Genomic DNA, 56,394 nt, shown 5'->3' with positions numbered 1-56,394 from the left:
ATGGTGACCTCTGCATCCTGGGGGCCTTTATCGGCCTGACCACCCTGACTTCAGGCGCCTTCGGCGGCCTGTCCATTCCGGTCCTGATCATCCTGGCCTTCCTGATCGCCATGATCGCCGTCGCCGTTGCCGGCACGCTGCTGGACCAATTCGCCTACAAACCCCTGCGCAAGGCCCACCGCCTGTCGGCCGTGGTTTCCGCCCTGGGCGCCTCCATGCTGATCGAAAACGGCATCATGCTGATCTGGTCGCCCAATGTGCAGGTGTTTCCCAACAACCTGCTGCCCAATATCACCTGGGAAGTCGGCGGCGCCTACCTCAGCTTCGTGCAGCTGCTGATCATCATCTGCGCCTTCCTGCTGATGGCGGCCCTGTATTATTTCGTGCACCACACCCGCCTGGGCACGGCCATCCGCGCCTCCGCCATCGACCAGGACGCCGCCCGCCTGATGGGCATCAACGTCAACCGCGTGATCGCCACCGTCTTCATCATCGGCCCGGTGCTGGGCGCCATCGGCGGCCTGTTCATCGGCCTGTACTACCGCCAGGTGTTCTTCACCATGGGCTGGTCCTACGGCCTCAACGCCTTCATCGCCGCCATCATCGGCGGGATCGGCAACATTCCCGGCGCCATGCTGGGCGGCCTGGTGCTGGGGCTGTTCAACGCCTTCGCCGCCGGCTATATCTCCAGTTCCTGGCAGGATGCCATCACCTTTACCCTGCTGATCGCCATCCTGCTGGTGCGGCCATCCGGCCTGCTGGGCGAACGTGTCGCAGAAAAGGTCTAAGCCATGACTCCCACACAAAACATTCCACAAGCCGCCTCCGCCCAACCCGCACCGGCCGCCGGCACCCGGCTGCTGCGCATCCTGGGGCCATTGCTCTGGGTCGCGGGCCTGGCCATCCCCTCGGTCATGTCGCCGGCCTGGATCACGATTGGCGGCATCTTCGCCATCTACGCCATCGTGGCCCTGTCCCAGGACATCGTCCTGGGCCGGGCCGGCATGTACGACATGGGCCACGCCGTGTATTTCGGCATCGGGGCCTATGTCAGCGCCATCCTGTCCCTGACCTTCAATTGGCCCATTCTCTGGACCATCCCCGTGGCCATCGTGCTGTCCGCCGCGCTGGGGGCGGTGCTGTCCGCCCCCATCGTCAAGCTGCGCGGCGACTACCTGCTGGTGGTCACCATCGGCTTCAACGCCATTTTCGTGCTGGCGATGAAAAACAACCTGTTCGGCCTGACCGGCGGGGCCGACGGCTTGTTCGGCATCAGCGGGCCCACCCTGTTCGGCCATATGTTCGGCACCCAGAGCGAGCTTTTCTACCTGAACTGGGTGGTCATGGCCGCCGTGCTGTGGCTGATGCGCAATCTGGACCGCTCCGCCCTGGGCCGCACGTTCCGCTACATCAAATACGATGAGCTGGCCGCGACCACCCTCGGGGTGAACGCCCGCAACACCAAGGTCGCCGCCTTCGCGCTGTCGGCCGGCATCGCCGGGCTGGCCGGCACCTTGTTCGCCATGCAGCTCTCGGCCGTCAGCCCCGGCTCTTTCCAGTTCACGGACTCCGTCGTCCTGTTCGCCATCGTGCTGGTGGGCGGCCAGGGTTCGGTGCCCGGCGTGCTGCTGGGCACGGCCATGATGTTCGTCGTGCCGCAAATCTTCACCGAATTCGCCTCGTACCGCTACCTGGTCTTCGGCATCGCCATGATTCTCGTCATGATTCTTCGCCCCCAAGGCATCTGGCCCGCGCGCAAGGGAACCCTATGACTCTGTCTCCGACCACCTCCCCTTCGTCCGACGTGCTCCTGGAACTCGACCGCATCGGCATCAGTTTCGGCGGCCTGCGGGCCGTGGACGACCTCAGCTTCCAGATCCGCCGCGGCGAGATCGTCGGCCTGATCGGCCCCAACGGAGCCGGCAAGACCACCGTCTTCAATATGATCACCGGGGTCTACAAGCCCACCGACGGCCATATCCGCTGGCAGGGCCAGGACATCACCGGCCTGCCGCCCCACCTGGTGGCCAAGGCCGGCATCCGCCGTACCTTCCAGACCATCCGCCTGTTCACCGACATGACGGTGCTGGAAAACGTCATCGCCGGCCAGCACCTGCTGATGCGCCAGGCCTGGTGGCAGGGCCTGCTGCGCACCCCCGCCCAGCGGCAGGAAGAAGCCCTCTTGGTAGAACGCGCCATGGCGGTGCTGCGGCAGCTGGATCTGGCCGACGTCGCCCACGAAATCGCCACCTCGCTGCCCTACGGGGCCCAGCGCCGGGTCGAAATGGCGCGCACTCTGGTGGCCCAGCCCGAACTCATCATCCTGGACGAGCCCGCCGCCGGCCTGAACGAACAGGAATCCGCCGGGCTGAACGACAACATTCGCATGATCCGCGACGCCGGCATCACCGTGATCCTGGTCGAACACGACATGAGCGTGGTGATGAACGTCACCGACAATATCGTGGTCATCAACTTCGGCAAGAAAATCGCCGAAGGCAAGCCCGAAGCCATCCGCACCAATCCGCTGGTGATCGAGGCCTACCTGGGCCAGGATGACGACGACGAAGACGACCCCCTGATGCATGCCATCCACGAAGAACAGGCCCAGTCATGAGTTCCTTGCTGCAAATCGAAGACCTGCGCGTCAACTACGGCCACATCCAGGCCCTGAAGGGCATTTCCCTGCAAGTCGCCGAGCGCGAAGTGGTCGCCATCCTGGGGGCCAATGGGGCGGGCAAGACCACCCTGATGCGCACCCTCAGCGGGCTGCTGGCCCCGCACTCTGGAAAAATCACCTTCGACGGCCACGACACCACCCGCATGGGGGCCGACCGCATCGTGCGCCTGGGCATCGGCCAGTCGCCCGAAGGCCGGCGCGTGTTCGGCACGCTGTCGGTGGCGGAAAATCTGCGCATGGGCGGCTTTACCCGCCCGCCGGCGGAAATCGCCGACAGCTGCGAGCACGTCTACAAGATTTTCCCGCGCCTGTACGAACGCCGCGCGCAGCTGGCCGGCACTTTGTCGGGCGGCGAACAGCAGATGCTGGCCATCGGCCGCGCCCTGGTCACCAAGCCGCGCCTGCTGCTGCTGGACGAACCCAGCCTGGGGCTGGCCCCCATCATCGTGCGCAATATCTTCCAGGTGTTGCGCGATGTGCGCGATACGGGGGTCACCATTCTGATCGTGGAACAAAACGCCCGCATGGCCCTGAAGCTGGCCGACCGCGGCTATGTGCTGGAAGTCGGCAAGCTGTCCCACGAGGGCCCGGCCCGCGAATTGCTGGCTTCGCCTGAAATCCAGGCGGCGTACCTGGGGCATTGAGCGCCGGCGTGACATGGGCTGCCGGGGGGTTCCGCCGAAGTCTCGGCCGGGTGGTTGATGGGCTGAGTGTTTCTGGCGGGCCGCGCTTGGGTGGCCTGGGGTCTGGGGTTTTTGTCAGGCCGCGCCCGGGTAGTCGAGGGTCTGGGGTTTTTTTGTCCGGTCGCGCCCGGGTGGCCGAAAGTCTGGGTTTTTTTGTCCGGTCGCGCCCGGGTGGCCGAAAGTCTGGGTTTTTTTGTCCGGCCTCGTCGGTGTGCGGGTGATGGGGCCGGGCAGGTCGCAAGTTGGCGGCTTCGCCGAATTGGTTGGGGTTTGCTCCAACAGCCCGGCCCCATCACCCGCACACCGACGGACGAAAATTGCCGCGCTGCGGGCACTGGTTCTGGGCCGCAAGGCCTGGAAATTATTGTGCCTGGATTTTGTTTCCAGGCCAATATGTAAATTATTGTTGCGTTTGAGTGCCGTTTCCAAATTGGCACATGCGTGCTGCGGCACAGCGGATGCACGACAACGCGTCAACATGCGCAGCGATGCGTCAGCTCTCGGCTATCGCTGTGCGGGGTGTCGGGCGGGATTGTCGGAGCCCACCCCAACACACTCGGCGCAGCCGCCGAATGGCGACCTGTCCCGCCCGACACCCCGCACAGCGATGAGGTTCCACGCAAGCACGCGCGCGGCGATGAAGCCGCATAAATGCGTTATGCTTTCTTGTTTACAACTGAAGAAAACCGGAGCCCGCTGATGACTCAAGCCGCCGCCCGCCACATTCTGGTGGATACCGAAGAACAATGCCTGCAACTGAAGACCGACATCGAGAACGGGGCGGATTTTGCCGCCGTGGCCCGCGAACATTCCAGCTGCCCGTCCAGCCGCGACGGGGGTAACCTGGGGACGTTCGGGCGCGGGCAGATGGTGCCTGAATTCGACCAGGTGGTCTTCAGTGCCCCCGTGGGCGTGGTGCAAGGGCCTGTGCGCACCCAGTTTGGATATCATCTGGTCGAAGTGACAGAACGCCAGGATTGACGCACCTCGCGGCCTGCAGGCCGCTTCGATGATTTCTGAGCAAAAAAGGATCCGCAGGGATCCTTTTTTGCTTCGGATTGTCGCGCCCCTCCCCACGTCGTGCCCTGCAGGGCACTCCGATGATTCCTGCACAAAAGGGTCCGCAGGGACCCTTATTGCTTAGAATTGTCGCGCCCCCCCACGTCGTGCCCTGCAGGGCACTCCGATGATTCCTGCACAAAAGGGTCCGCAGGGACCCTTGTTGCTTAGAATTGTCGCGCCCCCCACGTCGTGCCCTGCAGGGCACTCCGATGATTCCTGCACAAAAGGGTCCGCAGGGACCCTTTTGTGTCTGGAATCATCCCACCATCATCAAAGTGGCGTTGCCGCCGGCGGCGGCGGTGTTGACGCACAGGGAGACTTCGCGCACCAGCATCTCCAGCGGGTAGGCGTGGCCGGTGGCCAGTTCGTGCGTACGGCGCGCCAGCACGGGGACGATGGGGCCGGGGCGGGCGGCCACCAGCTGGGTCAGAGCCAGCAGATCGTCGCCGTCGCCTTCAAACAGGGCGACCTGGTAATCCGCCTGGGCCAAGGCCCCCGTGCCGACCCAGCGGGCCGACTGCAGGCCGACTTCCTGGTGCAGCGAACGGATTTCCGGCGTGTCCACCCACAACATGGCATTGCCAGTGCGCTGGCAGGCCTTGACCTGGGCCTGCACCCCGGCGGCGCTGACGGCGCGGCACAGCACGGTGCCGCGCGGCTTCAGGCGATAGCGGTTGGTCTCGCCGGTGGGCCCCGGCAAGTCCAGCGGCTGGGCGTCCTGGCCGGGCAGGCCTTCCACCGGCAGATCCGCCGAGGACAGGGCCAGCAGGCGGTGCAGGTACAGCGGCCCGCCGGCCTTGGGCCCGGTGCCGGACAGGCCCTCGCCGCCGAAGGGCTGCACCCCCACGGTGGCTCCGACGATGTTGCGGTTGACGTAGATATTGCCCACCTGGATGCGGTCCGTGACGTGGTGCACGGTTTCATCCAGGCGCGTATGCACGCCGAAGGTCAGGCCATAGCCCCGGCCATTGATCGCGTCGATGACGGCGTCCAGCTGGTTGCGCGGATAGCGCACAACGTGCAGCACCGGGCCGAAGACCTCGCGTTCTAGTTCGGCGATATCGGCGATTTCGATCAGGGTGGGGGCCACGAACGTGCCGTGGCGCACCTGTTCGTCGTCCAGCGCCTGGCGATCCACCACGTGGCCGGCGGCCTGCATCGCCTGGACGTGCTTTTCGATGGTGGCTTGGGCCTCGGCGTCGATCACCGGGCCGATATCCGTGGACAGCAGCTCGGGACGGGCGACGCGCAGTTCTTTCATGGCCCCGCGCAGCATGGCCAAGGTGCGGTCGGCGCAGTCGTCCTGGACACACAGGACGCGCAGCGCCGAACACCGCTGGCCGGCGGAATCGAACGCCGAACTGAGCACGTCATAGACCACTTGCTCGGTCAGGGCGGAGGAATCCACGATCAAGGCGTTCTGGCCGCCGGTCTCGGCGATCAGCGGCACCGGATGCCCGGCACCATCCAGGCGCTCGGCCAGGGTCTGCGCAATCAGCTTGGCGACTTCGGTGGAGCCCGTGAACATGACGCCATGCACGACGGGGCTGGCCACCAGGGCCGTCCCCACGGTTTCGCCCCGGCCCGGCAACAGTTGCACCGCATCCACCGGCACCCCGGCCCGATGCAGCACCGACACCCCGTAAGCCGCGACCAGGCTGGTCTGCTCGGCCGGCTTGGCCAGCACCACATTGCCCGCCGCCAGGGCGGCGCTGACCTGCCCCGTGAAGATGGCCAGGGGGAAATTCCAGGGACTGATGCACAGCACCGGCCCCAGCGGGCGATGGCTGTCGTTGGAGAATTCGGTTTCGATGCGCACCGCGTAGTAGCGCAGGAAATCCACGGCCTCGCGGACTTCGGCCACGGCATTGGGGTAGGATTTCCCGGCTTCGCGGATGATGAGGCCGATGGACAGCTGCATTTCGTCTTCCATCAGCTGGGCCGCATGGCGCAGGCATTGCGCCCGGTCGGCCACCGGCGTGGCCTGCCAGATGGGGGCGGCGTATTCGGCCCGCTGCAGCGCGGCCCGCACGTCGGCGTCGTTGGCTTCGACCACCTGGCCCACCACGTCGCGCCGATCCGCCGGATTCAGCACATCCTGGGCGCGCTCGGCCACCCAGTCGCCCGGCGGGGACGCCCGCCAGGGATGGTCGGTGCTGCCCAGCAGCGCGGCGGCCAATGAACCCAGGCGGTGTTCGTTGCTGAGATCCAGCCCGGCGGAATTGGCCCGATCCTCGTGCTGGCGATAGAGGTCGCGCGGCAAGGGGATGCGGTCATGCGGCGCGCCCAGCGGCTGGATGGCGCGCGCCTTGTGCACCGGGTCTTCGATCAGGCGGTCGATGGGGATGGCCTTGTCGCCGATCTGGTTGACGAACGACGTGTTGGCGCCATTTTCCAGCAAGCGGCGCACCAGGTAGGCCAGCAGGGTCTCATGCGTGCCCACGGGGGCATACACGCGGCAAGGCCGGTTCAGGTGGCCTTTGCTTGCCGGGCCGACGACTTCTTCGTAAAGCGGTTCGCCCATGCCGTGCAGGCACTGGAATTCGTACTGGCCGGGATAGTAGTTCTCGCCCGCTAGGTAATAGATGGCGGCCAGGGTCTGGGCATTGTGCGTGGCGAACTGCGGGTAGACGGCTTCGGGGGCCGACAGCAGCTTGCGGGCGCACGCCAGATAGGATACGTCCGTGTGAACCTTGCGCGTGTACACCGGATAGCCTTCCAGGCCATCGACCTGGGCGCGCTTGATTTCAGAATCCCAATACGCGCCCTTGACCAGGCGCACCATCATCCGGTGCTTGCTGCGCCGCGCCAGGTCGATCACGAAGTCGATCACCAGCGGGGCACGTTTCTGGTAGGCCTGGATGACGAAACCAATGCCGTTCCAGCCGCGCAGGCGTTCGTCGAAACACAGGGCTTCCAGCAGATCAAGGGACAGTTCCAGGCGGTCGGCTTCCTCGGCGTCGATATTGAGACCGATATCGTAGTGCCGCGCCAGGACGGCCAGTTCGACCATGCGCGGCAGGAGTTCGGCCATGACGCGGTCGCGCTGGGCCCGCGAATAGCGCGGATGCAGGGCCGAGAGCTTGATGGAAATGCCCGGGCCTTCGTAGATGCCGCGCCCCTGGGACGCCTTGCCGATGGCGTGGATGGCCTGCTCGTAGGAGCGATAGTATTCGGCCGCATCCTCGGCCGTGGTGGCGGCCTCGCCCAGCATATCGTAGGAATAACGGAAGCCGACTTCCTCGAATTTGCGGCTATTGGCCAACGCGGACGAAATCGTCTGGCCCGTGACGAACTGTTCGCCCATCAGGCGCATCGCCATATTGACGCCGCGCCGGATCAAGGGTTCGCCCCCTTTGGCGATCAGGCGAGTCAGCGCCTGCGAGAGGTTCTGTTCGCTGTTGACGCTGACCAGGCGGCCCGTGACCAGCAAGCCCCAGGTGGCCGCGTTGACGAACAGCGAACGCGACTCGCCCACATGGGCGCGCCAGTCGCCCCGGCTGACCTTGTCGCGGATCAGGGCGTCGCGGGTGGCCTGGTCCGGGATGCGCAGCAGGGCTTCGGCCAGGCACATCAAGGCCACGCCTTCCTGGCTGGAGAGCGAGAATTCCTGGATCAGGCCTTCGACCCCGCCCCCTTTGCGCTTGTCGCGCAGGGTCTGAACCAGACGGCGGGCCAATGCGTCGACCTGATCGGGCCGGGCGGACTCGGCCTGATCCAGCAGCATGGCCACGCACTCGGGTTCGGGCCGCCGGTAAGCGGCGGTAATCGCCGAACGCAGCACCGACTGCGGCTGGATATCCTGGGCAAAGGCGTAAAACGGCGTTTGCGGCTCGGGCTCGGCGGCATCGTCGGGCTGGGCCGCATCCGGCCGGAAATCAATGTCGGCGGGCTGCAGGCCGCGTTCGATGGCTTCGATGTAGGCCAATAGCGCCTGCTTGTGCAACCAATGCGGGGTACACCCCAATTTTTCGGCATGCAGCCGAAGACGTTCGCGCAAAGTCTCGTCGACCTTGACTCCCAGGGTAACTGTGGCCATGATGGGGCTCTCGGATTAAGCACGGCAAACCCCCACGATGAAGGCGCCGATCTGTTGCACGCAGCTTAGTAGGTTAACCCGAATTCATCCATTATGGATAACCCCGAATACGTTCAGGTGCAACCACTTTCCAGGGTCATGCCGGATCCCGGTTCACCCCCTGGGGCCGCCCCCTTGCCGGCCATCGCCACCGCCAGCCGCTGCACGGCCTGGCGCTGCTGTTCGACCAGGGCCGCCACCGCCTGCCCGCCGCCGGACGTCCTGACCTGCGCCCAGCACAGGCGCGACTGCTGCGCGGCCCGATCCACCCACACGGCATCCAGCGCGGTGCCCTGCCCCCAGATCAATTCAAATTTCGTGACGCGCACATTGATTTCGCGCACCGGCATCTCGGCGCCCACCGCCATGCCCTGCAGGTCGGGCACCCCGAGCTCCGCGCCGACCCGCGCCCCCAGCACCGATTGGATCTGATCCTTCAGCGGGGCGCTCCACAGCGATTGGTTCAAGACCTCGACCGCGGGATCGACGGCCGGGTCGCGCACCAGCAGCTGCAGGCGGTTGGCCTCGGCAGGCACGCTGACGACCGCCAGGCGCAGGGCGTAATCCGCCGCCGGTTTCGGCCCCGCCGGCCGGGCCGAAGCCGCCGCCATGGCCGGATCGGACGGCGCCAGGCTGAAATACTGCACGGGCAGGCTGGCGCACCCCCCCAGGGTCCCCAACAACAATCCGCCCAGCATCCATTCCCAACGTCGCATGTGTTCTCCTAAGCGGCAGACCCGCTGCCGCATGCCGCTCAATGCAGGCGATCCGGGCCGGGCCCGCGCAAGAGCTGATCCGGCTGGGCCTGCAAGGAATCCGCCAGCATTTGTAGACCACGCGCCGCATTTTCAAAGGCGCGCAGGGTATCTTGCACATTACCCACCAACGGCGCATCCGCCCCGATGAGCGCCCCGACCTGATCCAGCGAACGCCGGGCCGACTCCAGAACCTGGCCGGCCTGCGGCGCCAGCTGCGTATCCAGGCGCTTCAGCAGCTGATTCAGGTTGTCCAGGCCATCCCGCACTTCGAGACCGATTTCGTTGATCGGCAAGGCGTTGATCTTGGACACGATATTGCTGATTTGCCGCTGCATCTGGGCGAAGTCGCCAGGCACGGTGGGGATGATATAGGCATCCGTGTCCTTCGGGTTGCCAGGGATGACGGCATCGGTTTTTTCTTTGGGGAAGACATCCAGCGCCACATACTGCTGGCCGGTCAGCAGGCTGGCCGAGCGCAGCTGGGCGCGCAGCCCATGCTTGATCAGGGGATTGAGCAGGGCGTAGCCCGTCGCGCCGTGCACGGTTTCGACCAGATCGAGGTAGGCCTGGCCAAAGCGCTTGGGGAAAATCTGGGCGCGCACCCGTGAAAAGAAACGCTGGTTTTTGCGGTCGAGTTCCAGGTCGATATCGACCACCCGGCCGATCCACATGCCGTGGTAGTCGATTTCGGCCCCCACGCGCAGACCGCGCACCGAATCGAAGAAACGGAATTCGACGGACACGGGGTCGCCATCGGGATCGGCCAGCGCCCGATCACGGCTGTCGAACAAGGTATAGCGGGCGCCGGCCGGCGCGGGCTTGTCGTCGATGGTGCCTTCGAAGGCGCTGGATTCATCGGCCTGCGCAAACGTAATGCCGCCATTGAGGATCGCGGACAAGCCGCTGGTGCGAATCTGCACCCCTTCGGCGGACAGGGACATGTCGACCCCGCTGTCATTCCAGAAACGGGTGTCGGGCGTGACGAAACGGTCGTAGGGCGATTGGACGAATATCTGCATATCGACCGCCCGGCCATCCTGGGCCATTTCGTAGTTGACGACGCGCCCGACCTCGATGCGGCGGTAATACACCGGAGAGCCCACCGTCAGCGACCCCAGAGAGGTCGCATGCAGCTGGTAGCGCTTACCGGCTTCGCCGCTCAGGACCTCGGGCGGATTCAGCAGCCCGACGAACTGCGTGACGGATGCGCCTTCGGGGGGCGACACCGGCGCATCCACGCTGATGTACACCCCCGACAACAGGGTATCCAGCCCGGAAATCCCCGCCATGCTGACGCGCGGGCTGACCACCCAGAACTTGGCGTCTTTCTGGGTGATGAATTTCGCCCCTTCGCGGGCCAGCTGCACATCCACCAGCACATGTTCGCGGTCTTCGCTGACCCGGACATTCTTGACCTCGCCCACCACCACATTGCGATAGCGCAGTTTGGTCTGGCCGACCTCGATGCCCGCGGCGGATGGGAAAGTGATGGTGATGACCGGGCCATTGCGCACCCATACCGAAGCCAGCAGCGACAGCGCCACCACCAGGGCCAACAACGGCACCAGCCACACCCACGACCAGCGCAGCGAACGGCCGGGACGGATTTCCGGCGCGCCGGGCGCGGAGGCATCGTCCAGCGCGGCAGGCGGATGCTGGTCGGTCATGAGACTCCTTGGTCGGGTTGGATCGGATGGCCGGCGGCCCGCAGGCGGTCCCAGCCTCGCCGGGGATCATAACGCATTGCGGCGCACATCGTGAGCACCACCACCGCGCCGAAATAAATGGCGGCCGGCCCGACGTCGATGCGGGACAGGCCGGGGAAATCGGCCATGGCGGCCATCAGCACCACCACGAACACGTCCAGCATGGACCACTGGCCGACGAATTCGACCACGGCATACAGGCGCGTGCGCTGGCGCTGCACATGGTTGCCCCGGGGCCTGGTGTTCAACAGCAAAAAGGACAAGGCCAGCAGCTTGGTCACCGGCACCATCACGCTGGCCACAAACACGATCAAGGCCAAGTCCCAGGAACCCAGGCGCCAGAGTTCGATGACCCCGCCCAGGATCGTGTGGCCGCTGCTGCCCAAGGGCGTGGTGATCGTCATGATCGGCAAGGCATTGGCCGGAATATAAAAAATGGCGGCCGCCAGCACCAGCGCCCAGACTTCGACAGGGCTGCCATGGCGGGACTCCGTCAGGCCGGCCCCGCAGCGGCGGCAGCGGCCATCCGGGGCGGGGGCCTGCACATAGGCGCAGGTTTCACACGCCACCCCGTGGCCGTCCTGCCCGGAAACCTTGGCCATGCCGGCGTCTTCGGCGGCCCGCCACAGGGCATGGGCGTCCCAGCGCGACAAACCGGACAGCAGGAAGCTCAAGGCGAAAAACCCCGCCAGGCCGGGGCCGATGCGCAAATGTCCCATGTCGGCGACCTTCACCAACGCGACCAGTATCCCCAGCACCAGCACGGGGGCCATGGACCACGGCGCCAAATGCCGCAGCCAGCGCAGCGTCCCGGCAAAATCGGGTGGCAGCCGCCGGGCGGCGATGGCCTGCATCAGCCATAGCGTCAGGGTGATCTGCAGCAGCGGTATCCAGAACCCCGCCAGGCCCGTCATGACCGAAATCAGGTAATAGCCGCGATCCCAGCACAAATGCAGGGCCTGCCAGAAGGTCAGGGACAAATCATGGCCCAGCAGCGTCAGGGACAACACGGGAAACCCCTGGGCCACCGCGAAAGCCACCAGGCAGGCCAGCGCCAGCGCCACCCATTGCCGGATGTCCAAGGCCCCGCGCCGGTACAGCACCGTGCCGCAGCAGCGGCAGGCAGCCTGGCCCCGCGCATCCAGCGGCAGGCGCTGGTGCAGCGTATCGCAGTGAGGGCAGGCTAACAGGGGCTTGACCGGGGGCTTGACGGGGGCCCGATGCGTCATCAGTCGACCAGTTCAGGCTCGGGATGCGAGGGGGTCGGGACAGTGCCCGCCCCTTCCGGGTCGTCCGGGAAACTGAGCACCACCTGATCCCGGGCATCGAGATCGACCAGCACCCGGCCGCCGTGCACCAGGCGGCCGAACAGAAGTTCGTCGGCCAAGGCGCGGCGGATGGTGTCCTGGATCAGGCGCTGCATGGGACGCGCCCCCATGGCCGGGTCGAAGCCGGCATGCGCCAGGTGGCCGCGCAGGGCATCCGTGAACACGACGTCCACATGGCGCTCGTGGAGCTGGTCTTCGAGCTGCATGAGGAATTTGTCCACCACCCGCAGGATGACTTCGCGCGGCAGGGCGGAAAAGCCGATGATGGCGTCCAGGCGATTGCGGAATTCGGGCGTGAAGTGGCGCTTGATTTCGGCCATTTCGTCGCCGGTGCGCTGGGGCGCCGCAAAGCCGATGGCATTGCGGTTGAGGACATCGGCCCCGGCGTTGGTGGTCATGGCCAGGATGACATTGCGGAAATCGGTCTTGCGGCCATTGTTGTCGGTGAGGGTGCCGTGATCCATGACCTGCAGCAGGATGTTGTAGACATCGGGATGGGCTTTTTCGATTTCGTCCAGCAGCAGCACGCAATGCGGCTGCTTGGTGACGGCTTCGGTCAGCAGCCCGCCCTGGTCGAAGCCGACATAGCCCGGCGGCGCGCCGATCAGGCGCGACACCGTGTGGCGTTCCATGTATTCGGACATGTCGAAGCGCAGCAGTTCGATCCCCAGGACAAACGCCAGCTGGCGCGCGACCTCGGTCTTGCCCACCCCGGTGGGGCCGGAAAACAGGAAGCAGCCGATTGGTTTGTCCGGCCGCCCCAGGCCGGAACGCGCCATTTTGATGGCCGCCGCCAGGGCGGAAATGGCCGGATCCTGGCCGAACACCACGGCCTTGAGATCGCGTTCGAGGGTGGCGAGCTTGTTGCGGTCGTTGGTGGAGACATTTTGCGGCGGGATGCGGGCGATTTTCGCCACGGTCGCCTGGATTTCGGCGGGGCCGATCAGTTTTTTCTGGCGCGACTTGGGCAGCAGGCGCTGGGCGGCGCCGGCTTCGTCGATGACGTCGATGGCCTTGTCGGGCAGAAAGCGGTCGCTGATGTGGCGCGCGGCGAGTTCGGCGGCCGCCGTAATGGCCGCCCCCGAATAGCGAACCTGGTGGTGGGCCTCGAAACGGGCTTTCAGCCCGCGCAGAATGCGCACGGTCTGCTCGACCGAGGGCTCGGGCACGTCGATTTTCTGGAAGCGCCGCGCCAGCGCGTGGTCTTTCTCGAAGATGCCCCGGTATTCGGTATAGGTGGTGGCGCCGATGCACTTCAGATAGCCCGAGGACAGGGCCGGCTTCAGCAGGTTGGAGGCGTCCAGCGTCCCCCCGGACGCCGAACCCGCGCCGATCAGGGTGTGGATTTCGTCGATGAACAGCACGGCGTGCTGGTTGTCCTTGAGGGCCTTGAGCACCAGTTTCAGGCGCTGTTCGAAGTCGCCCCGGTATTTGGTGCCGGCCAGCAAGGCGCCCATGTCCAGGGAATACACCTGGGTCTGGTTGAGGATTTCCGGCACGTCGCCCTGGGTGATGCGCCAGGCCAGGCCTTCGGCGATGGCGGTCTTGCCCACGCCCGCCTCGCCCACCAGCAGCGGGTTGTTCTTGCGGCGGCGGCACAGCACCTGGATCACGCGCTCGACTTCGTCCTCGCGGCCGATCAGGGGGTCGATGCGGCCCTTGAGGGCCTCGGCGTTGAGATCGGTGGCGTAGGTTTCCAGCGGGGACTTCTGTTGATCGGCCTTGGGGTCGGCGACGGGCGGATCGACCCGCGGCGGCTGGGCCGGCGGGGTATCCTGGGGGGTCTTGGTGATGCCGTGCGACAGGTAATTGACGACGTCCAGGCGCGACACGCCCTGCTGCACCAGGAAATACACGGCGTGGGAGTCTTTCTCGCCATACATGGCGACCAGCACGTTGGCCCCGGTGACCGCCGTCTTGGCCGACCCATTGGAGGACACGTGCATGATGGCCCGCTGGATGACCCGCTGGAAACCCAGGGTGGGTTGGGTATCGACCTCGCCATCCCCCGGGAAGACGGGCGTGTTCTCGACCACGAACTTGCGGAGATCCTGGCGCAGGAGTTCGACATCCGCACCGCAGGCGCGCAGCACCTGCGCCGCAGACGCGTTATCCAGCAGCGACAGCAGCAAGTGCTCGACGGTGATGAATTCGTGCCGAGCCGCGCGGGCCTCGACAAAAGCCATATGCAGGCTGACTTCAAGTTCTTCGGAAATCACGCTTCCTCCATTGTTGCGGAGCGGACCAGACAATCCGTTAGGTCTATTCTATGACTAAATGCGGCCCCTGTTGGTTCCACACCATCGGGGCAATCCCCAGTGCGGGGCGCGGGATGAGAAAAAAGCATTAAAACAAGGGCACGGGTTCCATCAGGCACTGCAGGGGGTGCTGCCCGGCATGGGCCAGCCGCAAGACGGTGTCCACCCGGGTGGCGGCGACATCCCGGGTATAAATGCCGCAAACGCCCCGGCCCTTGTGGTGCACCTGCAGCATGATGCGCTCGGCCTCGGCATCGGTTTTGTGAAAGACCCGCCGCAGCACCTGCACCACGAAATCCATGGGCGTGTAGTCGTCGTTCAGCAGAACGACCTGGTACATGGGCGGCGGCGACAGGCGCGCGGGCAGGTTTTCCTGGACCAATTCAGGCTGATGTTGAATTATGCTTGGCATGCGGCCCCGAACTTAGTGGTTTCCATAGTTGACTGAAGGCGGTGGAATTCAGCATGATCGACGTGTCCCGCGGTTTGTTGCCGTTTCCGGCGCTGGCGCGGGCCGCTTAAACCCACACATAGAGGCAGTTTGCATGTCGGAATCCATCGAAAACACCGGAGAATCGCAAAAACTCACCGGCACCGTAAAATGGTTCAATGACGCCAAGGGCTTTGGCTTCATCACCCCGGACAACGGGGGCGAAGACCTTTTTGCACATTTCTCGTCCATCCAGATGAACGGCTTCAAAACCTTGAAAGAAGGCCAGAAAGTCGCTTTCGATATTGCGCAGGGTCCGAAAGGCAAACAAGCCCTGAATATTACTGCTGCTTAATCACGCTGGGTATTTCTTGTCATTCTACCGCGATGCAGGGCCTGTCAAAGGCTCTGCTTTTCTTGTTGGCCCAGCCACGGGGCCGCGCCCAAGGCCCGAACCGGCCCGAACACCGCCCGACGACCATCCGGCGGGACACGCGCGGCGGGCCCGGCGACGGGGCCGGGCGCTTCGAGGCTGGACGCTTCGGGCGCTGGCCCTGCTGGCGCTGGCGCTGGCTCTGGGGGCGGGCCTGTGGGCCGTCCAGGCCGGGGCCCAGCCGCCCCAGGCCCGCCTGACCATCGGCGCGCACACGATCCAGGCCGAACTGGCCGACACGCCGGCCACCCTCAGCCGGGGGCTGATGCACCGCGACCACCTGCCCGCCGACGCCGGCATGCTGTTCCTGTTCGACCAGCCCGACATCCGCTGTTTCTGGATGAAGAACACCCGGATTCCCTTGTCCATCGCCTTCATCGACCCGCAAGGCCGGATCGTGTCCATCCAGGACATGCAGCCCCAAAGCCTGGACACGCACTGCTCGCCCGAAGCCGTCGGCGCCGCCCTGGAAATGAACCAGGGCTGGTTCCGGCGCGCGGGCATCCGGGCGGGCGACCGCGTCAGCGGTCTGCCCTGAATCGCCCGGGCGTCCGGTGACGACGAGAAGGGCCAAGCGTCAACGACCCAATCCCCACGGGGCCAGGGCCGCCCCCCCTTGTGGCCGGTGACGAAAAAACCACCCTTCGGGGTGGTTTTTTAGTGCGCTTGCCGGCCGGGCCGATCAGCCCAGGTTGCTGGCGGCAAAATCCCAGTTGACCAGGCTCCAGAAGCTTTCCAGATACTTGGGACGCGCATTGCGGTAGTCGATGTAGTAGGCGTGTTCCCAGACATCACAGGTCAGCAGGGCCTGGTCGTCGGAGGTGACCGGGGTGCCGGCATTGCTGGTGTTGACGATGTCCAGGGTGCCGTCCGATTTCTTGACCAGCCAGGTCCAGCCAGAGCCGAAGTTGCCCGCGGCCGATGCGGAGAACGCCGTCTTGAAAGCATCCACGCTGCCCCACTTGGCTTCGATGGCCTGGCGCAGGGCGCCGCTGGGTTCGCCCCCGCCGTTGGGCGACAGGCTGTTCCAGTAGAAGGTGTGATTCCAGACCTGGGCGGCGTTGTTGAACACCCCGCCCGACGCCTTGCGGATCACGTCTTCGAGACTGAGCGATGCCAGCTCGGTGCCCTCGATGGCCTTGTTCAGGTTGGTGACGTAGGCCTGGTGGTGTTTGCCGTAGTGGAATTCGAGCGTTTCCTTGGAGATATGCGGCTGCAGGGCATCCAGGGCATAGGGGAGCGGCGGCAGGGTAAAAGCCATGACATTTCCTTCAAAATACTTTTGAAACTTCAAGTCTAACGCATTTTTCACCGCCGTCCAGCCGGCCCCCGCTTTTGGCCGCCCGGGCAGCCAAAACCTATCCACAGAGATTTCGGATTTGTCAAACCGGCCTATTTTTGCGCCTGAACGGGGAACTCATCAGAAAAAACCTAAAGAAATTATCGCAAGTCATTGATTTGTATAAAAGCTGACGAAATTCTGAGCTTGCGCAATAAATAGCCAATCTACTGCAAACAGGCTTGAATCATGCGGGTTCGCAAGTTTATGCACAGAATTATCCACAGAATCTGTGGATACTGCCCGCAAAGCCTTGCCACACGCCGCTTTCCCCCGCGAAAGCCCCCGATCCCGGCGGGCGCGGGTAGAATACGGCCACGGCCGCCCCCCGGCGGCGCTTCACCCAAAAGGAACCGATCGTGCTGGATATCATCGACGCGGCCGGCTGGCCCATCTGGCTGTTGATCGCCACTTCGGTCATCACGCTGGCCTTGATCATCGAACGCGCCCTGGCGCTGCGCGGCAGCCTGGTCATGCCCAGCGGCCTGCCCGAGCAGGTGCTGGAACTCATGCGCCGCCAGCAAGACGACCCCGACGCCATCCTGCGCCTGGCACGCGGCAGCGCCATGGGCCGCATCCTGGCCGAGGTCGCCGCCCAACGCCAAGAAGACGAAACCCGGCGCCAGGACGCCATCGAGGCCGTGGGCCGGGATGTCTCCTGGCGGCTGAACCGCTACCTGGGCGGCCTGTCCACCATTTCCGTCATCGCCCCCCTGCTGGGCCTGTTCGGCACCGTGGTGGGCATGATCGAAATCTTCGGCGCCTACGACCCCGCCGGCGGCGACCCCGCCCAGCTGGCGCACGGCATCGCCATCGCCCTGTACAACACCGGCTTCGGCATCCTGATCGCCATCCCCGCGCTGGCCTTCCACCGCTATTTCCGCTCACGCGTAGAATACTTTCTGCACACCATGGAACGCGAAGCCGGCACGCTGAACCGGCTGATCAACCGACGCCCCGCCGCATGAACTTTCACCACCGCCGCAGCCGCGACGAGCCCGAAATCAATCTCATCCCGCTGATCGACGTCCTGCTGGTGATCCTGATTTTCCTGGCGGCGTCCACCTCGTTCAACCGGGCGCGCCAGCTGGCCGTGGCCCTGCCCCAGGCCCAGGCGCAGGCGGCGGACACCCGCGAGGCCCAGGAACTGACCATCAACCGCGACGGCCAATACGCGCTGGACGGCCATTTCCTGCCGGCCAACGACCCGGCGGCCCTGACGGCCGCCCTGCAGGCCGCGGTCGGCCCGCGAGCGCAAGCCATCCTGCGCATCAACGCGGACGGCCAGGCCACCCACGCCGCCGTCGTCCAGGCCCTGGAAGCCGCGCGCCTGGCGGGCATCGGCCGGGTCTATTTCCTGACCGACGGCGGGCCATGACCGCCCCCGCCAAGGCGCCGGGCCGGCGCCGGCTGGAAGACGCCCTGCAGGCCTTGTGGCGCGGCCGGGGGCCGGGCAGCACCGCCTTGCTGCCCCTGGCCTGCCTGTACGGAATCCTGTCGCAGCGGCGCATGGCGCGCCAGGCGCGCAACGCATGGCGCGCCGCCGTGCCCGTCATCGTCATCGGCAACATTCTGGTGGGCGGCACGGGCAAGACGCCCGTGGCGCAAGCCGTCTGCCAATATCTGCAGTCCATCGGCCGCCGCCCGGGGCTGATCAGCCGGGGCTACGGCAGCCACGTCGGGGCCGAACCCCACCTGAGCGACCAGCGGCGCGACAGCCGCTGGCTGGGCGACGAGCCCGCCCTGCTGCACGCCGCCACTGGGGTGCCGGTGGCGGTTCACCCCCAGCGGGCCCGGGCGGCGCGCGCGCTGCTGGCCACCCACCCGGACACCGACGTCCTGATTGCCGACGACGGCCTGCAGCACCGGGCCCTGGCGCGCGACGTGGAAATCATCGTGCAGGACAGCCGCGGGATCGGCAACGGCCGCCTGCTGCCCGCGGGGCCCTTGCGCGAACCGCCCGCCCGGCTGGCCCGGGCCGACTGGCTGATCACCCACCTGAGCCCCGGCCAGACCCCGCCCATCGGGGACGCGCCCGCCGGCCGCGCCCGGGCCGTCGCCATGCGCCTGCAACCCGGGTACTTGGTGCAATGCGCCACCCAGGCCCGCCTCGACTGGCCCGACTGGCAGGCCCGGTACGGCCGCGAAACCTGCCATGCGGCGGCCGGCATCGGCCAGCCCCAGCGGTTTTTCGACATGCTGCGCCAGGCGGGCCTGAGGCTGGATCGGACCCTGGCCACCCCCGACCACCGGGCGGCCTCCCTGGCCCAGCTGCAGGCCCTGCCGCCGGGGCCGATCCTGATCACCGCCAAAGACGCCGTCAAGCAGGCGCGCATCGACGACCCGCGCATCTGGACGGTCTATCCCACCCCCTGGTTTTCCGACCCCGACTGGCTGGCCGCCCTGGCCCGACAAATTTAGCCGCACATTTTCAACTTCTGGCATTACACTGTTTGTTTTGTCATCTGCTCAGTCTCCGTCCCATGGAAAACCGCTTACTGCAGATTCTCGTGTGCCCTGTCTGCAAGGGGCCCTTGCGCCACGACCGCGAAGCCCAGGCGCTTCTCTGCGCCATCGACCGGCTGGCCTTCCCGATCCGCGACGGCGTGCCGATCATGCTGCCCGCCGAAGCCCGGCCACTGGAGCCGGCCCCCGCGCCCGCATGAGCTTTATCGTCGTCATCCCGGCGCGGGCGGCCTCGACGCGCCTGCCGGGCAAGCCGCTGCTGGATCTGGCCGGCCTGCCCATGGTGGTGCGCACCGCCCGGCGGGCGGCCCAATCCGGCGCCCGCCGCGTCCTGATCGCCACCGACCACGCCGACATCCTGCAGGCGGCGGCCCAGCACCACATCGAAGCCCTGATGACCCGCGCCGACCACCCCACCGGCACCGACCGCCTGGCCGAAGTCGTCCAGACGCTGTCCCTGCCCGACGAGGCCGTCGTGGTCAACGTCCAGGGCGACGAACCCCTGATCGACCCCCGGCTGATCGACGCGGTGGCCGCGCTGCTGCAGCGGCACCCCGACGCGGCCATCACCACCTGCGCGGCCCCCATCACCCAGGCCGACACCCTGTTCGACCCCAACGCGGTCAAGGTCGTGTGCGACCACCGGCAGCGCGCCCTGTATTTTTCCCGGGCGCCGATCCCCTGGGCGCGCGACGCGTTGGCCGACGGCGGGCGGCGTCTGGCGCCCGGCCTGCCCGCCCGGCACCACATCGGCCTGTATGCCTACCGCGCCGGGTTTCTCAAATCCTTTCCGCAGCTGCCCCCCGGCCAACTCGAACGCACCGAATCCCTGGAGCAACTGCGCGCGCTGGAACAAGGCTTTTCCATTTACGTGCACCCTACCCCCACCCACCCGGCCGCGGGGGTGGACACGGCCCAGGATCTGGCCCGGGTACGGGCTCTGCTGGATCAAAACCCGGCAATCGACGCCCACTGACCATGCAGGGTGTGCTGCATTGCGGCATAATCGAAAAAATTTGAAAAACTCAGGAGGATAATCATGCGTTTGATTCTGCTAGGCCCCCCGGGGGCGGGCAAAGGCACCCAGGCAGCTTACATCACCGAGGCATTCGGCATCCCGCAGATTTCCACGGGCGACATGCTGCGCGCCGCCGTCAAGGCGCAAACCCCCCTGGGCCTGGCCGCCAAGAAGATCATGGACGAAGGCGGCCTGGTGTCCGACGACCTCATCATCGGCCTGGTGCGCGACCGCCTGCAACAGGCCGACTGCCGCAACGGCTATCTGTTCGACGGCTTTCCCCGCACCATCCCCCAGGCCGACGCCCTGAAGGACGCCCGGATCGCCCTCGATTACGTCATCGAAATCAGCGTTCCCGAAGAACACATCATCGAACGCATGAGCGGCCGCCGGGTGCACGTCGCCAGCGGGCGCACCTACCACGTCACCTTCAATCCCCCCAAGCAGGCCGGCCTGGACGACGACACCGGCGAGCCCCTGATCCAGCGCGACGACGACCGCGAAGAAACCGTGCGCCACCGCCTGTCGGTCTACCGCGACCAGACTCGGCCGCTGGTGGACTACTACGCCCAATGGGCCGGCCAGGGCGATGCGCAAGCGCCGCAGTACGCCAAGATTTCCGGCGTGGGCTCGGTGGACGAAATCCGCAATCGCATCCTGGGCATCCTGCGCGCCCATTCAGCGGCTTGATCCCGGGGCAGACCATGGACATTCGAGATCAAGTCATCCTGGTCACCGGCGGGGCATCCGGCCTGGGGGCCGGCACGGCCCGGGCGCTGGCCGCCGCCGGCGCCCGGCTGGTTCTGGCCGACGTGCAAGACGAAGCCGGCCAGGCCCTGGCCGCCGAACTCGGCCAAACCTACATCCACTGCGACGTCACCTCGGAAACCGACGCCCAGGCGGCGGTCGGCGCGGCCACGGCGGCAGGCACGCTGCGCGCGCTGATCAACTGCGCGGGCATCGCGCCCGCCGCCCGCATCGTGGGCAAATCCGGCCCGCACGACCTGGCCCTGTTCCGCCGGGTGATCGACATCAATCTGGTGGGCTCCTTCAACATGGCCCGCCTGGCCGCCCTGGCCATGGCCGACAACGCCCCGCAGGACACCGGCGAACGCGGGGTCATCATCAACACCGCCTCGGTCGCGGCCTACGACGGCCAGATCGGCCAATCCGCCTATGCCGCCTCCAAAGCCGGCATTGTCGGCATGACGCTGGCCATCGCCCGCGACATGGCCAAGCTGGGCGTGCGCTGCATGACCATCGCCCCGGGCATCTTCGGCACGCCCATGCTGTTCGGCATGCCCCAGGAAGTCCAGGATTCCCTGGCCGCCAGCGTGCCGTTCCCTTCGCGCCTGGGCCGCCCCGAGGACTACGCCAAGCTGGTTCTCGGCATTCTGGACAACGACATGCTCAACGGCGAAACCATCCGTCTGGATGGCGCCATCCGCATGGCGCCAAAGTAAAAATGCCCCCACGCCGCACCAGCCGCCTCGCTGGTTGCGGGGAGTGGCTGAATCAAGCCAATGAGTCTGCTGCGTTCGGCGGCCACGATCAGTGGCCTGACCTTGTTTTCCCGGGTGACCGGCATGCTGCGCGATGTCATGATCGCCAGCGTGTACGGCGCCGGGCCTCTGACCGACGCGTTCTGGGTGGCGTTTCGCATCCCGAACCTGCTGCGCCGCCTGTTTGCCGAAGGGGCGTTTTCCCAGGCATTCGTCCCCATCCTGGGCGAAGTCCGCCAGCGCGAAAACCAGGATCACTTGCGCCGCCTGCTGGATCGCGTCGCGCTGCTGCTGTTCGCCACCCTGTGCGCCGTCACCCTGATCGGCATGCTGGGCGCGGGCTGGGTGGTCACCGCCATGGCCAGCGGCATGCGCACCGCCGCCCGCGCCGAGGAATTCCACGAAGCCATCTGGATGACGCGGCTGATGTTTCCCTACATCATCTGCATGTCTCTGGTGGCCTTCGCCTCCGGGGTGCTGAACACCTTCAGCCGCTTTGCCATCCCCGCCTTCACCCCCGTGCTGCTGAACCTCGCCATGATCGCCGCCAGCCTGCTGCTGGCCGACCGCATGGCGCAGCCCATCCATGCGCTGGCCGTGGGCGTGCTGGTGGGCGGCGTGCTGCAGTTTGGCGTCCAATGGCTGGCCCTGGGCAGGCTGGGTCTGCTGCCGCGCTATGGCCAAGGCCTGCGCGCCGCCTGGCGCGATCCGATCGTGCAGCGCATCATGCGCCAGATGCTGCCCGCCATCCTGGGGGTGTCCGTGGCCCAGCTGTCCCTGCTGATCAACACCAACATCGCCACCTGGCTGGAACCCGGCAGCGTGACCTGGCTGTCGTTCGCCGACCGCTTGATGGAATTTCCCACCGCGCTGCTGGGGGTGGCGCTGGGCACGGTGCTGCTGCCCAGCCTGTCGGCGGCGCACGCCCGCAACGACCACGCGGCCTACAACGCCTTGCTGGACTGGGGGTTGCGGCTGGTGCTGCTGCTGGGCCTGCCCGCGGCCCTGGGCATGGCCCTGCTGTCGGACGGCCTGGTGGCGACCCTGTTCAACTACGGGGCGTTTTCCGGCGCGGACGTCGCCCAGACCCGCCTGGCCGTCACCGCCTACGCGGTGGGCCTGCTGGGCCTGCTGGCCATCAAGATCCTGGCCCCGGGCTTCTATGCCAAGCAAGACATCCGCACCCCCGTGCGCATCGCCATCGGCGTCCTGGTCTTTACCCAGCTGATGAATCTGGCCCTGGTGCCCTGGCTGGCCCATGCGGGCCTGGCCCTGTCCATCGGCCTGGGGGCCAGCGCCAACGCCCTGGTGCTGGTCGTGCTGCTGCGCCGCCGCCGGCTGTATACCCCCCTGCCCGGCTGGCCGCTGTTTGTATTGAAGCTGCTGCCCGCGCTGGGCGTGCTGGGCGCGGTGCTGCACTGGGCCAACCGCGACCTGGACTGGATCGCGCTGGGGGCCCACCCCGCTGGCCGGGCGGCCTGGCTGCTGGGGGTGCTGGCCGCATGCGTCCTAGCGTACTTCAGCACCTTGTTTTTATTCGGCTTTCGGCCCAAAGACTTTACACGACGCCAAGCGTAGGATAAACTTACTGTCTTTGCCAAACAGGGCAAGCAACCGTTTCCATTTTGCAAACCAGATCATAATCTATGGCCAATTCAGCACAAGCCCGTAAACGCGCCCGTCAGGCCGTTGCCCTTAACAAACACAACGCCAGCATGCGTTCCATGCTGCGCACCGCCATTAAGCGCGTGCGCCAGGCCATTGAAACCGGCGACCAGGCCGCTGCCAACGAAACCTTCCGCAAGGCCAGCAGCGTGATCGACCGCGTCGCCGACAAGCAAATCATTCACAAGAACAAAGCCGCGCGTCATAAAAGCCGCCTGTCCGCCGCGATCAAGGCCCTCGCCTGATCTCCGAAACGCCGCTTGCCTGGTAACAAAAAAGCGCCTTCGGGCGCTTTTTTGCGTGGGCAACGCACAAAGGGTGCCGACCCCGGCTTTTATTGCCGGCCCAGCAGCAAAAATTCCATCAGGGCTTTTTGCACATGCAGACGGTTTTCGGCCTCGTCCCAGACCACGCTTTGCGGGCCGTCGATGACGTCGCCGGCGACTTCCTCGCCCCGATGCGCGGGCAGGCAGTGCATGAACACCGCATCCGGCCGAGCGGCCGCCATCATCTGGGCATCCACGCACCAATCGGCAAACGCCAGGCGGCGGGTTTCGTTTTCGGATTCGTAGCCCATGCTGGTCCAGACATCGGTGGTGACCAGATCGGCCCCGCGGCAGGCTTCCAGGGGGTCGTCGAACTGGCGCAGCACCGTGTCGGGCTGCTGTCCCACCCGAACCGGATCCAGGCGATAGCCCGCCGGAGCCGACACATGCAGGGTGAAACCCAGCAGCTCGGCCGCCTGCAGCCAGGTATACGACATGTTATTCGCATCCCCGATCCAGGCGACGGTCTTGCCCCGGATCGGCCCCCGGTGCTCGACGAACGTGAGGATATCGGCCAGGATCTGGCAGGGATGGTATTCGTTGGTCAGGCCATTGATGACGGGCACGCGCGAATGCGCCGCGAAGCGCTCGATGCGGGTTTGCTCGAAGGTACGGATCATCACCAAGTCGACCATGCGGGAGATGACCCGCGCCGTGTCCTCGATGGGTTCGGCGCGGCCCAGCTGCGAGCCTTCGGTCGTCAGGTAGATGACCGAGCCGCCCAGCTGGTACATCCCGGCCTCGAACGACACCCGGGTGCGGGTGCTGGCCTTTTCGAACACCATGGCCAGATTGCGGTCGTGCAGCGTGTGGTGCGGCTGGTAGCGCTTGAATTTGTCCTTGATCAGCCGGGCGCGGTCGATGACATAGTGGATCTCGTCCTCAGAGAAATCGCGCAACTGCAAAAAATGCCGCAAAGGCCCGGTGGGATTGGCTGCTGACATGGGACACCCTCTGTAAAACGACCATATTACCGTGCGCGGGCGGGACGCGCAAAACGCCGATCGGATACAATGCGCGGCGTAGGGGATGTTGCGCGCCTGTTTTCCAGGCGTGCCCCGTCTTTGGAACCCACATGACCCACCCTGTCCAGCACTTGATCATCCACGGCAAAACCCTGGATGGCCAGCGATTCCGCCCCAGCGACTGGGCCGAGCGTCTGGCCGGCGTGCTTTCCCAGTTTCGGCCCGCCGGATCATTGCACAACCCGCTGTCGTACTCGCCCTACGCCATGCCGCGCCGCATGGACGGCGTCCCCTGCGTGGTCATCGACCACCGCCTGCGGCAGCTGGAACCCCTGGCCTGGAAATTCGCCTGCGACTTCGCCGACAGCAACCACTTGCTGACCACCGACACCAGCGCCCCGCCGGAAGCCCTGGACATACCGGCCTGAACAGCGCGACGTAAAACGGCGGCGACATGACAATCCGGCGGAGACATGACAATCGCCCGTTTTTTTGCTTCAGATTAATAGTTCAAGCAATAAATATTTGATATCTATGGGCTTTACGCTTTTTAGGGTAAACCCCATGATACAGTCATGAACGCCTTGTCCAAGGCCCACTGATTCTCCCCGAGGACAGCATGACCACACACCAAGACTGGGATCCGCGCGCGCCCGACGTCCTTGCCGACCCGATCGCCGCCTACGACCGCATGCGCCAACGCTGCCCGGTGGCGCACAGCGACTACCTGCACCATTCCATTTTTCGCCACGCCGACGTGGTGCGCATCATCCAGGATCACGACACCTTCAGCAGCCAGGCCTCGCGCTTCGTGTCCGTGCCCAACAGCATGGATCCGCCCGAACACACGGCCTACCGCGCCCTGATCGAACCGTACTTCGGCCCCGAGCGCATGGCGGCCTTCGAACCCACTTGCCGGCGCATCTGCGACGAACTGGTGGCCGCCCTGCCGCGCAACAGCAGCGTCGAAATCATGTTTGGCCTGGCGCACCCCTTCGCCCTGCGCATGCAGTGCGCGTTTTTGGGCTGGCCCGACAGCCTGCACGAACCCCTGCTGCAGTGGATACACAAGAAAAACGTGGCCACCCTGTCGGGCGACAGCCATGCCATCGCCGCCGTGGCCACCGAATTCGACCAGACCATCCGCGACCTGCTGAAAGCCCGCCGCCGGGCGGGCGACCAGGCCCCGGACGACATCACCACCAGCCTGATGCGCGACACCGTCAACGGCCACCCGCTGACCGAAGACGAAATCGTCAGTATTTTGCGCAACTGGACGGTCGGCGAACTGGGCACCATGGCCTCCAGCATCGGCATCATCGCGTATTACCTGGCCGTTCACCCCGATCTGCAAGACCAGCTGCGTCGCCAGCCCGCGCTGGTGCGGGCGGCCAACGACGAGATCCTGCGCATCCACGCCCCGCTGATCGCCAACCGGCGCACCCCCACCTGTCCGGTGCGGGTGGGCGGTGTCCAAATCCAGCCGGGTGAACGCCTGACGCTGATCTGGGCGGCGGCCAACCGCGACGAGGCCGTCTTTGGCGACCCGGACGAATTCCGCCTGGATCGCGACCCCGGCCTGAACCTGCTGTACGGGGCCGGCATCCACGCCTGTCCGGGCGCCCCCCTGGCGCGGCTGGAAATCGAGGCCATGGTTCAGGCTTTGCTGGCTGGCACCCAGGCCTTGCGGCCCAGCGACGAACACCCGCCCATGCCCGCCATCTACCCCGCCAGCGGATACCGGCAGGCCATCCTGATGCTGCGGCACTGAATGTTGCAGCCCGGGCACAAGAAACCGGCAGATCACCATTCGTCATGGGGTTAACGGCGCGGATTGCGTATAAGCGCGTTACAATTCAAGCTTGAACCAACCGGGGCGCATCGTCCCGGGCTTTCTTGCAAGGGCCTGCCATGTGTCAGCTGCTGGGCATGAATTGCGCCACGCCGACGGACATCACGTTTTCCTTTACCGGCTTTGCCGCCCGCGGGGGCGGCACCGACCACCACGCCGACGGCTTCGGCATCGCCTTCTACGAAGGCCGGGGCGCGCGCTGCTTCCTGGACAACGCACCCAGCTGCCAATCCCCGGTGGCCGACCTGATCAAGCGCTATCCCATCAAGTCGCGCAACGTCATCGCCCACATCCGCAAGGCCACCCAGGGCGCGGTGGAACTCGAAAACAGCCACCCCTTCGTGCGCGAGCTCTGGGGCCGCCACTGGCTGTTCGCCCACAATGGGGATTTGAAGTCTTTTTCCCCCGCCCTGGCGGGCGACTTCCTGCCCATCGGGCAGACCGACAGCGAACACGCCTTCTGCTACATGATGGAAGGCCTGCGCCGCCGCTTCGGCCGCGCCGAGCCCGACGACCAGGATTTGTTTTCCGCCGTGGCCGAAATGACGGCCGAACTGACCCGATACGGGGTATTCAACTTCCTGCTGGCCAACGGCCGCTGCATGCTGGCGCATTGCTCGACCAGCCTGTCCTACATCACCCGTGCCTGGCCGTTCCAGGTGGCGCACCTGGTGGACACCGACGTCACGCTGGATTTTTCGCACTACGCGAAACAGGGCGATTGCGTGTCGGTGATCACGACCAAGCCGCTGACCGACAACGAAACCTGGATTCCGTTTCGCACCGGCGAACTGATGATGTTCATCGACGGGCGGGCGCAATCCAGCGTGCGCATCGACATCCCCGAAGCCATCCAACGCAGCAACCAGGCCAATCTCAGCTGCGTCTGACCATGCGCCAGTGCCGCATGCCGCCCCGCCCCCGCCAAGCACCGCGCACGGGCCGGCATCCCCTGGCGGTTTCCTGAAAACCGACCGACGCTTTCACCATGAACACCCCCACCCCCTCGGACGATCCGCGTCCCGTCGAACCCATCGAGCCCGACCTGAACGAATGCTGCGGCAATGGCTGCACCCCATGCGTCTACGACACCTACGCCGAAGAAAAACGCGCCTGGCGGGAAGCCATCAAAGACTGGGAACAACGCCACCCGGATCAGGCCGACGCCTGAAAACCCACGCTACGCCGCGCATCTCTACGCCACGCGACGCCACGTCACGCCGCGCCACTCTACGCCGCATTACACCGCTTAGTCCTTGCTGCCCATAGGGCTACCCCCCCGCCGGGCGGGCCGGATTCTTATAATCGGAGTTTCCAATTCATCTTTTCAGGAATCACGCACCGTGGCCTCTGACGCTATCCCCATGTTCGCCGAAAACACCTATCCCCTGGATGCCCGCGGCATCGCCAAGCGCTTTCGCCATGCGGCCATCTTCGGTGCGTTGTCGGCCCTGCAGCCCGGCGAAACCATGCGCTTTTGCAACGATCACGACCCCCTGCCCCTGCTGCAGCAGCTGAAAAACCACTTCGGCGAAAACATCGAATTCGAATACCTGGCGCGCAACCCGGGCGAAATCGTCATCGACTTCCACATCGTGCCCTGAACCACCCCGCCCGATGCCCATAAGGCCGCCCGCACCGGGCGGCTTTTTCGTGCCAATTTCGCTCCAATCCCGGGCAACGACGCCAGAGCCCTGCGGGACGGCATCAAACCCGCGCGCACGCGACGCCACCAGCATCCACCCCCGGCATCGCGGCATCACGATGGCATCCGCCCCGCTTCTTAACCCACATCAAGCCTATTGAAGAATTCCTGAGTTTCCCTTGATAACACTATATATTGTGTTTACTATTCAAAAAAACACAATATATAGGATTAATAAGTGGATACGCTAACGATGAACACCCCGGCGCCAGACGCCACGGCGCGCCCCGTGCCCCAGGTCGATGTGATCCGCTCCATCGACGAATACCTGCAGCAGCAAGACTGGCGCGTCAACGCCAACGCCAACCAGGGCTATTCGCTGGGCGGCCTGATCCTCAACACGTCGGGCAAGATGATCGCCAATTACTGGCTCAGTCACGTCTACCCGGAAGCCATCGGCCAGGCGCACCGCCAGGGCGACCTGCACATCCACGACCTGGACATGCTGTCGGGCTATTGCGCGGGCTGGTCGCTGCGCACCCTGCTGGCCGAAGGGCTGAACGGCGTGCCCGGCAAGGTCGAATCCGCTCCCCCCAAACATATGTCCAGCGCCGTGGGCCAGATCGTCAATTTCCTGGGCACCCTGCAAAACGAATGGGCCGGGGCCCAGGCCTTCAGCTCCTTCGATACCTACATGGCGCCCTTCATCCGCCAGGACGGCATGGACTACGCCGCCGTGCGCCAGTGCATGCAGGAACTGATCTTCAACCTGAACGTGCCGTCGCGCTGGGGCACGCAAACCCCCTTCACCAACCTGACCTTCGACTGGGTCTGCCCCGAAGACCTGCGCGGCCAGACGCCAGTGATCGCCGGGCGTGAAACCGATTTCACCTACGGCGAACTGCAGGCCGAAATGGACCTGATCAACCAAGCCTACATCGAAGTCATGATGACGGGCGACGCCCGGGGCCGGGCCTTTACCTTTCCCATCCCCACCTACAACATCACGCCGGATTTCGACTGGGACAGCCCCAACGCGCAGCGCCTGTTCGAGATGACCGCGAAATACGGGCTGCCTTATTTCCAGAATTTCATCAATTCCGAACTCAAGCCTAATATGATCCGCTCCATGTGCTGCCGCCTGCAGCTGGATCTGCGCGAACTGCTGAAGCGCGGCAACGGGCTGTTCGGCTCGGCCGAACAAACCGGCTCGCTGGGGGTGGTCACCATCAACTGCGCCCGGCTGGGCCATCTGCACCGGGGCGACGAAGCCGCCCTGCTGGCCCGCCTGGACACCCTGCTGGATCTGGGCCGCGACAGCCTGGAAATCAAGCGCCGCGTCATCCAGCAGCACATGGATCAGGGCCTGTTCCCCTATACCCGGCGCTACCTGGGCACGCTGCGCAATCATTTTTCCACGCTGGGCGTCAATGGCGTCAACGAAATGATCCGCAATTTCACGACGGACGCGCACGACATCACCAGCGCCTGGGGGCATGCTTTCGCCGTGCGCCTGCTGGATCACGTGCGCGCCCGCATGGTGCAGTACCAGGAAACCACCGGGCATCTGTACAACCTGGAAGCCACCCCGGCCGAAGGCACCACCTACCGCTTCGCCAAAGAAGACCGCGCCCGCTGGCCCGATATCCTGCAGGCCGGCACCGCCGACATGCCGTATTACACCAATTCATCCCAGCTGCCGGTGGGCTTTACCGACGACCCCTTCGAGGCCCTGGAACGCCAGGACGAACTGCAGCGCAAATACACCGGGGGAACGGTTCTGCACCTGTACATGACCGAACCGCTGTCCTCCGCCGAGGCCTGCCGCAGCCTGGTGCGCCGCACCCTGGGCCGCTTCAGGCTGCCGTACATCACCATCACCCCCACGTTTTCCATCTGCCCCAAGCACGGCTACCTGCCGGGCCGGCACGATTTCTGCCCGCACTGCGACGACGCGCTGATCCAGGAAAAACAGCGCCAAGCGCAAGCGGACAGCAACCCCCGCACCGCCGCATCCGGTGGCGATGCCCTTTCATCCTTCAGGAGCACTCCATGAACCCCACCCACATCCCCTTGGACAACGCCGAACGCCAGCCGTGCGAAATCTGGACGCGCGTCATGGGCTACCACCGCCCGGTGTCGTCCTTCAACATCGGCAAGAAAGGCGAATTCCACGAACGCCGCTTCTTCGTCGAACGCCGCGCCGGGCAGGCCCCCGCCGCCCGCCCCGCATAAAGGCGGACGGCAGATGCGCGCCACCCCGACAGCCACACCCGCCCGGCCTGACGCGCCTGCCTGGCCTGTCGCGTCCGCTCGGCCTGACGCGGACGCCCAGTCTGATGCGGACGCTCGGCCTGACGCACTCCTCCGACCTGACGCGGACGCCTCAGCCGTCCCTCGCGCCACACCCCGGCGCATCCGCCCCGGCGCCCACGGCGGCGGGCGCCTGAAGGTCGGCGGCCTGGTGCCGTTCACCGCCACGGACTACCCCGGCCTGCTGGCCGCCGTGGTGTTCGTCCAGGGCTGCCCCTGGCGCTGCGGCTACTGCCACAACCCGCATCTGCAGCCGCGCACCGCCGACAGCCCTGTGCCGTGGCCCGAGGTCATGGGCCTGTTGCAACGCCGGGTCGGGCTGATCGACGCCGTGGTTTTCAGCGGCGGCGAACCTACCATGGATCCCGGCCTGGACGCCGCCATCCGGCAGGCGCGCGCGCTGGGCTACCGGATCGGGCTGCACACCGGCGGCACCCACCCGCGCCGCCTGGCCCGGGTGCTGCCGCTGGTGGATTGGGTGGGGCTGGATGTCAAGGCCGGCTTTGCGCAATACGAACAGGTCACGCAAGTGGCCGGCAGCGGCATCCCGGCCCGCGCCAGCCTGCAGGCGGTGCTGGACAGCGGCGTGGACTTCGAATGCCGCACCACGGCGCATCCCAGCCTGATCGACGCCCAGGGCCTGCTGGCCCTGGGACGGACGCTGGCCGACCTGGGCGTCCAGCACTATGCCGTACAAATTTTTCGGCCCCAGGGCTGCGCGGACGATGCGCTGAATGCCCAGGGCCAGAGCCTGGCGCACTGGCCCGGCCCGGCCATCGAAACCGCTTTGGCCGCGCTGTTTCCGCGCTTTGCGATCCGGCGGCCCTGAACGCACTGCGGGCGGCCCGGCAAACCACACCGGAACCGCCCGCGCCACCTACAGTCCCATCGCATCCAACAGCAGGCGCGCCGCGTAATCGGCGAAACTGCGCCGCACGATCAGTTCCCAGGCTTGCCCATCATCGGCCAGGGGCCGCAGCAGGATGCTGGTTCTGAAAAAATGGGTCTGGGCGCACTGGCCCAGTCTGAGCACGCGGGGATGCAGATCCAGCGGGCAGCCGGCATTCAGCACCGCGCTGGCCTGCGGCCCGTGCAGGTGCATGACGGAATACCCGCTGGTCTGGTCCGTGACGGCGAACCAGCCCGCGCCGGCCGCCCGGCCGATGTCCGCCACCAGGCCCGCCGGGTCGTCCCCCACGCAGCGCAGCAGCCATTCGTCGGGGGCCAGCCACAGGGCCAGCCGGTCGCCGGCCTGCGCCACCGTATTGGGGGCCACGGGCAGATCCACCCCGATGGCCTGCCGCACGGCCGCCGACAAGGCCGCGTCGGCGGGGTCGAGGCGCAGGTTGATCAAGGGCACGCCGGGCAATTCGGACAACTGCGCCGTGTCCAGCGAACCGCGGGACAAAGGCTGGCCGTCGCCATTTTGCAGGCTCACCAAGGGGGTTTCGATTTCACTCAACATGTTGACGGGCTCCTTCGGGGTCGTAGAACACCGGGCTGCTGACACGCGCCGGCATGAACTGGCCATCGGCCGTGGCCACGGTGATTTCCTCTCCCATGCGGGACTGGCCATCGACCAGCAATGCCATGGCGATCGAGCGGCCCAGGATCGGGCTCATGTAGCTGGAGGTGACATGGCCGAACATGGGGGCGATCTTCGCCTGGGTCGGCCCCTGCAGGATCTGCCCGCCTTCGGGCAGGACGCAGGTCGGGTCGACCGGCAGCAGGCCCACCAGCTGCTTGCGGCCCGCCCCCTGCGTGTGGCTGCGCATCAACGAGCGCTTGCCCAGACAATCCTTGGTCTTGGCCACCATGCCGCCCATGCCCAGATCGACCGGCGAGACCGAGCCATCTGTCTCCTGGCCCACGATGATGTAGCCTTTTTCGCCGCGCAGGACGTGCATGGTTTCCGTCCCGTAGGGGGTGATCCCGTAGGGCTGGCCCGCCTGCATCAGGCGTTCGACCACATGACGGCCATGATTGGCCGGCGTGTAGATTTCGTAGGACAGCTCACCCGAAAAACTGACCCGCAGCACCCGGGCGAACACCCCGTCGATCGTGCCTTCCTTGAAGCTCATGAAGGGGAAGGCGTCATTGCCGAAATCAATGTCCCGGCACACCGCGCTCAGGATCTTGCGCGCATGCGGCCCGGCCACGGTGGCCACGGAATAATGATCCGTGATCGACGTCAGGTAGACGCGCAGGTCGGGCCATTCCGTCTGCAGCCAGCGCTCCATCCAGCTCATCACCTTGGCGGCGCCGCCCGTGGTGGTGGTCAGGATGAAGTGGTCTTCGGCCAGGCGGATGCTGACGCCGTCGTCCATGACCATGCCGTTCTCGTCCAGCAGCAGACCGTAGCGGCAGCGCCCCGGCTGCAGCTTGGTCCAGGAATTGATATACATGCGGTTCAGGAATTCGGCCGCGTCCGGGCCGCGCACGTCGATCTTGCCCAGCGTGCTGTAGTCCAGGATGCCCGCCGCGTTGCGCACGGCCAGACACTCGCGGCGCACCGCCGCGTGCATGTCCTCGCCCGGTTTGGGGTAGTAGTGCGCCCGCTTCCAGTTGCCCACGTCCTCGAAGATCGCGCCTTGTTCGCGGTTCCAGTCATACAGGCAAGTCTTGCGGATGGGGTCGAAATAATCCCCCAGTTCGCGCCCGGCGACGGCGCCGAAGCTGACCGGCGTGTAGTTGGGACGGAACGTGGTGGTGCCGGTCTCGGGAATGCTTTGCTTGAGCGCCTCGGCCACCACGGCCATGCCATTGATGTTGCCCAGCTTGCCCTGATCCGTGCCAAAGCCCATGGCGGTATAGCGCTTGACGTGTTCGATCGAATGATAGCCCTCGCGCACCGCCAGGTGGATGTCGGACACGGAGACATCGTTCTGGTAGTCGATGAACTGCTTCGGCCCTCGCGCAATCTGCGCCCCCTTGCCCACGGACCACAACGGCAGCAGCGGCGCCTCGCGCACGGCCCGCGCTCGCCAGGCCGGCGCCTCGACAGCCTGGGCGTCCAAGGCCCCTTGGGCCGCCGCCAGACCCGCCCGCACCCCGCCATCGAGCGCCTGCTGCAGGCTGAAATCGCCATTGGCCGCCCCGGCGCTGCTTTGCGGCTGGGCGGGATCGCCCGGCACGAAGCAGACGCGCTGGTCGCACCAGCGGGGCCGGCCACGCGACTGCGCATACAGGTGAACCACCGGGTTCCAGCCGCCCGACATCGCCAGCAGATCGCACGGCAAGGTATCGGCCCCGTTTTTCAAGGCCGCGCCATGCCCCTGCAAGCGCACCCCCGTGACGTGCTTGCCGCCCAGCGCCTGGGAAACGACGGCCTGATGCAGCACGTCGATACCCATCCCGGCGGCTTCTTTGGCCAGGTCGCCGTCGCTCACGACCCGGGGATCCACCACGGTGACATGCGCCCCATGGCGCTTCAGGTCGATGGCGCATTGGTAGGCGCTGTCATTGTTGGTGAACACCACGGCCCGGCGGCCCGGCAGCACGCCGAAACGATGGATGTAGGTGGACACCGCGCCCGCCAGCATCACCCCGGGCACGTCATTGTTGCCGAACACCAGGGGGCGCTCGTGAGCCCCCGTCGCCAGCACCACCTGGCGGGCGCGAATCTTCCAGACGCGCTCGCGCACGCCCCGGCGGCTGGCAATGGGCAAGTGGTCGTGCAGGCGTTCGCAGGCGGTGACCAGGTTGTGATCTTGATAGCCGAAGGCGGTGGTGCGCGACAGCACCTGCACCTCCGGCAGGCGGCCCAGCTCGGCCAGCCGTTCGGCCACCCAGCGGCTGGCCGGCTGGCCGTCGATTTCCTCCGGCAGGCGCAGCAGGCTGCCGCCCGGCTCGGCGCCATCATCCACCAGGATGACCCGCGCCCCCGTGCGGCCGGCCGCGCAGGCGGCCGCCAGGCCGGCCGGCCCCGCGCCCACCACCAGCACGTCGCAATGGGCGTAGCGCTTTTCGTAGCGGTCGGGGTCGGCGGATTCGGGCACCGTGCCCAGGCCGGCCGCATCGCGGATGCGTTCTTCGTACTTGCCCCACCAACTGCGGGGCCACATGAAGGTCTTGTAATAGAACCCCGCCGGGATGAAGCGCGCAAAGCGCTGCATGATGGCCATGCGGTCGCGTTCGATGTCCGGCTTGGCATTGACGCTGACCGCCTTCAGGCCGTCGTACAGTTCGACCTCGGTGGCGCGCGCATTGGGAATGGTATACAGACCGCTTTCCAGCTGCACCAGGGCATTGGGTTCTTCGACCCCGGCGGTCAGGATGCCGCGCGGCCGGTGGTATTTGAAGCTGCGGGCCACGAAATGCACCCCGTTGGCCAACAGGGCCGAGGCCAGCGTATCCCCGCGAAAACCGGTATAGGCCTTGCCATTGAAGGTGAAATTCAATGGCGCGCCACGATCCACCCGGCCCCCTTGCGGCAGACGACTGTTCTGACTCATGATGCCTCCTGGTTCTGGTCGAAGGTTTCGTAATCCTGGATGTCGTAGGTGCGCGTATCGCGCGTCGCAATAAACCAGCGGCGGCAGCCGTGGGCATGCACCCATTGCTCGCGGAACGGCCCGCACGTATTGCGGCGCATGAAGACATAGTCGCCCCACTGGCGGTCGTCCAGGTCGGTGCTGTCCAGGGGCCGGACAATGCCGGCTTCGCCGCCGTAGCTGAATTCCGACTCGGCCCGGTTCCCGCACCAGGGACATTTGATCTGCAACATGATGGGGCTCCTCAGTGGGCGACGGCAGCCGCGCCGTGCTCGTCGATCAGGTGGCCGCTGTAGAAGCGGTCGATGGAAAACGCCTTGTTCAAAGGATGCGGTTCGTCGTTGGCCACGGTATGGGCGAAGACCCAGCCCGAGCCCGGCGTGGCCTTGAAGCCCCCCGTGCCCCAGCCGCAGTTGAAGTACAGCCCCTTGATGTCGGTCTTGCTGATGATGGGGCAGGCATCCGGCGAGACATCCACGATCCCCCCCCACTGGCGGTTCATGCGCACCCGGCTGAGTGACGGGAACATCTCGACGATGGCCTGCAGCGTGTGCTCAATACTGTGGAAGCTGCCCCGCTGGCCATAGCCCAGGTACTGGTCGATCCCGGCGCCGATCACCAGATCGCCCTTGTCCGACTGGCTGATATAGGCGTGCACGGCATTGGACATGATGACGGTGTGGATGCAGGGCTTGACCGGCTCGGAGACCAGGGCTTGCAAAGGATGGCTCTCGATGGGCAAACGGATGCCCGCCATATCGGCCAGCACGCTGGAATGCCCCGCCACCACCACCGCGACCTTCTTGGCCTTGATGAAGCCCTTGCCAGTGTCCACGCCTTCGATGACTCCATCCTTTTTGCGGATATTGGTGACCGGGCAGTTCTGGATGATGTGCACCCCCAGGCGGTCGGCGGCGCGCGCAAAGCCCCAGGCCACGGCGTCGTGGCGCGCCACCCCGCCGCGCCGCTGGAACGAGCCCCCCAGCACGGGGTAGCGGCTGTTCAGATTGATGTTGGGCACGATTTCCTTGACCTGCGCCGGCGTGATCCATTCGCCGTCCACCCCGTTGTAGCGGTTGGCGTTGATGCGCCGCTGGGTGTCGCGGACTTCCTGCAGGTTGTGGGCCAGATTCATCACGCCGCGCTGGCTGAACATGACGTTGTAGTTCAGATCCTGCGACAGGCCTTCCCACAGCTGCATGGCTTTTTCATACAGCTGGGCGGATTCGTCCCACAGGTAGTTGGAGCGCACGATGGTGGTGTTGCGGGCGGTGTTGCCGCCCCCCAGCCAGCCTTTTTCCAGCACGGCCACATTGCGCACCCCGTGAACCTTGGCCAGGTAGTACGCAGTGGCCAGGCCGTGGCCGCCGGCCCCCACGATGACGACATCGTATTCCCGCTTGGGTTCCGGGCTGTGCCAGGCCCGCCCCCAATGTTCGTTATGACTCAGCCCGTTGCGGATCAGGCTGAAGATCGAGTAGCGATTGCTCATGGTCTCCCCACTGGTCTAATGGCGCGCCCGTTTGGGCGACATGGTGCCAGTACATCAAATCCGGGGACTGACCGCTAGAACAATTCCGCCTTAGCAATGGAAGAATCTGGCACCGCCCCGCCCGACCCCGTCGGCCGTGCCCGCAATCGGCGTTGCAAGACGCGTGTAAAAAACACCCAGCACCTCCGCTTGAACCGCCCGGCGGTGGCGCGGCGGCGATCCGCGCTTGGAAAATTCAGAAAAAATCGCGGCGGCCCGGAAAGACCTCGCTGACATAATCCGCCATCGGGTCGGGCGCGGCCAGCAGCGCGTCGGGCAGTTGGGCCCGGTCGCGCCAGACGCTGGGCGGCAGGTGAAAAGACGCGCGGAATTCGCGCCCCAGATGGGACGCGTCGGAAAACCCGCAGTCCGACGCAATGGCGGCAATCGTCTTTTTGGTGTGCGTCAACATCCAGGCCGCCAGGCGCAGGCGCATGCCCCGGGCATAGGCCTGCGGGCTTTGGCCGGTGGCCTGCTTGAACAGGCGTTCCAGGTGGCGCACGGACACCCCCAGCCGGCCGGCCAGTTCATCCAGCGTCAAGGCATGCCCGACGTGCTGTTCCATCAGCAGGACGGCGCGGCGCACCACGGGGTGGGTGGTGGGCTGCACCCCCGGCGGCAGGGGCTGGGCGGCGCTGGCCCGGCCGGCATTGTCCACCTGCAAAATGCGCAGCGCCTTCTGCACGATGGACTGGTCGATGTGCCGCCGCAGGATTTCCGCCGCCACGTCGATCGACGCCCGCCCCCCGGAGCAGGTAATGCGCCGCCGGTCGAACACATACAGCCGGTCGGCCACCACCTGGGCCGGATCGACGCCGGGAAAGCGTTCGAGAAAATCCCAGTAGTGGAACCAACTGATACAAATCCGGTGTTGTTCAAGCACTCCGGCCAGCATCAGGGTAAAGACCCCCGTGCACAAGCCCACCAAATGCACGTTCTTGTCCGCCGCCTCGCGGATGAAATCCAGCACCTGGGCGTTGACCGGGGGCCGTTTCAGCAGGCCGCCCACCACCACCACATAATCGAAGCGGGCCGGATCGCCCAAGGTCTCGGACGGCACGACCTGGATGCCGCTGCTGGAACGCACCGGAGCCAGGGTTTCGTCGATGACCTGCCAGGCGCAACGCATGGGACGGCTGTGGTCGCCTTCGTCGCTGGCCAGGCGCAGGACGTCCAACATGCCTGAAAAAGCGGTCAGGGTAAAGCTTGGCAGCAAGATAAAGCCAAAGCGCACGGGTTTGCTGGTCATTGCTTGCGTTCCTTGCGTGTGATTCGATTCCAATGGCATGACGGTTTCATTCTAGCCAGTTGGCCAAACCGGTGGTGTAGTACGGACACATTTCTTCCCGTTGCGGCAACGCGACGAGCCCGCACAAAATCGGAGACCCCATGCAAAATCTTCCCTCCCCCGGCACCGCCACGGCCTTTTGCCTGACGGTGTCCTGCCCCAGCCAGGCCGGTCAGGTGGCCGCCATCGTGTCGTTTCTGGATCAACGCCAGGGTTATATCGACGAATTCACCGTCTTCGATGAAAAAAATACCCAGCAATTCTTCGTGCGCTGCGTGTTCCACACCGAAGGCCCGCAGGCGCTGGACCGCGCCACGCTCGACCGCGACTTTGCCGCGCTGGCGCGGCGGTTCTCGATGCGCTGGGCGATTCACGACCTGACACAGCGCCCGAAAGTGCTGATCCTGGTGTCCAAACTGGAGCACTGTCTGGCGGATCTGCTGTTTCGCACCCGCATGGGCGAATTGAACATGGACGTCACCGCCATCGCCTCGAACCATGCCTCCCTGCGCGGCCATGCCGACAATGCCGGCATCCCCTTCCACCACCTGCCGGTAAGCAACGAAAACCGCGCCGCACAAGAAGCCGCCATTCTGGATCTGGCCGCCGCCACCGGCACGGAACTCGTGATTCTGGCCCGCTACATGCAGATTCTGCGCCCCGAAACCAGCAAGGCCCTGGCGGGCCGGGCCATCAATATCCACCATTCTTTCCTGCCCGGATTCAAAGGGGCCAAGCCCTATCACCAAGCCTACGAACGCGGGGTGAAGGTCATCGGGGCCACCGCCCACTTCGTGACCGACGACCTGGATGAAGGCCCCATCATCGACCAGGTCGTGGAAGCCGTGGATCACACCCAGAACCCCGACCAGCTACTGGCCACCGGCCGCAACCTGGAATGCCGCGCCCTGGCGCGGGCCGTGCGCCATTACCTGGAACGGCGGATATTCATCAACGGCAACCGCACTGTGGTGCTGTAGCGTCCCGCGCCGGCCACGGAGGCCGCCCCGTCCGACAGGGCGGCCCCCGTGACAGTCTTCAAACACCGCCGCGCCGCTCGGGCAGGCAACCGCCAAATCCGCCGCAACAAAAGGCGCTTGCAAACGGAACGAATCAATCTGAAGCTGTTTTTTTAAGCCGACGCCTTTTCCGCCCGACGCGCCAGCAGGGTCAGAATGGTGAACAGCAGGATGGACAACCCCAGCAACAGGGTGGCGGCCGCCATGATCGTCGGGTTGATCTGATCCCGGATGCCGGAAAACATCTGCACCGGCAGGGTTCGCTGCTCGGCGGCCGTCATGAACAAGGCCACGACGACTTCGTCGAAGGAAATTGCGAAGGCGAAAATGGCCCCCGACAGCATGCCGGGGAAAATACTGGGGAGGGTCACGCGAAAGAATGTCGCCAGCGGCGGCGCCCCCAGACTGAGCGCCGCCCGGGTCAGATTGGTATCGTAGGTGGACAGCGTGGCCGTCACGGTAATCACCACAAAAGGCGTCGCCAAGGCCGTATGCGCCAGCACCAGGCCGGTGCGCGTGTTCGTCAGCCCGAACTGGCCGAAAAACAGATAGCTGCCGACGGCGACGATGACGACCGGGACGATCATGGGCGAAATCAGCAAGGCCATGACCAGGCGTCGCGCGGGAAATTCCGGGCGCGAAATACCCAGCGCCGCCAGGGTGCCCAGGGTGGTCGCCAACAGAGTCGTCAGCACGGCGGTGATCGCGCTGTTGACGATGGCGGTGATCCAGCGCGCGCTGCTGAAAAAATCCGCATACCAGCGCAATGAATATTCCTGCACCGGCAAGGTGAAGAAAGGATCTTTCGAGAACGACAGCGGCACGATGATGAAAATAGGCGCAATCAGAAAAAGCAGCACCACGACGGCGAAAATCACCACCACGGTGCGCTGCAGGCGCTCTAGCGGTGTTGCATAAGACGGCAGCCACATAAGCCTTACCCCAATTTGATCTTGTCGGCACCGCCGACCAAACGAAGAAACAGCAGGTAGATCGCCAGCGTCACCACCAGCAGCACCACGCCCAAGCCGGATGCCAGACCCCAGTTGAGATCGCGGTTGATGAAGTCGGCAATGAAATTGGACACCATCTGGTCGCGGGCCCCGCCCACCAGCGCGGGCGTAATGTAGTAGCCCAGGGACAGGATAAAGGTCATCAGGCAGCCGGCGACTACGCCGGGCAAGGTCTGCGGGGCATAGACACGCCAGAAGGCCGACAGGGGCGGCGCCCCCAAGGAACGCGCCGCCCGCAGCTGGGTCAGGGAAATCGAGCGCATCACGCTATAAATAGGCAAAATGGTAAAGGGCAGCTGGATATGCGTCATGGCGGCCACGGTGCCCACGCGGGTGAAAATCAACTGGACGCGTTCCGCAACCAGATGCAGAGACAGCAGCAAGTCGTTGATGACGCCGTTGGACTGCAGCAAAACCACCCAGGCCGTGGTGCGCACCAACAGGGACGTCCACAGGGGCAGCAGCACCATCAGCATCATGATGGCGGCAATCGTCTTGGGCGCGATGGTCAGCACATAGGCCACGGGATAGCCCAGGACCAGCGTGAATAGCGTCACCAGGGCCGCGATGTAGAAGGTTCGGGCGAGAATATCAACGAAGACGGCCTGGTCGTCGGCCACCCGTCCGACCGAAGCATCGGGGTTTTGCTGCAAGTCCAGCGCGCGCAGCAGGTAATACGGGGTATAGGCCGAGCCGTCGCGCTGGATGACAGCCCACACATCCCGCAACCCCCAATCGGTGCTGAGTCCCAGGAAAATCTCCTTGTACGGGCCGGCCGTTTTCTTTTCGACGACACGGGCCGCCGCCAGGACGCGGCTACGCATACCGGGGATTTCATAATTCAGCCGCTTGCCCAGCAAGGCCGCCGTGCTGTTTTCCTGGGCCACCTTGAGATCCGCCGCCAGCGCCGCGTAGACCGGTTCGTCCGGGGTGGGCACACCGTCCCAGTCCTGCAGCGCGACCAGCGTGCGCGGCAACACCCGGCTCACCTCCGGGTTGTCGACCGACGTCGCCAAGAGATAGAAGATGGGCGCAATGAACGCCACGGCCAGAAACGCCACAAGCGGCAAGGCCAACGAAAAGGCGGCGCGGCGCACCGGCCTTTCGGCCGCCCGAACCGCCTTCAGAACCTCGCCGGGCGCAGTCGCGGTAGTCGTCATGATGTCAGGCCTCCAGTAAACGGCAATCCGCCGCATGGCATGCCAGGGCCACGGTGTCTCCCGGCGCGAAGCGGCGCGCCTCGCGCACCGGAATCCGGGCCGTCAGCAACTGCCCGCCAAAGGCCTCGACAGACAAACGCAGGTGGTCGCCCAGGAAAAAAGCATCTCGCGCCGTGCCGGTGAAATGATTGGCATGGCGCATGGGCCGGTCGCCGGCGAGCACCAGGCTTTCGGGCCGGATGGACAGCGTCAAATCTCCGGCCAGGCGGTTGGTGCCTTCCCGCATGCCTTTCAGCACCGACCCGTCGGGCATGCGCACAGCCGTTTCGCCGTCCGCCTGGGACACCAGCGTGCACGGCAGCGTGTTGTTTTCTCCGATGAACGAGGCGACGAAACGGTTCGACGGCCGCGTATACAGGGTCTCCGGGTCGGCCAACTGCTGGATGCGCCCGTCATGGAACACCGCGATACGATCCGACATCGTCAGGGCCTCGGACTGGTCGTGGGTCACATACACCATGGTGATGCCCAACGAGACCTGAAGGTGCTTGATTTCGATCTGCATGTGTTCGCGCAACTGCTTGTCCAACGCCCCCAGGGGTTCGTCCATCAGCACCAGGGACGGCTCGAACACCAGAGCGCGCGCCAGGGCGACGCGCTGCTGCTGGCCGCCGGACAACTGGACGGGACGCCGGTCGCCGAAGGCGCCCAGGTTGACGCGCTCAAGCGCCCGGCGCACCCTGGCGGCGGCATCGGCCCCCTTGATCCCCCGATAACGCAGCGGAAACGCGACGTTTTCCGCCACCGTCATGTGCGGGAACAAGGCGTAATTCTGAAAGACAAAGCCGATATTGCGTTTCTCCGGGGGCAGCCGTTCGACAGGTTTTCCATCCAGCAGGATGCGCCCGAGCGTCGGGCGCTCGAAGCCGCCCAGCATCATCAGCGTCGTCGTCTTGCCCGAGCCCGAAGGCCCCAGCATGGTCAGGAACTCGCCCCGGCGCACCGCCAGGTTCAGCCCGGAGACCACAAAGCTCGCGCCATCATACGATTTCTTCACGTCCTGGAACTGCACCAGGAAATCGTCCGGGGCGCCGGGCGATCCGGCGGACGGGGTTTTTGCGATGGAATCCATGTTGAACAGCCTCCCTGCGGCCACCGTGTTATTGGGCAATCCACGTCGTGAAACGGCGGCGGATTTCATCCCCGTGATCGGCCCAGAAGCCATTGTCCAGCGTCAGGGCGCCGGTCATGTTGCGCGGGTTCGTCGGCAGGCGCGGCGCCACATCCCGCTGCACGAACCGGGCGGCCGATTTGCGCACCGGGCCGTAGGGAATGTATTCGGTCACCCGGGCCAGGTTCTGGGGCTCGATCGCGTACTGGATGAAGCGCAGCGCGCCCGCCTGATTTTTCGCCCCCTTGGGAATGACCCAGAAGTTGGAGTCCAGGATTTCACTGTCCCAAACGATTCTGAAATCCTTGCCCTCTTTGTTGGCGTTGTCGATCCGCCCATTCCAGGCCGTCGTCATGGCGACTTCGCCGGAGGCCAGCAACTGGGGCGCCTGCGCGCCGGCTTCCCACCACACGATATGCGGCTTGATGGTGTCCAGCTTGGCGAAAGCGCGATCCACCCCGGCGGGCGTGCCCAGCACGTTGTACACCTGGTCGGGCGCCACCCCATCGGCCATCAAGGCGAACTCCAGGTTGGTGGCGGGGTTCTTCCACAGCCCCCGTTTGCCGGGGAATTTCTGGATATCGAACAAATCCTGGATGGTCTGCGGGCCGTCTTTCAGCGCCGCGCCGTCGTAGGCCAGGATCGTCGCATACACAATCGTGCCGACGCCGCACTTGGAGGTCGTGCCCTCGATCCAGTCGTCCTGCGGGCCGATTTCATCCCAATTGATCTTCTCGAAGATGCCTTCGTCGCACCCCTGCAGCAAAGTAGGCGCATCGACATCGACGGCATTGAGCGTCACGTTGCCGGATTCGATCATCGCCTTGATCTTGGCGATTTCGCCGCCGTATTCCTGTTCGACCACCTTGATGCCGGTTTCCGCCGTATAGGGCTCGAAAACGCCTTTTCTCCAGGCCTGCTGATAGGCCCCTCCAAAGCTCATGATGGCCAGATCTTCCTGGGCCGCCACCGGGCCGGCGCCCAAAGCCGTCAGGGCCGTGAACGACAGGGCCAACGCACCACCCACCCACTTGATTTTCATTTTCATAGTCTCCGAACGTCAGTGAAAACAGCGCGTCATCCAGACGGGGATGTCCGTGGACGACGCCACATCAGGCCCGCGGGCCGCCAACGGCGGGGCGGGATACTGGCAACACAACGGATTGAATACAGAGAAACAGCATCCGGGCCGATCGGAACCGGATGGCCCAGTGCCCGGTTTGCTTGGTTCGCTCGCGTCTATTCCGAACGCGCCAAACAGGGCACTGGCGACCGGCCGTCAGGCGGCAGGGCGGCAAGCGATTGCTTTCAAGATAGGCATGTTTGTCTCCGAGGGCGGCAGTGAATTTACTTTTATGGTTTTCATTCTGGCGCAATCCACCGCGTGCCCGATAGTCAGAAACGACCTTTAATTACCTGCGAGCGACATGCGCCGGCATCAATCAAAAGCCGTCGCCAGCGCCGCCGAGATCCCCTGCACGCAGACGTCCAGGATCAGTTGGCCATGCGCCGCGGTCGCCCGCTTGGCCGAGGACAGGCAGCCCGACGGCGGCGTCCATTCCGGCTTGATGGGAAAGAAGTCATACGGCGGGAATTCCGCGGGCCGGTGATCCTGCACCAGGCTCATGTCCACCAGGTCGGGGTGCAGGTGCAGCATCAGCGCGGTTTCCAGCACCCCGCCGTGTTCGACCGCCCAGCCGGGGAAATCCCCCTGGTAGATTTCATCAATGGTCTGCTGGCCGATGAAATCCCAATACGACAGGATGATGCAGCGGAAATCATGGATGCCGTCCCAGCGCAGTTCGCGCAGCGCCAGGTCGACCCCTTCGGTGATGAACGCCGAATTCTCATAGTGGCCATTGACCAGCACGGCCTTGCGCACCCCGTGCCGGGCCAGCTCTTTCAGCACGTCGCGGATGATGCTGGTGACGGTCAGGCCATCCAGGCTGGTCGTCCCGGGCATGTGGTTGCCGCCACCGCTTTTCTGCTGCGACTTGTAGCCATAGGCGATGGCCGGGGCCACCAGACCGCCGATGCGCTCGGCGACCCGCTCGGCAATCGCGGTGGGCAGCAGGACATCGGGATTCATGCTCATGTGGGGGCCATGCTGTTCCAGCGCCCCCACGGGGATCAGGACGGGCGCCCCGGCCTCGACGCGTTGCGCATACACCGGCCAGGCCAGTTCGGCAATTCGGACTCGTTTCATCTTTTATCTCCTTAGATCAATCGGGTACGGCCCATCTTCAGGCCCAGGGTCATGAACAGATAACTGACCGCCGTGACGATAATCGCCGGGAAGGAGGCCGTCCACTCGGCGGCGGTGTCCGTCAAGGCATAGTGCAGCAGATAGAACACGCCCAGGCCCAGGCCCATGGCAATCCAGCCCGCGCCGTTCCAGTCGCCCAGCCGGCTTTTCGTCGATCCATCGGCATGCATCCCGGCAAACAGATCCTCGTCGCGCACCCGGCAGCGGCGGACGATAAAGTAATCCACCACGACCAGCGTCCACAAGGGAATGAAAATGCCGCCCACAATCCCCAGGAAGAACTCGAAATACTCGATGAATTTCCCGAAAGCCAGGGGCAGGAAGCACATGACGAACTGCAAAGCGGCGATGAACAGCAGGTAGCGCTTGGGCGAGGTGCTGCGGGTCGCGCCCACCAGGCCCATGCCGGCCCCGTACAGCACGGTCACATTCGTGCTGACCGTGGCGAAGAACACGACCAGGAAGGCGACGGTTCCCAGGCCGAGCGAAGCGATGGTGGAGCTCGGATCGGAGTTGTTCGGGTCGAACACCCCGGTTTCCAGCACCACGCCGATGACCCCGATGGCCCCGACGATCATGAACCATCCCTGCCCCAGGTTGACCCCCAGCCAGCTGCCCGCCGTGGCCGCCCCCGGGCCCTTGGCGAAGCGCGAGAAATCGCCGATCATGGCCCAGCCCCAGCAAAACCCGAACGCCAGGTCGAAATAAAAGGCGGGCGTGTGCTGGGCCTCCGGCAGGGTCAGGCTGGCGATCTTGGCGTAGTCCCAATGCTGCAGCACCACCCAGGTTTCCCAGATGCCCAGGACAACCAGCAAGACGACCGAGATCCATTCCAGGTACTTGATCGCCCGGTGGCCCACCACCACGATCACCCCTTGCACCACGGCCGTGACCAGGATGCCCAGGATCAAGGGGCCGGTGGAATCCGGCTGGCCATACGTGGCCCAGCCCCACATCTCGTGGAACACATAGGTCAGGGAAATGGCGGCAATGAAGGTGTTGATGCTGGGCCAGCCGATCATGCCGAAAAATTCGCCCACCCCGGCCCAGCGCGACCCTTGCACGCCCAGCACGGGCACCGTGCAGGTGACGGTGGATGCGCCGTGCTTCCAGGCGATCCAGCCGATCATGGCCCAGGGGATCATCATCAGAGGCAGGTAGATGAACGCGTACTGCCACACGAAGCTCATGCCGATGGCGGCCGCCATGCCGCCGAAGTACCACGACCCGGTATTGACCCCGGATCCGAACCAGGTCACGACCTGGTCGAAAAACCCGTATTCTCGTTTGTCATGCGGAATTCTGGCGGTGCCGTATTCCATGGTGTTGTCTCCTGGAGGGAATGCCGGCGATTTTCCGTTATGGTTCGGAAATGATCCGGCTGCGGTCAGAATAAGGATTATCTTAGAGACCGTTCGCCTCCAGGCTTTTTTCAGGAACGACGATTCATTGTCTGAAAACGAATCGGCGGCCCGGCCGGCCGTGTTTTATCGGCCGCGCGTCACTGGATCGCGCGCGTCACCCGATGCGTCAGGCCGGCCAGCAGTTCGTTGGCGATGGTGCTGCTGGCCCAGGCGACCTCGTCGACAGACGGGCCGCCCGCTCCCCACAAAACGACGGGATCGCCGATGACCGCCCGCGGCACGGGATCGAGATCGACCGACAGCATGTCCATCGACACCCGGCCGACCAGGCGCGTGCGCACCCCGGCGACCGTCACCGGCGTGCCGGTGATGGCGTGGCGCGGATAGCCATCGGCATAGCCGCAGGACACAATGCCCACCCGCATGTCGTGATCCGTGCGGTAGGCATGGCCATAGCCGATGGCCTCGCCGGCGGGCAGGACGTGCGTGCTGATGAGTTCGGCGCTCAGGGTCATCGCCGGACGCAGGCCCAGGGATTCGGCATCCCGGCCGACGTAGGGCGAAGCCCCGTACAGGCAGATGCCAGGGCGCACCCACTGGTCGTCGGCGTCCACCGCCGCCACCAGGCCGGCATCCATGACGGCGGCCGAGTTGCAGACGCTGACCGGGCCGGGCAGGCCCTGAACGATCCGATGGAAGCAATCCAGCTGGGTGCGCGTCACGGCCAGGTCGTCATCGGCGCGCGCGAAGTGCGTCATCTTGCCGACCATGCCCAGCTTGCCGGCGCGCTGCAGGGCCAGGGCGTCATCGAAGGCCCGGCGGTATTCGCCCGGCTGAAAGCCCAGGCGGTGCATGCCTGAATTCAACATGACATGCGCATCGACCCGCCCCGGCCCCGGCCACGCGGCCAGCATGGCCAACTGGGCCTGGCTGTGCACCACCGTCCCCACCCGATGCCGGGCCATCACGTCGAGGTCGGCCGGCTTGAAGAAGCCTTCCAGCAGGAGGATCGGCTTTTGCCAGCCCAGCTCGCGGCAGCGCACGGCCTCTTGGATGTCCAGCAGGGCCAGGCCGTCGGCGGCGGCGAACCCGCGCACGGCGGCATCCAGGCCGTGGCCATAGGCATTGGCCTTGATCACGGCCCAGGTGCGCGGCGGCACCCCGGACATTTCAGTCGCCATGCGGTGCGTGACGACGCGGAGGTTGTGCGCCAGCGCCTGGACATGGGTGGTGGCGAGAATCGGACGTGGCATGGTTTTCCCCCAATGGACTTCAGGCGGCGCCCGCCTCGCGGCGGCCGCGCTGCCGGAACGTGTCGCGGATGGATTCGGGCACCAGCGAGCCGCCCGTGCTCCAGACGACATGGGTGGCGTCCCCCATGGCGTCCCGCAGGCGATGGCGCCGCAGATAAGCCTGGCCCTGGGCCGAATCCAGCACCTGCAGCGGGCCGCGCAGGCCGGTGGCCGCCGAGGGTTCGACGTAAATGCCTTCGGCTTCTTCCAGGCGCCAGGCATCGGCGTAGAACAGGGATTCATCGGCCGTGAAGACCCCCGACAGCAGCGTGTGCATCAGCGGCGCCACCAGCGGCGAGGCCAGGCCCACCGCCAGGCCGTCGGCCTCGGTGCGGTTGTCCAGCCCGACATCGTAGACGGACACTGGTTTGTCCAGGCCGCAGGCCAACTGCACCAGCATGCAAGGCGCGGCGGTCGGCTCGACGAAGAAACCATGCACATGCGCGCCAAACAGACGCTTGAGGCCGTACAACACCCCGCCGGGCGCGCCGCCCACGCCGCAGGGCAGATAAACGAACAGGGGGTGCGCGGCATCCACGGGCCGGCCGGCGGCCTGCAACTGGGCGGCCAGTTCGCGGGCGGCGGCGGCATAGCCAAGAAACAAGGCTTCGGAATGCTCGTCATCGACGAAATGCATCATCGGGTCGGCATCGGCAATCGCCCGGCCCGCCGCGACGGCAGCGGCATAATCGCCCTGATGCTCGACCACGTCGATGCCGCGATCCCGCAGCCGCTGTTTTTTCCATTCTTTGGCGTCGGCCGACATATGAACCACCGCGCGCAGCCCCAGGCCGGCGCCGATCAGGCCGATGCCCAGGCCGAGGTTGCCCGTGCTGCCCACCGCCAGCGTATGGCGGCCCAGGATATCCCGCGCAGCGGGATCGGCCAGCACGCGCCGGTCGGTGTCGTCGCGCAGCAGGCCGGCGCGCGCGCCGATGTCTTCGGCCAGCGACAGGACTTCATGGAAGCCGCCCCGCGCCTTGACGGAGCCCGCCACCGGCAGGGCGTCGTCGCGCTTGAGCATCCAGACCCCGGATGCGGGCGGCGCCCCCAGGGCTTTTTGCAAACCGGGAATGGGCACCAACGGCGAAGCCAAATGCCCGGCGCTGGCGGTCAGCTCTGGAAAAACCTGCCGCAGCAACCCGGCGCAGCGGTCGAAACGGGCTTCGGCCACGGCGGGATCCCAGGCCAGTGCGCGGCCGTCCGCCTGTGCATCGTATGCCGGATTGACCCATAACAATGGCCGCTTTTCCAGCAGGCCGTCTGGCAGGCCCGGAAACCGCGACCGGATGTCTTGATTCATTCTGTGCTCCTTGTGTGCCACTGCATGCGCCGAACCATCGGGGAGGGGTTGGCCGGCTTCTCCCTCATAGGATGCCATGCCGGACGCCCATTTCGCCAGCGCCACCCCACCGCGGGTCAGGTCTTCGGCCCAGGCGCCGGCGGATCGCCACAAGCCGCAAAACAAAAAGGCACCCAGCCCGGGCCAGGCCGGGGTCGGGTGCCCAGGATCAAAGAAGAATCAGCCCTTGACGATATTGTGTTCCGGGCCATACGGGAACTTGGTGATGTTTTCCGCGCCCTCGGCCTGCACGACGAGGATGTCGTGCTCCCGATACCCGCCCGCGCCCGGCAAGCCTTCCGGCAGCATCAGCATCGGTTCCATGGACACCACCATATTGGGCTCCAGCACGGTATCGATGTCTTCGCGCAGTTCCAGCCCGGCCTCGCGGCCATAGTAGTGCGACAGCACGCCAAACGAGTGCCCGTACCCGAACGTGCGGTATTTCAGCACATCGTACTTGTGGTAGATCTCATTCAGTTCGGCGGCAATGTCGCAGCAGCGGGCGCCCGGGCGGATCAGCTTCTGGCCGGCCTCGTGCACTTCGACGTTGATTTCCCAGATCCGCAGGTGGGCGTCGGAACACTCCTCGGCAAACAGGGTGCGCTCCAGCGCGGTGTAGTAACCGGAAATCATGGGGAAGCAGTTCAGGCTGAGGATGTCGCCGCGCTCGATGCGGCGGGTCGTCACCGGGTTGTGCGCCCCATCGGTGTTCAGGCCCGACTGGAACCAGGTCCAGGTGTCCATCAGCTCGGAATCCGGGTAGGTGCGGGCGATTTCACGCACCATGGCCTGGGTGGAGGCCAGCGCGACTTCGTGTTCGGGCACGCCGACCGCAATCGCCTCGCGGCAGGCGGCCCCGCCGATGTCCGCCACCCGGGCGCCTTGCTTGATCAGGGCGATTTCCTCGTCGGACTTGATCATGCGCATCCGCATGCAGGCTTTGCCGATATCCACCAGCTCGGCGCCGGGCAGCGCGGCCCGCAGTTTTTCCAGATTCTCGGCGGTGACGTGATCCATTTCGACCCCGACGCGCTTCTTGCCTTTCAGCAGCGTCTGGACGGCATGGAAATAATTGTCCCGCTGCCAGTCCGTGTAGACGATGTTGTCGCCGAAGCTGCGGCGGCCGGGCTGGCCGGCGTCGATGTTGGCGCTGATGGTCGTGTGCTTGTCGTGCGTCAACGCCAGCCCATAGAAGCGGCCGAAATGGCAGAATAGAAAGTCGGCGTAATAGTTGATATTGTGATACGAGGTAAACAAGACCCCGTCGATCTCGTTGGCCGACATATAGGCGCGCACGGCATCCACGCGGCGCTGCATTTCGGCGGCCGAGAAGGTCGGTTTGGCATGCGGGCCATTGGGTATCTGCAGCAGACGTGTTTCGCGCATCTGTTGGGCAGCGGTAGCGGCATTGGAAAACTGCAAGTTACTCATGTCGATGTCTCCAGAAGGGGCTTCAATTGGATATCACTGCGCTATAGTCAGTGTTCGTGCATCCATCTTAGAGAGCGTGCGCATGCCGCTATTTGCCAAAAACGACCTCTAATTGCCTGAAAACGAAAATCCCCCACAAGGAGGATCGCCAGAAACCTCAACCACACTACCTGAAGCCCAGCGCTTCAGACGGAGACACCGCAGCATGAACACCCCCACCCCACCGTCCGCCGCCGTCCGGCGGACTCCGGGTACTTTGCACTACGGCTTTCTATTGGTGCCCGGATTCACCTTGATCGGGTTCTCATCGGCCGTCGAGCCCCTGCGCATGGCCAACCTGGCCAGCGACAGCGTGCTGTTCCACTGGAGCACCATCAGCCCGGACGGCGGGATGGTCACGTCCAGCAACGGCGTATCCATACAGCCCGACTGGGCGCTGGATCAGGCCCCCCCGCTGGACGCCGTATTCGTCTGCGGATCCAACCCCATCCCCGCCCGCATCCCGCCCTACTGCCTGAACTGGCTGCGCCGCCAGGATCACCTGGGCACCGCGCTGGGCGGGATCTGCACCGGCAGCTACTGGCTGGCCCGCGCCGGCCTGCTGAACGGCTACCGCTGTACCCTGCACTGGGAGGACACCGAGCGCCTGCTCACGGATTTTCCCGACATCATTGTCTCCAAGCACATCTACGAGATCGACCGCAACCGCTACACCTGCAGCGGCGGCATCGCGCCGGTGGACATGATGATCGCCCTGATCAACCAGCAGATCGGCAATCTGGAAATCGCCGCCAAAGTGTCCGAACTGATGATCTGCGAACGGATACGCTCGACCCAGGATCCGCAGCGCATCCCCTTGCGCCAGCAGTTGGGCACCAGCCAGCCCAAGCTGACCGAAGTCGTGATGCTGATGGAAAACAACCTGGAAGAACCCCTGACCAAAGAAGAACTGGCGCAATTCATCCATGTCTCGGTGCGCCAGCTCGAACGGCTGTTCCAGGAACACCTGAAATGCACCCCCAACGCCTACTACCTCGAACTGCGCCTGCTGCGCGCGCGCCAGCTGCTGCGCGGCACCGAGCAATCCATCATCGACATCGCCGCCGGCTGCGGCTTTGTCTCCGTCACCCATTTCACCCACCGCTATCGGGAATTCTTCGGCATCACACCGGGCCGCGAACGGCGCGCCGCCCTGCCCGTGAAAGCGCAGTCGCAGGCGGCCGTCCTCGACCAGTCCCTGCATTCCGACTGACCACACCGGCCAGGACATCCCCGTACTATGGCAAGAATATACAAGCCTAAACCGCCAGCCTCCCTAGAATGGTCGGTAGTCCAGCCCCATCGCCGCCCGCGCCCCCCGGGCGCGGCGCGCCCGGCTGCCACACAACCAGGGAGACACCATGTTTTCAGGAAATGAACAGATCCAGGGCTTCGACGACGAACTCTGGGCGGCCATCCAGGCCGAAGACCGGCGCCAGGAAGAACACATCGAACTGATCGCCTCGGAAAACTACACCAGTCCGCGCGTCATGCAGGCGCAGGGCACCAAACTGACCAACAAATACGCCGAAGGCTACCCCGGCAAGCGCTACTACGGCGGCTGCGAATACGTGGACATCGTCGAGCAGCTGGCCATCGACCGCACCTGCCAGCTGTTCGGCGCGGATTGGGCCAACGTCCAGCCGCACTCCGGCTCGCAGGCCAACGCCGCCGTCTACCTGGCCCTGCTGCAGCCGGGCGATACCCTGTTGGGGATGAGCCTGGCCCATGGCGGCCACTTGACGCACGGCGCCAAGGTCAGCTCGTCGGGCCGGCTCTACCACGCCGTCCAGTACGGCCTGGACGCCAATGACCGGATCGACTACGACGAAGTCGAACGGCTGGCGCTGGAACACAAGCCCAAAATGATCGTGGCGGGCTTCTCCGCCTATTCACAGATCCTGGATTTCCCGCGCTTTCGCCAGATCGCCGACCAGGTCGGGGCCTTGTTCATGGTGGACATGGCGCACTTTGCCGGGCTGGTCGCCGCCGGCCTGTACCCCAGCCCGGTGCCCCACGCCGACATCGTCACGACCACCACCCACAAGACCCTGCGCGGCCCGCGCGGCGGGCTGATCATGGGCCGGGCCAACGCCGATATCCAGAAAAAAATCCAGTCCGCCGTTTTCCCCGGCGCCCAGGGCGGGCCGCTGATGCACGTCATCGCCGCCAAGGCCGTGGCCCTGAAAGAAGCCATGCAGCCGGCATTCAAGGCCTACCAACAGCAGGTGCTGGACAACGCCCAGGCCATGGCGGAAGTCTTCGTCGCCCACGGGCTGCGCATTGTTTCCGGCGGCACGCACGACCACCTGTTCCTGGTGGATCTGTCCGCCAAGGGCATTACCGGCAAGGCCGCCGACGCGGCCCTGGGGGCGGCCCACATCACGGTCAATAAAAATGCCGTGCCCAACGACCCGCAGCCGCCGTTCGTCACCAGCGGCATCCGGGTGGGCTCGCCCGCCATCACCTCGCGCGGCTTCAAGGTGGAACAAGCCCGCCAGCTGGCCGGTTGGATGTGCGAAATCCTGGACGACCTGGACAACCAGGACACCATCGCCCGCATCCGCGCGCAGGTGGTCGCCCTGTGCCGCCAGTTTCCGGTATACCCCGCGCAACGGGAGACCGCCCCCGCATGAGTACCGCGCCGCCCGACACGATCAAGCAGCAGGGCCTGCTGTGTCTGGCGCTGTTCGCCGTCGCCTATACGGCCCAGACCGTGTCGCCGGTGATGCTGTTCTATACCATCGACCTGCACCTGTCCACCACGGATCTGACGCTGTTCTTCACGGTCTATGCCCTGGGCCTGATGATCGCGTTCCTGGCGGGCGGCCCGCAATCCGACCTGCGCGGCCGCCGGGCCATCGTCCTGCCGTCCGCGGGCCTGCTACTGCTGGCGGTGCTGGCGCTCCTGGGCGCGGCGGCCTGGGGCAAGCCGATGATCCTGGCCGCCCGCTTCATGCAGGGCGTGGCCAGCGGCGCCATTTTCACGGTGGGCACGGTGTGGCTGCGCGAAATGGCCGGGGCGGAAAACGCCGCGCGCGCGTCCATGCTGGCCAGCGGGGTCATGGCCCTGGGCTTCGCCCTGGGCCCTTTTGTGTCCGGCATCCTGGTGCAATGGCTGCCCCTGCCGGAGACCCTGACCTTCCTCATCGCCCTGGGGCTGGTGCTGGGCGCGCTGGCCATTTTCCATGCCTTGCCGGAAACCATGACCCAGCGCCGGGACAGCCGTATCCAGATCGGGCTGCCGCCGGGCACGGCCCGGGGGTTTTTCTGCTATCTGGTTCCCTGTGGCCTGCTGGTCTACACCTTTACCATGCTGTCGCTGATCGCTTTCCCCATCCAGTTGGGCAAAGCGGGGTTTGCGCAGATTTATTTCATCCTGGGCGTCAGCGCCCTGCTGGTTCAGGGCTTTGCCGCCGCCGCGACCTTCTGGGCGATGCGGCTGGGCCCGGCGCGGGCCGCCTGGATCGCCGGCCTGTGCGGCGCCGCCGGCTGCGCGCTGGGCTACCTGGCCGTGCAGCCCGGCGGCTGGCTGTGGGTGCTGCCCGCCTCCGCCGCCATCGGCCTGGCCAACGGGCTGTCCATGGCCTCGGGCGTGGCCGTGGCCGACAAACTGGCCCCCAGCCAGCATCGCGGGGCCTTGATCTCGATGTTCTACATCATGGTCTACATCGGCTATTCCAGCCCCACCATCCTGTCGCTGGCCTGGGGGCCGCGCACCATGGAACACGGCAGCACCATCGCGGCCCTGGGCGTATTCGCCGCCGCGACCGCCCTGCTGCTGGCCAGTGTGGGGCGCGCGGCCATCGCGGGGCGGCTGACGGCGCGCACCGCCCCGGCACAGGGCCTGGACGACTGAACCGAACCGGCCCGCGCCGGCCGCCAAGCCGGGCCGCCGGCCAACGCCAACGGCCGGGGCCGGCACGGGGCAACCGGCCAACCGAACCCGGATCAACGACGCACCCTGCCGCCCTGCCCACCCAGCGCGGCCCGGGACAAACGATCCAGCAGCAATGCCACCGCCACGATCGCCAGGCCGGCCCGCAGGCCCAGGCCCATTTCCATCCGCGTCAGCCCCCGGGTGACTTCCGCGCCCAGGCCGCCCGAACCGACCAGCCCGGCCAGGACGACCATGGCCAGCGACAACAGGATGCACTGGTTCAGGCCCACCAGCAGCGTGGGCATGGCGGCGGGCACTTCGATCTTGAACAGCACGGTGCGCGGCGGCGCGCCCAGCGCCTGGCCCAGTTCCAGCAAGTCCTTTGGAATCTGCTGGAACGCCAGCGTCGTCAGGCGCAGCATCGGCGGAATCCCGTAGACAATGGTGGCGATGATGGCGGGCACGTTGCCCAGGCTGAACAGAATCACGGCGGGGATCAGGTAGACCCAGGGCGGCACGGTCTGCATGATGTCCAGGACGGGGCGGATCGCGGCCTCCAGGCGCGGGCGCCGCGCCGCCAGAACCCCCAGCGGGAACGCGATGGCGACGGACAAAGCAACCGCCACCGAGACCAGGGTAATCGTCTGCATAGCCTCATCCCACAGCCCGACCCCCCAGCAAAAGCCCAACGCCAGCAAAGCCACCATGGCCGGACGGCGGCCCAGCCCGACAAAAGCCAGGCCGACCACCACCAGCATCAGCCCCCACGGGGGCGGCGCCAGCAGCAGCGCGGTCGCATTGTCCAGGACAAATTGAATCACGTCGCTGATCAGGGCAAACAGAGGGTGCCAGTGGGTATTCAGCCAATCCACCGCCGGCGTCAGAAAAGCGCCGGGAGAAAAAGGCGGCAAGGTCGGGTTCATGATTTTCTTCCTCCAGGGGCGGCCCGGTGGGCGCTTTGACTCAGCCGATCCAGGATCATGGTCAGGATGACAATGGCGATGGCGGCATCAATGGATTTGGCGATGTCCAGCTTGCGGATGGCGTCGTAAATCGTTTGCCCCAGGCCGCCGGAGCCCACGATGCCGGCGATGACCACCATGCCGAACGCCATCATCAGGCTTTGGTTGACGCCCGCCATGATGCTGGGAATGGCAAACGGCAGGCGAATCTTGACGAACATCTGCCAGCGGGTCATGCCGGTGGCGATACCCAGTTCGACATACTCGATGGGCGCCATCCGCATGCCCAGCATGGACAGCCGGAACGCGGGGGGAATCGCCACGACCAGGGTCGACGCCAGCGCGGTGGCGGGGCCATAGCCCAGCAGGGCGATCCCGGGCAGCAGGTAGATGTAGGGCGGCAGCGTCTGCAGCAAATCCAGCACAGGGGTGGACAGCCGCTCCAACACCCGGACATCGCTGCTCAGGATGCCCGCCGGAACGGCGACTGCCAGGGCCAGCAGGGTGGCGGCCATCACCAGGGCCAGCGTGCCGATGGTCTCCGGCCACAGCCCCATCCAGTCGCACACCGCCAATGCCACGGCGGCCAGGCCGCCGAACCGCAGGCCGACCAGCCGCCAACCCAACAGCCCCACCCCCACGGCCACCAGGTAGAACGGCGCCAGGCCCAGCGCCCACAGAATGGCGCCATACAAGCCGTCCAGACCGGCCTGAATCCAGGCGAACACCGGGCTGGGGCTGTCCGTCAAGCGGATCAGCGCCTCGTCCATCCAGTGGTCGAAAGCGGCAATCGAATCAATTTCTTTCATGAACGCGCTCCGTTGTGCGTCAGGCGACGGCACGCCCGGCATCCGGGGCGCCCTGGATGCCGTGCAACAGGTCGCGCGGGGTCACAATGCCGACCAGCCCTTCGTCTTCGACGATGGCCACCGCATCCACGGCACGCCCCCGTGTGGACAGCGCGATCAGCTCGGCGATCACCGCCCCGGCCGCCGCGCGCGGCAGATCCTCGACCCGGACATCCGGGTGGATGGCGTGAAACTCGCCGACCGGCCGCATGATGGATCTGGCCTTGACGAGATGCAGGCGGGAAATGCCGGCCACGAATTCCGCCACATAATCGTCCGCCGGATGGCGCACGATTTCCTCGGCGGTTCCGACCTGAACCAGGGCGCCATCTTTCATGATGGCGATCCGGTCGCCGATGCGGATGGCTTCGTCCAGGTCATGGGTAATGAAAACGGACGATTTGCCCAGCTGTTTGGTCAGCGCGCGGAATTCGTCCTGCAGTTGCCGCCGGATCAGCGGGTCGAGCGCGCTGAACGGCTCGTCCATCAAGATGATCTCGGGATCGGCGGTGATCGCGCGGGCCAGCCCGACCCGCTGCTGCATGCCGCCGGACAGTTCGCCGGGGTAATGGTCCCGCCAATCGGACAGCCCCACCTTGCCCAGGGCTTCAACCGCGGTGGCGTTGCGCTGCGCCTTCGGCACCCCCTGGACTTCCAGCCCGAAAGCGGTGTTCTCCAGGACGGTGCGATGCGGCAGCAAAGCGACGCTTTGAAACACCATGCCGATGTGGTGGGCGCGCATGGCGCGCAAGGCCGCCGCATCCAGGGTGGCCAAGTCCTTGCCC

54 protein-coding genes (2 of these 54 only partly in view) are annotated in these 56,394 nt (G+C 65.5%); 29 read left to right on the top strand and 25 right to left on the bottom strand.

The features are described from left to right. The 5 genes from ACMHYJ_RS01025 to ACMHYJ_RS01005 form a co-directional block, all read left to right on the top strand. Positions 1-788, top strand: partial view of a branched-chain amino acid ABC transporter permease gene (locus ACMHYJ_RS01025; RefSeq protein ID WP_414244335.1) — the 3' portion only. Its footprint begins 115 nt before the window's first position; only the last 788 of its 903 coding nucleotides appear in the window; the start codon falls outside the window, past its left edge; its stop codon occupies positions 786-788. Positions 789-791: 3 nt separating this feature from the next. After that, positions 792-1,772, top strand: a complete 981-nt coding sequence (locus tag ACMHYJ_RS01020; RefSeq protein ID WP_414244334.1) for a branched-chain amino acid ABC transporter permease — start codon at positions 792-794, stop codon at positions 1,770-1,772. Further along, positions 1,769-2,617, top strand: a complete 849-nt coding sequence (locus tag ACMHYJ_RS01015; RefSeq protein WP_414244333.1) for an ABC transporter ATP-binding protein — start codon at positions 1,769-1,771, stop codon at positions 2,615-2,617. The genes ACMHYJ_RS01020 and ACMHYJ_RS01015 overlap by 4 nt, the downstream gene beginning before the upstream one ends. Further along, positions 2,614-3,324, top strand: coding sequence for an ABC transporter ATP-binding protein (locus ACMHYJ_RS01010; RefSeq protein WP_414244332.1), 711 nt, complete (start codon positions 2,614-2,616; stop codon positions 3,322-3,324). Before ACMHYJ_RS01015 ends, ACMHYJ_RS01010 begins: the two co-directional genes overlap by 4 nt. Positions 3,325-4,062: 738 nt before the next feature. Beyond that, a complete protein-coding gene (locus ACMHYJ_RS01005) occupies positions 4,063-4,344 on the top strand; it encodes a peptidylprolyl isomerase (protein WP_414244331.1) in 282 nt (93 codons plus the stop codon). A 337-nt stretch (positions 4,345-4,681) separates the two neighbouring features. Here the strand turns inward: ACMHYJ_RS01005 and putA are convergent, their stop codons facing one another. From putA to clpS, 6 genes are all read right to left on the bottom strand, one after another. After that, positions 4,682-8,464, bottom strand: coding sequence for a trifunctional transcriptional regulator/proline dehydrogenase/L-glutamate gamma-semialdehyde dehydrogenase (putA, locus tag ACMHYJ_RS01000; RefSeq protein WP_414244330.1), 3,783 nt, complete (start codon positions 8,462-8,464; stop codon positions 4,682-4,684). Between the two features lie 113 nt (positions 8,465-8,577). Continuing rightward, positions 8,578-9,219 (bottom strand): membrane integrity-associated transporter subunit PqiC, encoded by a 642-nt coding sequence (locus ACMHYJ_RS00995; protein WP_414244329.1) that lies wholly within the window; start codon positions 9,217-9,219, stop codon positions 8,578-8,580. A 38-nt stretch (positions 9,220-9,257) separates the two neighbouring features. Then, the gene (locus ACMHYJ_RS00990; protein ID WP_414244328.1) at positions 9,258-10,928 is read right to left on the bottom strand and encodes an intermembrane transport protein PqiB; all 1,671 of its coding nucleotides are present in this window, start codon (positions 10,926-10,928) and stop codon (positions 9,258-9,260) included. Next, positions 10,925-12,196: a paraquat-inducible protein A gene (locus tag ACMHYJ_RS00985; protein ID WP_414244327.1), complete on the bottom strand. Its 1,272-nt coding sequence runs from the start codon at positions 12,194-12,196 to the stop codon at positions 10,925-10,927. Before ACMHYJ_RS00985 ends, ACMHYJ_RS00990 begins: the two co-directional genes overlap by 4 nt. Next, complete coding sequence (gene clpA / locus ACMHYJ_RS00980; RefSeq protein WP_414244326.1) at positions 12,196-14,514, bottom strand: ATP-dependent Clp protease ATP-binding subunit ClpA; 2,319 nt, start codon at positions 14,512-14,514, stop codon at positions 12,196-12,198. Before clpA ends, ACMHYJ_RS00985 begins: the two co-directional genes overlap by 1 nt. 127 nt (positions 14,515-14,641) lie before the next feature. Next, positions 14,642-14,965, bottom strand: coding sequence for an ATP-dependent Clp protease adapter ClpS (gene clpS / locus ACMHYJ_RS00975; RefSeq protein WP_414244325.1), 324 nt, complete (start codon positions 14,963-14,965; stop codon positions 14,642-14,644). 133 nt (positions 14,966-15,098) lie between these two features. Here clpS and ACMHYJ_RS00970 point away from each other — a divergent pair, with 133 nt between their 5' ends. Beyond that, positions 15,099-15,338, top strand: coding sequence for a cold-shock protein (locus ACMHYJ_RS00970; RefSeq protein ID WP_066454117.1), 240 nt, complete (start codon positions 15,099-15,101; stop codon positions 15,336-15,338). Between the two features lie 16 nt (positions 15,339-15,354). Beyond that, positions 15,355-15,954 (top strand): DUF192 domain-containing protein, encoded by a 600-nt coding sequence (locus ACMHYJ_RS00965; protein WP_414244324.1) that lies wholly within the window; start codon positions 15,355-15,357, stop codon positions 15,952-15,954. A 144-nt stretch (positions 15,955-16,098) separates the two neighbouring features. Here ACMHYJ_RS00965 and sodB read toward each other — a convergent pair whose 3' ends face one another. Beyond that, a complete protein-coding gene (sodB, locus tag ACMHYJ_RS00960; protein ID WP_414244323.1) occupies positions 16,099-16,677 on the bottom strand; it encodes a superoxide dismutase [Fe] in 579 nt (192 codons plus the stop codon). A gap of 437 nt (positions 16,678-17,114) precedes the next feature. Between sodB and ACMHYJ_RS00955 the strand changes: the two genes are divergently transcribed. From ACMHYJ_RS00955 to rpsT, 9 genes are all read left to right on the top strand, one after another. Further along, on the top strand, positions 17,115-17,723 hold the full coding sequence (locus ACMHYJ_RS00955) for a MotA/TolQ/ExbB proton channel family protein (RefSeq protein WP_414244322.1): 609 nt from the start codon (positions 17,115-17,117) through the stop codon (positions 17,721-17,723). Then, positions 17,720-18,133: an ExbD/TolR family protein gene (locus ACMHYJ_RS00950; RefSeq protein ID WP_414244321.1), complete on the top strand. Its 414-nt coding sequence runs from the start codon at positions 17,720-17,722 to the stop codon at positions 18,131-18,133. Before ACMHYJ_RS00955 ends, ACMHYJ_RS00950 begins: the two co-directional genes overlap by 4 nt. Further along, entirely contained in the window at positions 18,130-19,176 is a 1,047-nt protein-coding gene (gene lpxK, locus ACMHYJ_RS00945) for a tetraacyldisaccharide 4'-kinase (RefSeq protein WP_414244320.1), read from the top strand. The genes ACMHYJ_RS00950 and lpxK overlap by 4 nt, the downstream gene beginning before the upstream one ends. 62 nt (positions 19,177-19,238) lie before the next feature. Continuing rightward, complete coding sequence (locus tag ACMHYJ_RS00940) at positions 19,239-19,421, top strand: Trm112 family protein (RefSeq protein ID WP_414244319.1); 183 nt, start codon at positions 19,239-19,241, stop codon at positions 19,419-19,421. Then, positions 19,418-20,197 (top strand): 3-deoxy-manno-octulosonate cytidylyltransferase, encoded by a 780-nt coding sequence (gene kdsB, locus ACMHYJ_RS00935; RefSeq protein WP_414244318.1) that lies wholly within the window; start codon positions 19,418-19,420, stop codon positions 20,195-20,197. Before ACMHYJ_RS00940 ends, kdsB begins: the two co-directional genes overlap by 4 nt. A gap of 63 nt (positions 20,198-20,260) precedes the next feature. Beyond that, the gene (gene adk / locus ACMHYJ_RS00930) at positions 20,261-20,929 is read left to right on the top strand and encodes an adenylate kinase (protein ID WP_414244317.1); all 669 of its coding nucleotides are present in this window, start codon (positions 20,261-20,263) and stop codon (positions 20,927-20,929) included. Between the two features lie 14 nt (positions 20,930-20,943). Further along, positions 20,944-21,702, top strand: coding sequence for an SDR family NAD(P)-dependent oxidoreductase (locus ACMHYJ_RS00925; protein ID WP_414244316.1), 759 nt, complete (start codon positions 20,944-20,946; stop codon positions 21,700-21,702). A gap of 60 nt (positions 21,703-21,762) precedes the next feature. Continuing rightward, positions 21,763-23,319: a murein biosynthesis integral membrane protein MurJ gene (gene murJ / locus ACMHYJ_RS00920; protein WP_414244315.1), complete on the top strand. Its 1,557-nt coding sequence runs from the start codon at positions 21,763-21,765 to the stop codon at positions 23,317-23,319. 68 nt (positions 23,320-23,387) lie between these two features. After that, positions 23,388-23,651: a 30S ribosomal protein S20 gene (rpsT, locus tag ACMHYJ_RS00915; RefSeq protein WP_414244314.1), complete on the top strand. Its 264-nt coding sequence runs from the start codon at positions 23,388-23,390 to the stop codon at positions 23,649-23,651. Positions 23,652-23,740: 89 nt separating this feature from the next. On the opposite strand, the gene argF is transcribed toward rpsT, so the two are convergent. Beyond that, positions 23,741-24,676, bottom strand: a complete 936-nt coding sequence (gene argF / locus ACMHYJ_RS00910) for an ornithine carbamoyltransferase (protein WP_414244313.1) — start codon at positions 24,674-24,676, stop codon at positions 23,741-23,743. A gap of 131 nt (positions 24,677-24,807) precedes the next feature. Here argF and ACMHYJ_RS00905 point away from each other — a divergent pair, with 131 nt between their 5' ends. From ACMHYJ_RS00905 to ACMHYJ_RS00870, 8 genes are all read left to right on the top strand, one after another. Continuing rightward, positions 24,808-25,125, top strand: a complete 318-nt coding sequence (locus ACMHYJ_RS00905) for a DUF3579 domain-containing protein (protein ID WP_414244312.1) — start codon at positions 24,808-24,810, stop codon at positions 25,123-25,125. 191 nt (positions 25,126-25,316) lie between these two features. Beyond that, positions 25,317-26,468 (top strand): cytochrome P450, encoded by a 1,152-nt coding sequence (locus ACMHYJ_RS00900; RefSeq protein WP_414244311.1) that lies wholly within the window; start codon positions 25,317-25,319, stop codon positions 26,466-26,468. Between the two features lie 140 nt (positions 26,469-26,608). Then, positions 26,609-27,439 carry a class II glutamine amidotransferase gene (locus tag ACMHYJ_RS00895; RefSeq protein WP_414244310.1) on the top strand — a complete coding sequence of 277 codons (831 nt, stop codon included), beginning with the start codon at positions 26,609-26,611 and terminating at the stop codon, positions 27,437-27,439. A gap of 98 nt (positions 27,440-27,537) precedes the next feature. Next, the gene (locus tag ACMHYJ_RS00890; protein ID WP_414244309.1) at positions 27,538-27,720 is read left to right on the top strand and encodes an oxidoreductase-like domain-containing protein; all 183 of its coding nucleotides are present in this window, start codon (positions 27,538-27,540) and stop codon (positions 27,718-27,720) included. Positions 27,721-27,913: 193 nt separating this feature from the next. Further along, on the top strand, positions 27,914-28,153 hold the full coding sequence (locus ACMHYJ_RS00885) for a DUF2249 domain-containing protein (RefSeq protein ID WP_414244826.1): 240 nt from the start codon (positions 27,914-27,916) through the stop codon (positions 28,151-28,153). A 294-nt stretch (positions 28,154-28,447) separates the two neighbouring features. After that, positions 28,448-30,250, top strand: a complete 1,803-nt coding sequence (locus tag ACMHYJ_RS00880; protein WP_414244825.1) for a ribonucleoside triphosphate reductase — start codon at positions 28,448-28,450, stop codon at positions 30,248-30,250. Further along, positions 30,247-30,429, top strand: coding sequence for an anaerobic ribonucleoside-triphosphate reductase (gene nrdD / locus ACMHYJ_RS00875; RefSeq protein WP_414244308.1), 183 nt, complete (start codon positions 30,247-30,249; stop codon positions 30,427-30,429). The genes ACMHYJ_RS00880 and nrdD overlap by 4 nt, the downstream gene beginning before the upstream one ends. 181 nt (positions 30,430-30,610) lie before the next feature. Continuing rightward, positions 30,611-31,336 carry an anaerobic ribonucleoside-triphosphate reductase activating protein gene (locus ACMHYJ_RS00870; RefSeq protein ID WP_414244824.1) on the top strand — a complete coding sequence of 242 codons (726 nt, stop codon included), beginning with the start codon at positions 30,611-30,613 and terminating at the stop codon, positions 31,334-31,336. Positions 31,337-31,384: 48 nt separating this feature from the next. Here the strand turns inward: ACMHYJ_RS00870 and ACMHYJ_RS00865 are convergent, their stop codons facing one another. The 5 genes from ACMHYJ_RS00865 to ACMHYJ_RS00845 all read right to left on the bottom strand — a co-directional run bounded on the left by ACMHYJ_RS00865 (position 31,385) and on the right by ACMHYJ_RS00845 (position 37,780). Continuing rightward, a complete protein-coding gene (locus tag ACMHYJ_RS00865; RefSeq protein WP_414244307.1) occupies positions 31,385-31,972 on the bottom strand; it encodes a sarcosine oxidase subunit gamma in 588 nt (195 codons plus the stop codon). Then, positions 31,962-34,961 (bottom strand): sarcosine oxidase subunit alpha family protein, encoded by a 3,000-nt coding sequence (locus ACMHYJ_RS00860; RefSeq protein ID WP_414244306.1) that lies wholly within the window; start codon positions 34,959-34,961, stop codon positions 31,962-31,964. The genes ACMHYJ_RS00865 and ACMHYJ_RS00860 overlap by 11 nt, the downstream gene beginning before the upstream one ends. Continuing rightward, positions 34,958-35,233: a sarcosine oxidase subunit delta gene (locus ACMHYJ_RS00855; RefSeq protein ID WP_414244305.1), complete on the bottom strand. Its 276-nt coding sequence runs from the start codon at positions 35,231-35,233 to the stop codon at positions 34,958-34,960. Before ACMHYJ_RS00855 ends, ACMHYJ_RS00860 begins: the two co-directional genes overlap by 4 nt. An 11-nt stretch (positions 35,234-35,244) precedes the next feature. Continuing rightward, positions 35,245-36,492 (bottom strand): sarcosine oxidase subunit beta family protein, encoded by a 1,248-nt coding sequence (locus ACMHYJ_RS00850; protein ID WP_414244304.1) that lies wholly within the window; start codon positions 36,490-36,492, stop codon positions 35,245-35,247. 235 nt (positions 36,493-36,727) lie between these two features. Continuing rightward, on the bottom strand, positions 36,728-37,780 hold the full coding sequence (locus ACMHYJ_RS00845; RefSeq protein ID WP_414244303.1) for a GlxA family transcriptional regulator: 1,053 nt from the start codon (positions 37,778-37,780) through the stop codon (positions 36,728-36,730). A gap of 140 nt (positions 37,781-37,920) precedes the next feature. On the opposite strand from ACMHYJ_RS00845, the gene purU reads away from it, so the two are divergent. After that, positions 37,921-38,799 (top strand): formyltetrahydrofolate deformylase, encoded by an 879-nt coding sequence (purU, locus tag ACMHYJ_RS00840; protein ID WP_414244302.1) that lies wholly within the window; start codon positions 37,921-37,923, stop codon positions 38,797-38,799. 152 nt (positions 38,800-38,951) lie between these two features. On the opposite strand, the gene ACMHYJ_RS00835 is transcribed toward purU, so the two are convergent. From ACMHYJ_RS00835 to ACMHYJ_RS00820, 4 genes are read right to left on the bottom strand one after another with little or no spacing between them, the layout of a single operon-like run. Beyond that, entirely contained in the window at positions 38,952-39,770 is an 819-nt protein-coding gene (locus ACMHYJ_RS00835) for an ABC transporter permease (protein ID WP_414244301.1), read from the bottom strand. Between the two features lie 5 nt (positions 39,771-39,775). Next, a complete protein-coding gene (locus tag ACMHYJ_RS00830; protein WP_414244300.1) occupies positions 39,776-41,011 on the bottom strand; it encodes an ABC transporter permease in 1,236 nt (411 codons plus the stop codon). Between the two features lie 4 nt (positions 41,012-41,015). Beyond that, a complete protein-coding gene (locus ACMHYJ_RS00825; protein ID WP_414244299.1) occupies positions 41,016-42,143 on the bottom strand; it encodes an ABC transporter ATP-binding protein in 1,128 nt (375 codons plus the stop codon). 28 nt (positions 42,144-42,171) lie between these two features. Further along, positions 42,172-43,224 (bottom strand): ABC transporter substrate-binding protein, encoded by a 1,053-nt coding sequence (locus ACMHYJ_RS00820; RefSeq protein WP_414244298.1) that lies wholly within the window; start codon positions 43,222-43,224, stop codon positions 42,172-42,174. Between the two features lie 55 nt (positions 43,225-43,279). On the opposite strand from ACMHYJ_RS00820, the gene ACMHYJ_RS00815 reads away from it, so the two are divergent. After that, positions 43,280-43,594 (top strand): hypothetical protein, encoded by a 315-nt coding sequence (locus ACMHYJ_RS00815; RefSeq protein WP_414244297.1) that lies wholly within the window; start codon positions 43,280-43,282, stop codon positions 43,592-43,594. A 26-nt stretch (positions 43,595-43,620) separates the two neighbouring features. Here the strand turns inward: ACMHYJ_RS00815 and ACMHYJ_RS00810 are convergent, their stop codons facing one another. The 5 genes from ACMHYJ_RS00810 to ACMHYJ_RS00790 all read right to left on the bottom strand — a co-directional run bounded on the left by ACMHYJ_RS00810 (position 43,621) and on the right by ACMHYJ_RS00790 (position 49,835). Next, on the bottom strand, positions 43,621-44,388 hold the full coding sequence (locus ACMHYJ_RS00810) for a creatininase (protein WP_414244296.1): 768 nt from the start codon (positions 44,386-44,388) through the stop codon (positions 43,621-43,623). An 11-nt stretch (positions 44,389-44,399) separates the two neighbouring features. Further along, positions 44,400-45,770 carry a purine-cytosine permease family protein gene (locus ACMHYJ_RS00805; RefSeq protein WP_414244295.1) on the bottom strand — a complete coding sequence of 457 codons (1,371 nt, stop codon included), beginning with the start codon at positions 45,768-45,770 and terminating at the stop codon, positions 44,400-44,402. A 179-nt stretch (positions 45,771-45,949) separates the two neighbouring features. After that, positions 45,950-47,065 carry an alanine racemase gene (gene alr, locus ACMHYJ_RS00800; RefSeq protein ID WP_414244294.1) on the bottom strand — a complete coding sequence of 372 codons (1,116 nt, stop codon included), beginning with the start codon at positions 47,063-47,065 and terminating at the stop codon, positions 45,950-45,952. Between the two features lie 19 nt (positions 47,066-47,084). Beyond that, on the bottom strand, positions 47,085-48,407 hold the full coding sequence (locus tag ACMHYJ_RS00795) for a D-serine ammonia-lyase (RefSeq protein WP_414244293.1): 1,323 nt from the start codon (positions 48,405-48,407) through the stop codon (positions 47,085-47,087). Positions 48,408-48,626: 219 nt separating this feature from the next. After that, positions 48,627-49,835 (bottom strand): M24 family metallopeptidase, encoded by a 1,209-nt coding sequence (locus ACMHYJ_RS00790; protein WP_414244823.1) that lies wholly within the window; start codon positions 49,833-49,835, stop codon positions 48,627-48,629. A 250-nt stretch (positions 49,836-50,085) separates the two neighbouring features. On the opposite strand from ACMHYJ_RS00790, the gene ACMHYJ_RS00785 reads away from it, so the two are divergent. From ACMHYJ_RS00785 to ACMHYJ_RS00775, 3 genes are all read left to right on the top strand, one after another. Beyond that, positions 50,086-51,132 carry a GlxA family transcriptional regulator gene (locus tag ACMHYJ_RS00785; RefSeq protein WP_414244291.1) on the top strand — a complete coding sequence of 349 codons (1,047 nt, stop codon included), beginning with the start codon at positions 50,086-50,088 and terminating at the stop codon, positions 51,130-51,132. Positions 51,133-51,280: 148 nt separating this feature from the next. Next, a complete protein-coding gene (gene glyA, locus ACMHYJ_RS00780) occupies positions 51,281-52,555 on the top strand; it encodes a serine hydroxymethyltransferase (protein ID WP_414244290.1) in 1,275 nt (424 codons plus the stop codon). Then, complete coding sequence (locus tag ACMHYJ_RS00775; protein WP_414244289.1) at positions 52,552-53,778, top strand: MFS transporter; 1,227 nt, start codon at positions 52,552-52,554, stop codon at positions 53,776-53,778. The genes glyA and ACMHYJ_RS00775 overlap by 4 nt, the downstream gene beginning before the upstream one ends. A 92-nt stretch (positions 53,779-53,870) precedes the next feature. On the opposite strand, the gene ACMHYJ_RS00770 is transcribed toward ACMHYJ_RS00775, so the two are convergent. The 3 genes in view from ACMHYJ_RS00770 to ACMHYJ_RS00760 are tightly spaced (at most 19 nt apart) and all read right to left on the bottom strand, a layout consistent with a single transcriptional unit that may run on beyond the window. Continuing rightward, positions 53,871-54,722, bottom strand: a complete 852-nt coding sequence (locus tag ACMHYJ_RS00770) for an ABC transporter permease (protein WP_414244288.1) — start codon at positions 54,720-54,722, stop codon at positions 53,871-53,873. Next, a complete protein-coding gene (locus ACMHYJ_RS00765; protein ID WP_414244287.1) occupies positions 54,719-55,570 on the bottom strand; it encodes an ABC transporter permease in 852 nt (283 codons plus the stop codon). Before ACMHYJ_RS00765 ends, ACMHYJ_RS00770 begins: the two co-directional genes overlap by 4 nt. Before the next feature lie 19 nt (positions 55,571-55,589). Beyond that, a protein-coding gene (locus ACMHYJ_RS00760; RefSeq protein WP_414244286.1) for a quaternary amine ABC transporter ATP-binding protein crosses the window boundary here: on the bottom strand, positions 55,590-56,394 show its 3' portion. Its footprint extends 290 nt past the window's final position; 805 of the gene's 1,095 nt are visible here — the last part of the coding sequence; the start codon falls outside the window, past its right edge — the gene reads right to left on this strand; its stop codon occupies positions 55,590-55,592.

Origin of the sequence: Castellaniella hirudinis (assembly GCF_047468865.1) — a bacterium.
In the GTDB taxonomy this organism is placed as follows: Bacteria; Pseudomonadota; Gammaproteobacteria; order Burkholderiales; family Burkholderiaceae_B; genus Castellaniella; species Castellaniella hirudinis_A.
The sequence above is the reverse complement of the archived record's forward strand: the minus strand, read 5'-3'. Positions and strand labels throughout refer to the sequence as shown.

Bases quoted from the DNA above. Each gene is read 5' to 3' on its own strand.
- ACMHYJ_RS01020 (WP_414244334.1), top strand. From the start codon at position 792: ATGACTCCCACACAAAACATTCCACAAGCCGCCTCCGCCCAACCCGCA.
- ACMHYJ_RS01015 (WP_414244333.1), top strand. From the start codon at position 1,769: ATGACTCTGTCTCCGACCACCTCCCCTTCGTCCGACGTGCTCCTGGAA.
- ACMHYJ_RS01010 (WP_414244332.1), top strand. From the start codon at position 2,614: ATGAGTTCCTTGCTGCAAATCGAAGACCTGCGCGTCAACTACGGCCAC.
- ACMHYJ_RS01005 (WP_414244331.1), top strand. From the start codon at position 4,063: ATGACTCAAGCCGCCGCCCGCCACATTCTGGTGGATACCGAAGAACAA.
- putA (WP_414244330.1), bottom strand. From the start codon at position 8,464: ATGGCCACAGTTACCCTGGGAGTCAAGGTCGACGAGACTTTGCGCGAA.
- ACMHYJ_RS00995 (WP_414244329.1), bottom strand. From the start codon at position 9,219: ATGCGACGTTGGGAATGGATGCTGGGCGGATTGTTGTTGGGGACCCTG.
- ACMHYJ_RS00990 (WP_414244328.1), bottom strand. From the start codon at position 10,928: ATGACCGACCAGCATCCGCCTGCCGCGCTGGACGATGCCTCCGCGCCC.
- ACMHYJ_RS00985 (WP_414244327.1), bottom strand. From the start codon at position 12,196: ATGACGCATCGGGCCCCCGTCAAGCCCCCGGTCAAGCCCCTGTTAGCC.
- clpS (WP_414244325.1), bottom strand. From the start codon at position 14,965: ATGCCAAGCATAATTCAACATCAGCCTGAATTGGTCCAGGAAAACCTG.
- ACMHYJ_RS00970 (WP_066454117.1), top strand. From the start codon at position 15,099: ATGTCGGAATCCATCGAAAACACCGGAGAATCGCAAAAACTCACCGGC.
- sodB (WP_414244323.1), bottom strand. From the start codon at position 16,677: ATGGCTTTTACCCTGCCGCCGCTCCCCTATGCCCTGGATGCCCTGCAG.
- ACMHYJ_RS00950 (WP_414244321.1), top strand. From the start codon at position 17,720: ATGAACTTTCACCACCGCCGCAGCCGCGACGAGCCCGAAATCAATCTC.
- lpxK (WP_414244320.1), top strand. From the start codon at position 18,130: ATGACCGCCCCCGCCAAGGCGCCGGGCCGGCGCCGGCTGGAAGACGCC.
- ACMHYJ_RS00940 (WP_414244319.1), top strand. From the start codon at position 19,239: ATGGAAAACCGCTTACTGCAGATTCTCGTGTGCCCTGTCTGCAAGGGG.
- kdsB (WP_414244318.1), top strand. From the start codon at position 19,418: ATGAGCTTTATCGTCGTCATCCCGGCGCGGGCGGCCTCGACGCGCCTG.
- adk (WP_414244317.1), top strand. From the start codon at position 20,261: ATGCGTTTGATTCTGCTAGGCCCCCCGGGGGCGGGCAAAGGCACCCAG.
- ACMHYJ_RS00925 (WP_414244316.1), top strand. From the start codon at position 20,944: ATGGACATTCGAGATCAAGTCATCCTGGTCACCGGCGGGGCATCCGGC.
- murJ (WP_414244315.1), top strand. From the start codon at position 21,763: ATGAGTCTGCTGCGTTCGGCGGCCACGATCAGTGGCCTGACCTTGTTT.
- rpsT (WP_414244314.1), top strand. From the start codon at position 23,388: ATGGCCAATTCAGCACAAGCCCGTAAACGCGCCCGTCAGGCCGTTGCC.
- argF (WP_414244313.1), bottom strand. From the start codon at position 24,676: ATGTCAGCAGCCAATCCCACCGGGCCTTTGCGGCATTTTTTGCAGTTG.
- ACMHYJ_RS00905 (WP_414244312.1), top strand. From the start codon at position 24,808: ATGACCCACCCTGTCCAGCACTTGATCATCCACGGCAAAACCCTGGAT.
- ACMHYJ_RS00900 (WP_414244311.1), top strand. From the start codon at position 25,317: ATGACCACACACCAAGACTGGGATCCGCGCGCGCCCGACGTCCTTGCC.
- ACMHYJ_RS00895 (WP_414244310.1), top strand. From the start codon at position 26,609: ATGTGTCAGCTGCTGGGCATGAATTGCGCCACGCCGACGGACATCACG.
- ACMHYJ_RS00890 (WP_414244309.1), top strand. From the start codon at position 27,538: ATGAACACCCCCACCCCCTCGGACGATCCGCGTCCCGTCGAACCCATC.
- ACMHYJ_RS00885 (WP_414244826.1), top strand. From the start codon at position 27,914: ATGTTCGCCGAAAACACCTATCCCCTGGATGCCCGCGGCATCGCCAAG.
- ACMHYJ_RS00880 (WP_414244825.1), top strand. From the start codon at position 28,448: ATGAACACCCCGGCGCCAGACGCCACGGCGCGCCCCGTGCCCCAGGTC.
- nrdD (WP_414244308.1), top strand. From the start codon at position 30,247: ATGAACCCCACCCACATCCCCTTGGACAACGCCGAACGCCAGCCGTGC.
- ACMHYJ_RS00865 (WP_414244307.1), bottom strand. From the start codon at position 31,972: ATGTTGAGTGAAATCGAAACCCCCTTGGTGAGCCTGCAAAATGGCGAC.
- ACMHYJ_RS00860 (WP_414244306.1), bottom strand. From the start codon at position 34,961: ATGAGTCAGAACAGTCGTCTGCCGCAAGGGGGCCGGGTGGATCGTGGC.
- ACMHYJ_RS00855 (WP_414244305.1), bottom strand. From the start codon at position 35,233: ATGTTGCAGATCAAATGTCCCTGGTGCGGGAACCGGGCCGAGTCGGAA.
- ACMHYJ_RS00850 (WP_414244304.1), bottom strand. From the start codon at position 36,492: ATGAGCAATCGCTACTCGATCTTCAGCCTGATCCGCAACGGGCTGAGT.
- ACMHYJ_RS00845 (WP_414244303.1), bottom strand. From the start codon at position 37,780: ATGACCAGCAAACCCGTGCGCTTTGGCTTTATCTTGCTGCCAAGCTTT.
- purU (WP_414244302.1), top strand. From the start codon at position 37,921: ATGCAAAATCTTCCCTCCCCCGGCACCGCCACGGCCTTTTGCCTGACG.
- ACMHYJ_RS00835 (WP_414244301.1), bottom strand. From the start codon at position 39,770: ATGTGGCTGCCGTCTTATGCAACACCGCTAGAGCGCCTGCAGCGCACC.
- ACMHYJ_RS00830 (WP_414244300.1), bottom strand. From the start codon at position 41,011: ATGACGACTACCGCGACTGCGCCCGGCGAGGTTCTGAAGGCGGTTCGG.
- ACMHYJ_RS00825 (WP_414244299.1), bottom strand. From the start codon at position 42,143: ATGGATTCCATCGCAAAAACCCCGTCCGCCGGATCGCCCGGCGCCCCG.
- ACMHYJ_RS00820 (WP_414244298.1), bottom strand. From the start codon at position 43,224: ATGAAAATCAAGTGGGTGGGTGGTGCGTTGGCCCTGTCGTTCACGGCC.
- ACMHYJ_RS00810 (WP_414244296.1), bottom strand. From the start codon at position 44,388: ATGAAACGAGTCCGAATTGCCGAACTGGCCTGGCCGGTGTATGCGCAA.
- ACMHYJ_RS00805 (WP_414244295.1), bottom strand. From the start codon at position 45,770: ATGGAATACGGCACCGCCAGAATTCCGCATGACAAACGAGAATACGGG.
- alr (WP_414244294.1), bottom strand. From the start codon at position 47,065: ATGCCACGTCCGATTCTCGCCACCACCCATGTCCAGGCGCTGGCGCAC.
- ACMHYJ_RS00795 (WP_414244293.1), bottom strand. From the start codon at position 48,407: ATGAATCAAGACATCCGGTCGCGGTTTCCGGGCCTGCCAGACGGCCTG.
- ACMHYJ_RS00790 (WP_414244823.1), bottom strand. From the start codon at position 49,835: ATGCGCGAAACACGTCTGCTGCAGATACCCAATGGCCCGCATGCCAAA.
- ACMHYJ_RS00785 (WP_414244291.1), top strand. From the start codon at position 50,086: ATGAACACCCCCACCCCACCGTCCGCCGCCGTCCGGCGGACTCCGGGT.
- glyA (WP_414244290.1), top strand. From the start codon at position 51,281: ATGTTTTCAGGAAATGAACAGATCCAGGGCTTCGACGACGAACTCTGG.
- ACMHYJ_RS00775 (WP_414244289.1), top strand. From the start codon at position 52,552: ATGAGTACCGCGCCGCCCGACACGATCAAGCAGCAGGGCCTGCTGTGT.
- ACMHYJ_RS00770 (WP_414244288.1), bottom strand. From the start codon at position 54,722: ATGAACCCGACCTTGCCGCCTTTTTCTCCCGGCGCTTTTCTGACGCCG.
- ACMHYJ_RS00765 (WP_414244287.1), bottom strand. From the start codon at position 55,570: ATGAAAGAAATTGATTCGATTGCCGCTTTCGACCACTGGATGGACGAG.